This window comes from Streptomyces sp. CC53 (genome assembly GCF_001865245.1).
In the GTDB taxonomy this organism is placed as follows: Bacteria; Actinomycetota; Actinomycetes; order Streptomycetales; family Streptomycetaceae; genus Streptomyces.
In genome coordinates this window covers 55733-99130 of sequence record NZ_MKXB01000202.1, presented here as the reverse complement: position 1 = coordinate 99130, position 43398 = coordinate 55733, and the positions used below count along the sequence as shown (strand labels likewise).

Annotated in this window: 37 protein-coding genes and 2 pseudogenes (1 of these 39 running past the window's edge); 10 read left to right on the top strand and 29 right to left on the bottom strand. The window is 73.3% G+C overall.

Annotated features, from left to right (window positions below; translation table 11 throughout):
- The first annotated feature begins 1009 nt into the window (after positions 1-1009).
- On the top strand, positions 1010-2212 hold the full coding sequence (locus tag BJP40_RS27570) for an amino acid deaminase/aldolase (protein WP_071272117.1): 1203 nt from the start codon (positions 1010-1012) through the stop codon (positions 2210-2212).
- A gap of 215 nt (positions 2213-2427) precedes the next feature.
- Here BJP40_RS27570 and BJP40_RS27565 read toward each other — a convergent pair whose 3' ends face one another.
- Genes BJP40_RS27565 through BJP40_RS27550 form a run of 4 tightly spaced genes read right to left on the bottom strand, consistent with a single transcriptional unit; the run spans position 2428 to position 6999 of the window.
- Entirely contained in the window at positions 2428-3357 is a 930-nt protein-coding gene (locus tag BJP40_RS27565; RefSeq protein WP_079171515.1) for a DUF2510 domain-containing protein, read from the bottom strand.
- 20 nt (positions 3358-3377) lie between these two features.
- Positions 3378-4175, bottom strand: coding sequence for a 3-oxoacyl-ACP reductase (locus BJP40_RS27560; RefSeq protein WP_071274596.1), 798 nt, complete (start codon positions 4173-4175; stop codon positions 3378-3380).
- 8 nt (positions 4176-4183) lie between these two features.
- The gene (locus tag BJP40_RS27555; RefSeq protein ID WP_071283107.1) at positions 4184-5572 is read right to left on the bottom strand and encodes an aldehyde dehydrogenase; all 1389 of its coding nucleotides are present in this window, start codon (positions 5570-5572) and stop codon (positions 4184-4186) included.
- Positions 5573-5592: 20 nt separating this feature from the next.
- Positions 5593-6999 carry a glutamine synthetase family protein gene (locus tag BJP40_RS27550; RefSeq protein WP_071283106.1) on the bottom strand — a complete coding sequence of 469 codons (1407 nt, stop codon included), beginning with the start codon at positions 6997-6999 and terminating at the stop codon, positions 5593-5595.
- A gap of 78 nt (positions 7000-7077) precedes the next feature.
- On the opposite strand from BJP40_RS27550, the gene BJP40_RS27545 reads away from it, so the two are divergent.
- From BJP40_RS27545 to BJP40_RS27535, 3 genes are all read left to right on the top strand, one after another.
- Positions 7078-7818 (top strand): FadR/GntR family transcriptional regulator, encoded by a 741-nt coding sequence (locus BJP40_RS27545; RefSeq protein ID WP_071283105.1) that lies wholly within the window; start codon positions 7078-7080, stop codon positions 7816-7818.
- 443 nt (positions 7819-8261) lie between these two features.
- Positions 8262-9725 (top strand): ethanolamine permease, encoded by a 1464-nt coding sequence (gene eat / locus BJP40_RS27540; protein WP_071283104.1) that lies wholly within the window; start codon positions 8262-8264, stop codon positions 9723-9725.
- A gap of 3 nt (positions 9726-9728) precedes the next feature.
- Positions 9729-10418: a gamma-glutamyl-gamma-aminobutyrate hydrolase family protein gene (locus tag BJP40_RS27535; protein ID WP_071283103.1), complete on the top strand. Its 690-nt coding sequence runs from the start codon at positions 9729-9731 to the stop codon at positions 10416-10418.
- Between the two features lie 370 nt (positions 10419-10788).
- Here the strand turns inward: BJP40_RS27535 and BJP40_RS27530 are convergent, their stop codons facing one another.
- Positions 10789-11697 carry a LysR family transcriptional regulator gene (locus BJP40_RS27530; RefSeq protein WP_175500088.1) on the bottom strand — a complete coding sequence of 303 codons (909 nt, stop codon included), beginning with the start codon at positions 11695-11697 and terminating at the stop codon, positions 10789-10791.
- Positions 11698-11768: 71 nt separating this feature from the next.
- On the opposite strand from BJP40_RS27530, the gene BJP40_RS27525 reads away from it, so the two are divergent.
- A complete protein-coding gene (locus BJP40_RS27525; protein WP_079171513.1) occupies positions 11769-13091 on the top strand; it encodes a C4-dicarboxylate ABC transporter in 1323 nt (440 codons plus the stop codon).
- Here BJP40_RS27525 and BJP40_RS27520 read toward each other — a convergent pair.
- Positions 13018-13740 carry a helical backbone metal receptor gene (locus BJP40_RS27520; protein WP_071283115.1) on the bottom strand — a complete coding sequence of 241 codons (723 nt, stop codon included), beginning with the start codon at positions 13738-13740 and terminating at the stop codon, positions 13018-13020. The two genes, BJP40_RS27525 and BJP40_RS27520, sit on opposite strands and share 74 nt — an antisense overlap.
- 5 nt (positions 13741-13745) lie before the next feature.
- Complete coding sequence (locus BJP40_RS27515) at positions 13746-14306, bottom strand: helix-turn-helix domain-containing protein (RefSeq protein ID WP_071274575.1); 561 nt, start codon at positions 14304-14306, stop codon at positions 13746-13748.
- A 112-nt stretch (positions 14307-14418) separates the two neighbouring features.
- On the opposite strand from BJP40_RS27515, the gene BJP40_RS27510 reads away from it, so the two are divergent.
- Both BJP40_RS27510 and BJP40_RS27505 read left to right on the top strand, forming a co-directional pair.
- Positions 14419-15351 (top strand): 5'-3' exonuclease, encoded by a 933-nt coding sequence (locus tag BJP40_RS27510; RefSeq protein WP_226962944.1) that lies wholly within the window; start codon positions 14419-14421, stop codon positions 15349-15351.
- 52 nt (positions 15352-15403) lie between these two features.
- A complete protein-coding gene (locus BJP40_RS27505) occupies positions 15404-16255 on the top strand; it encodes a siderophore-interacting protein (protein WP_193097192.1) in 852 nt (283 codons plus the stop codon).
- An 81-nt stretch (positions 16256-16336) separates the two neighbouring features.
- Here the strand turns inward: BJP40_RS27505 and BJP40_RS27500 are convergent, their stop codons facing one another.
- Positions 16337-17056, bottom strand: coding sequence for a MerR family transcriptional regulator (locus BJP40_RS27500; RefSeq protein ID WP_319020119.1), 720 nt, complete (start codon positions 17054-17056; stop codon positions 16337-16339).
- A gap of 586 nt (positions 17057-17642) precedes the next feature.
- Here BJP40_RS27500 and BJP40_RS27495 point away from each other — a divergent pair.
- On the top strand, positions 17643-20396 hold the full coding sequence (locus BJP40_RS27495; RefSeq protein WP_226962704.1) for an HAD-IC family P-type ATPase: 2754 nt from the start codon (positions 17643-17645) through the stop codon (positions 20394-20396).
- A 307-nt stretch (positions 20397-20703) separates the two neighbouring features.
- On the opposite strand, the gene BJP40_RS27490 is transcribed toward BJP40_RS27495, so the two are convergent.
- The 12 genes and pseudogenes from BJP40_RS27490 to BJP40_RS27440 form a co-directional block, all read right to left on the bottom strand.
- The gene (locus BJP40_RS27490) at positions 20704-23532 is read right to left on the bottom strand and encodes an RNA helicase (RefSeq protein ID WP_071283101.1); all 2829 of its coding nucleotides are present in this window, start codon (positions 23530-23532) and stop codon (positions 20704-20706) included.
- Positions 23533-23645: 113 nt separating this feature from the next.
- A complete protein-coding gene (tatC, locus tag BJP40_RS27485; protein WP_071283100.1) occupies positions 23646-24590 on the bottom strand; it encodes a twin-arginine translocase subunit TatC in 945 nt (314 codons plus the stop codon).
- A 90-nt stretch (positions 24591-24680) separates the two neighbouring features.
- Entirely contained in the window at positions 24681-24971 is a 291-nt protein-coding gene (tatA, locus tag BJP40_RS27480; RefSeq protein WP_071283099.1) for a Sec-independent protein translocase subunit TatA, read from the bottom strand.
- Positions 24972-25152: 181 nt separating this feature from the next.
- The gene (locus BJP40_RS27475; RefSeq protein WP_071283098.1) at positions 25153-25356 is read right to left on the bottom strand and encodes a hypothetical protein; all 204 of its coding nucleotides are present in this window, start codon (positions 25354-25356) and stop codon (positions 25153-25155) included.
- A 20-nt stretch (positions 25357-25376) separates the two neighbouring features.
- The gene (locus BJP40_RS27470) at positions 25377-25622 is read right to left on the bottom strand and encodes a hypothetical protein (RefSeq protein ID WP_107416879.1); all 246 of its coding nucleotides are present in this window, start codon (positions 25620-25622) and stop codon (positions 25377-25379) included.
- 74 nt (positions 25623-25696) lie between these two features.
- Positions 25697-26656, bottom strand: a complete 960-nt coding sequence (locus BJP40_RS27465) for a YafY family protein (protein ID WP_071267523.1) — start codon at positions 26654-26656, stop codon at positions 25697-25699.
- Between the two features lie 97 nt (positions 26657-26753).
- Positions 26754-27590 (bottom strand): annotated as a pseudogene (locus BJP40_RS27460) (helix-turn-helix transcriptional regulator); the annotation flags it as partial.
- Between the two features lie 81 nt (positions 27591-27671).
- Positions 27672-27785, bottom strand: a pseudogene (locus tag BJP40_RS36425) (WYL domain-containing protein); the annotation flags it as partial.
- A 185-nt stretch (positions 27786-27970) separates the two neighbouring features.
- On the bottom strand, positions 27971-28342 hold the full coding sequence (locus BJP40_RS27455) for an FKBP-type peptidyl-prolyl cis-trans isomerase (RefSeq protein ID WP_071267519.1): 372 nt from the start codon (positions 28340-28342) through the stop codon (positions 27971-27973).
- 44 nt (positions 28343-28386) lie between these two features.
- The gene (locus tag BJP40_RS27450; RefSeq protein WP_071283097.1) at positions 28387-29367 is read right to left on the bottom strand and encodes an FKBP-type peptidyl-prolyl cis-trans isomerase; all 981 of its coding nucleotides are present in this window, start codon (positions 29365-29367) and stop codon (positions 28387-28389) included.
- A gap of 242 nt (positions 29368-29609) precedes the next feature.
- A complete protein-coding gene (pafA, locus tag BJP40_RS27445; RefSeq protein ID WP_071265973.1) occupies positions 29610-30971 on the bottom strand; it encodes a Pup--protein ligase in 1362 nt (453 codons plus the stop codon).
- Positions 30972-31121: 150 nt separating this feature from the next.
- Positions 31122-32441, bottom strand: a complete 1320-nt coding sequence (locus BJP40_RS27440; RefSeq protein ID WP_079171512.1) for an MFS transporter — start codon at positions 32439-32441, stop codon at positions 31122-31124.
- A 138-nt stretch (positions 32442-32579) separates the two neighbouring features.
- On the opposite strand from BJP40_RS27440, the gene BJP40_RS27435 reads away from it, so the two are divergent.
- Positions 32580-33614 (top strand): LacI family DNA-binding transcriptional regulator, encoded by a 1035-nt coding sequence (locus BJP40_RS27435; RefSeq protein ID WP_071283096.1) that lies wholly within the window; start codon positions 32580-32582, stop codon positions 33612-33614.
- Positions 33615-33672: 58 nt separating this feature from the next.
- Here BJP40_RS27435 and prcA read toward each other — a convergent pair whose 3' ends face one another.
- The 6 genes from prcA to arc form a co-directional block, all read right to left on the bottom strand.
- Positions 33673-34455 carry a proteasome subunit alpha gene (gene prcA / locus BJP40_RS27430; RefSeq protein WP_079171511.1) on the bottom strand — a complete coding sequence of 261 codons (783 nt, stop codon included), beginning with the start codon at positions 34453-34455 and terminating at the stop codon, positions 33673-33675.
- Positions 34456-34490: 35 nt separating this feature from the next.
- The gene (gene prcB / locus BJP40_RS27425; protein ID WP_071283094.1) at positions 34491-35336 is read right to left on the bottom strand and encodes a proteasome subunit beta; all 846 of its coding nucleotides are present in this window, start codon (positions 35334-35336) and stop codon (positions 34491-34493) included.
- Entirely contained in the window at positions 35288-35665 is a 378-nt protein-coding gene (locus BJP40_RS36420; protein WP_319020118.1) for an endonuclease VII domain-containing protein, read from the bottom strand. The genes prcB and BJP40_RS36420 overlap by 49 nt, the downstream gene beginning before the upstream one ends.
- A 257-nt stretch (positions 35666-35922) precedes the next feature.
- Positions 35923-36141: a ubiquitin-like protein Pup gene (locus tag BJP40_RS27420; RefSeq protein WP_071265979.1), complete on the bottom strand. Its 219-nt coding sequence runs from the start codon at positions 36139-36141 to the stop codon at positions 35923-35925.
- Positions 36142-36285: 144 nt separating this feature from the next.
- Positions 36286-37797 (bottom strand): depupylase/deamidase Dop, encoded by a 1512-nt coding sequence (dop, locus tag BJP40_RS27415; protein WP_071283093.1) that lies wholly within the window; start codon positions 37795-37797, stop codon positions 36286-36288.
- Between the two features lie 279 nt (positions 37798-38076).
- Complete coding sequence (gene arc, locus BJP40_RS27410) at positions 38077-39843, bottom strand: proteasome ATPase (protein ID WP_071265983.1); 1767 nt, start codon at positions 39841-39843, stop codon at positions 38077-38079.
- A 253-nt stretch (positions 39844-40096) separates the two neighbouring features.
- Here arc and BJP40_RS27405 point away from each other — a divergent pair, with 253 nt between their 5' ends.
- The gene (locus BJP40_RS27405) at positions 40097-40408 is read left to right on the top strand and encodes a ferredoxin (protein ID WP_071283092.1); all 312 of its coding nucleotides are present in this window, start codon (positions 40097-40099) and stop codon (positions 40406-40408) included.
- A gap of 4 nt (positions 40409-40412) precedes the next feature.
- Here the strand turns inward: BJP40_RS27405 and BJP40_RS27400 are convergent, their stop codons facing one another.
- The 3 genes from BJP40_RS27400 to BJP40_RS27390 form a co-directional block, all read right to left on the bottom strand.
- Positions 40413-41000: a hypothetical protein gene (locus BJP40_RS27400; RefSeq protein WP_071283091.1), complete on the bottom strand. Its 588-nt coding sequence runs from the start codon at positions 40998-41000 to the stop codon at positions 40413-40415.
- A gap of 230 nt (positions 41001-41230) precedes the next feature.
- A complete protein-coding gene (locus BJP40_RS27395; protein ID WP_071283090.1) occupies positions 41231-42118 on the bottom strand; it encodes a tRNA (adenine-N1)-methyltransferase in 888 nt (295 codons plus the stop codon).
- 56 nt (positions 42119-42174) lie between these two features.
- Positions 42175-43398: the 3' portion of a site-2 protease family protein gene (locus tag BJP40_RS27390; protein WP_071283089.1), read on the bottom strand. It continues 27 nt past the right edge of the window; only the last 1224 of its 1251 coding nucleotides appear in the window; its start codon lies beyond the right edge, outside the window; it ends in the stop codon at positions 42175-42177.

The window sequence follows — 43398 nt, the reverse complement described above, 5'->3', positions numbered from 1 at the left end:
CGCGGAGTCGGACTCCCGGGGCGCGGGCACCGCCGTGGGGCCGGGCGCGCCGGGCGGGTGCGGGGCCGTGGGACGGGACGTCCCGGGGGCGGGCACCGTCGCCGGGGGGTCGGCTTCTCGCGGCAGGGGGCCCTGTCCGGTGGCCGCCGGGTCTGCCGTGGTGCGGTGCGGGGGCGCCGGGGGGCCGGACCGCCCCGCGGGGGCGGGGTCACCGGCCGCCGCGGAGGCGGAGGTCGGCACCCCGAGGACGGGCTTGCGCCGCGGGGTCGTCGGCGCTGCGGCCACGGCCCGTGGAGGGCGCGGGGGGTGCGGAGTGCGCTCGGGTGCCCGCGGGGTCGCGGGAGGGTTCGGGTGGGTCCCTTCGGGGTGGCTCTCGCCGGCAGCCGCCCGGTCCGGCGCACCGGGGCACTCCTCGGAGGCAGCCGCCCGGCCGGACTGCCCGGGGGGCGGCGGGGGGAGCGGGGTGCCGGGCGCCTGCTGCGCGGAGGCGGGAGCCGCACCGGAACCGGTCGCCGGGACGGCCCGGGACGGTACGGGACCGGCGGCGGGCAGATCGCACGGACGGTCGGCCGCGGACCCGTTCGCGGGCAGTTCCCGCGACGGGGACGGCTCGGTACCGGTGACGGGCAGACCGCGGGGCGGGGCGGTTGCGGGACGGTTCGCCGGCAGACCGCCGGGCGGGACGGCCACGGAGGCGTTCGACGGCGCGTCGCCGCGCGGAGCCGGTTCGGGACTGCTCGCGGGCAGGTCCCGTATGACGCGGAGGCGGGTCGTGGTCTCCGCGGGCGCCTCGGGCTGCTGCGGGCGGGGTGTCCCGGTGCTCATCCGCCCCCCATCGTCGTCGTACCGGAACGCCGCCGGGGGCAGCCCGGTTTGCCGGCGTGTAGGCGTCACTCTAAAGGCTGCGGCCGCCGTCGCGGCAACGCGGCCGCAGGCCAGGACGGTTCTGACCGGAACGTCCCGTCCTCACCCCCTACCCCGCGGTAGCCGCGTCTGGCACGCTCGGCGCATGACTCCCCGCGCAGCCGACCGGGCCCGCTACGACCGGGCCACCGCCCTTCTCGACGCCCCGCTCGCCCTCGTGGATCTGGAGGCGTTCGACGCCAACGCGGACGACCTGCTGCGCCGCGCCGGGGGCAAGCCGATCCGCGTCGCGACCAAGTCGGTGCGCTGCCGGGCCCTGCTCGAACGGGTGCTGGCGCGCCCCGGCTTCGCGGGTGTGATGGCCTTCACGCTGGACGAGTCGCTGTGGCTGGCCCGCTGCGGTGTCGACGACGTGCTCCTCGCGTACCCGTCGGCGGACCGCGCCGGCTACGCCGCGCTGACCGCCGACGCGAAGCTGGCCCGTGCCGTGACCGTGATGGTGGACGACCCGGCGCAGCTCGACCTCATCGACCGGGCGCGCGGGGACGGACGCGAGGAGGTGCGGGTCTGCCTCGAACTGGACACGTCGCTGCGGCTGTTCGGCGGGCGGCTGCGGATCGGCGCGCTCCGCTCCCCGCTCCGCGAGCCGGCGCAGCTCGCCGAGCTCGCCCGGTCGGTGCGGCGCCGACCGGGGTTCCGTCTGGTGGGGCTGATGGCGTACGAAGGCCATGTGGCGGGTGTGGGGGACGCGGTGGCGGGGCGTCCGCTGCGGTCCCGCGGGGTCCGGTTGATGCAGTCGGTGGCACGGCGGGAAGTGGCGGAGCGACGCGCGGCGGTGGTGGCGGCGGTCCGGTCCGTGGAGCCGGACCTGGAGTTCGTGAACGGCGGCGGGACGGGCAGCGTGCAGTACACGGTCGCCGAGGACGCGGTGACGGAGGTCGCCGCCGGGTCCGGGCTGTACGTGCCGCGGCTGTTCGACGACTTCTCGTCGTTCACGGGCCGCCCGGCGGCGCTGTTCGCGCTGCCCGTGGTGCGCAGGCCCGGGGTGGGCGCGGTGACGGTGCTGGGCGGCGGGTACCCGGCGTCGGGCGTGGCCGGTCAGGACCGGCTTCCCGTGCCGTATCTGCCGGAAGGGCTGCGCTACGACCCGTTGGAGGGGCCCGGCGAGGTGCAGACGCCGCTGCTGGGCTCGGCCGCCGACGACCTGCTCATCGGGGACAAGGTGTGGTTCCGCCACGCGAAGGCGGGTGAGCTGTGCGAACGCTTCGAGCGGCTGCACCTGGTGGAGGGCGACCAGGTGACGGCGACCGTGCCCACCTACCGGGGCGAGGGGCGCACGTTCCTCTAGCCCGCCGCCCTCCCCTCCCCCGGGCCCGTCCTCCCCACAGCGGCTGCCGTTCCGCCGGTCCGCCGACCGGGCCGTGGCCGTGCGGTCCCCCGGCCCGCGGACCCTCGGGTCCTGACGTCCACGCCGGGCGGGTCCCGTCCCGCCTTCGGCCCTGGTCGGCCCGCCCTCCCCGGTGCGGGCTGCCGGTCGGCCGCGGCCTTCGGCCCGGCGGGGCCTCAGCCGTCCTGTCCGGGGGCGATGCTGCTGCCGACACCGCCGCCCGTCGCGCTGCCGATCGGGCGGATGCTCCGTGTGATCTCGTCCATGAGCGACAGCTCCGGCATGCCCTCGCCCGCGGCGAAGGCGAACCGCACGGTGACCGGGGCGCCGTCGCCGGCCGGCGACGGGAAGACCAGGGACTGGACGTAGCCGCCCTGGCCCTTGCCGGTGGTGACCTGCCAGCGCACCAGGTAGCCGGTGCGTCCCGCGGCCACCGCCCGGCGCTGGTCGAGCACCTTGTGGGAGGTGACGCCGCCGTACGGGGCGACGCCCAGGCTGTCCTTCCCGAAGGCTTCCTCGGCGGCCTCGGCGATGTCGTCCTTCGCCATCTGCTCCGGAGTGCCCCGGCCGCTGGTCAGCGTGCGGGAGCTGACCTTCCCGTAGTCGCAGTACCGGCCGCCCTCGGGACACCGGAAGTCGGCGACGGTTGTCATGGCGGCGGCCTGGAACACGCCGTACTCGGGCACCTCCCAGCCGTCCGGGAGCGGCATGGAGATGCCGTTGAGCTGGTCGACGAACTCCGCGGGGGCGTCGGCCGGGACGGCGTCGGAGGGCTTCCCCGTGGGGGCGTCGGAGCCGGGGGGCTGCTGCGCCGGGGAGGCGGAGGCGGCCCCGGGGGAGGCCGGGGCGCCGGCGGCCGGTTCGCCGTCCGCGGGGCGCAGCACCAGGAAGGCGGTGACGGCGACCGCCGCCGCGGCGACGGCGGCGGAGGCTGCCAGGGCGGCGCGCCGGCCTCGCCGCGGCGGGACGACGGCCGCGGGCGGCCCGGCCGGGTGAGTGCCGCCCGGCGGGCGGGTGTGCGCGGTCCACGCGGTGCCGTCCCACCAGCGTTCGACGGTGGGGGCGGCGGGGTCCGGGTACCAGCCGGGCGGCGTCGTCATGCTCATGCGGTCAGCGTAACGAGCGCTCAGAGGGGAGTGACGTACGCACCCGCGATCCCGCCGTCGACGAGGAAGTCGGTGGCGTTGACGAACGAGGAGTCGTCGCTCGCCAGGAACGCCACCGCCGCCGCGATCTCCTCGGCCCGCGCGAACCGGCCCAGCGGGATGTGGACGAGGCGGCGGGCCGCCCGTTCCGGGTCCTTCGCGAACAGCTCGCGCAGCAGCGGGGTGTCGACCGGGCCGGGGCACAGGGCGTTGACGCGGATGCCCTCGCGGGCGAACTGCACGCCGAGTTCGCGGGACATGGCGAGGACGCCTCCCTTGGACGCGGTGTACGAGATCTGGCTGGTCGCCGCGCCCATGCGGGCCACGAAGGAGGCCGTGTTGATGATGGAGCCCCTGCCCTGGCGGCGCATGTAGGGGAGGGCGGCCTTGCAGCAGAGGTAGACGGACGTCAGGTTGACCTCCTGGACGCGCTTCCACGCGTCGAGCCCGGTGTCCAGGATGGAGTCGTCGTCGGGCGGGGAGATGCCGGCGTTGTTGAACGCGACGTCGACGCTGCCGTACGTGTCGTACGCGGCTTCGAAGAGGGCCTCCACCTCGTCGGGGTCGGTGACGTCGACGCGTACGAAGAGGCCCCCGGCCTCGTCGGCGGCGGCCTTGCCGGCCTTCTCGTCGATGTCACCGCACACGACGTGGGCGCCTTCGGAGGCGAGGCGGCGGGCGGCGGCCAGGCCGATGCCGCTGCCGGCACCGGTGATGACGGCGGTGCGGCCGACGAGGCGGCGGCAGATGTTCTCGGTGGCGTGCTCGTGGTCGGTCATGCGCTGCGTCAGCCTTCCGTGGGGTGCGTGCTGATGAAGACGTTCTTGGTCTCGGTGAAGGCGGTGAGGGCGTCGGGGCCGAGTTCGCGGCCGATGCCGGACTGCTTGTAGCCGCCGAAGGGGGTCCAGTAGCGGACGCTGGAGTGCGAGTTGACGGAGAGGTTGCCCGCCTGGACCGCCTGGGCGACGCGCAGGGCGCGGCCGACGTCGCGGGTCCAGAGGGAGCCGGAGAGGCCGTAGTCGGTGGCGTTGGCGAGGCGCACGGCGTCGGCCTCGTCGTCGAAGGGCAGGACGACGGCGACCGGACCGAAGATCTCCTCGGTGGCGGCGGGCGCGTCGGGGGCCAGGCCGGTGAGCACGGTCGGCGGGTACCAGAACCCGGGGCCCTCGGGGGCGCTGCCGCGCACGGCGGCGCCTGCGCCGTCCTCGGGGACGTACGAGCGGACGCGGTCGAGCTGGGCGCGGGAGATGAGGGGGCCCATCTCGGTGCGCTCGTCGGCCGGGTCGCCGACGACGACCTTCTCGACGGCGGGGGCGAGGAGTGCGAGGAAGCGGTCGTGGACACTGCGCTGTACGAGGATCCGGGTGCGGGCGCAGCAGTCCTGGCCGCTGTTGTCCAGGAAGGACATGGGCGCGGCGAGGGCGGCGGCCTCGATGTCGGCGTCGGCGAAGACGATGTTGGGGCTCTTGCCGCCGAGTTCGAGCGTGACCCGTTTCATCCGGGCGGCGCAGGCGGCCATGACGCCCTGGCCGACGCGGGTGGAGCCGGTGAAGACGATCTTCGCCACGCCGGGGTGCTCGACGAGTGCGGCGCCCGCGACCGGGCCGCGGCCGGGCAGCACCTGGAAGAGGTGCTCGGGGAGGCCGGCGTCGCGGGCGAGGCCGGCGAGGCGGAGCGCGGTGAGGGGGGTGGTCTCGGCGGGTTTGAGGACGACGGCGTTGCCGGCGGCGAGGGCGGGTGCGGTGCCCCAGGCGGCGATCGGCATGGGGAAGTTCCAGGGGGCGATGACGCCGACCACGCCGAGCGGTTCGAGGAAGGTGACGTCGACACCGCCGGGCACGGGGATCTGGCGGCCGGTCAGCCGCTCCACTCCCCCGGCGGCGTAGTCGAGCAGGTCGCGGACGTTTCCGGCTTCCCAGCGGGCGTTGCCGAGGGTGTGGCCGGCTTCGCGCACCTCCAGCAGGGCGAGTTCCTCCAGGTGGTCGTCGACGGCGGTGGCGAAGCGGCGCAGCAGCCTGGCCCGGTCGGCGGGCGCGAGGGCGGCCCAGGTGCGCTGGGCCGCGGCGGCGCGGCGGACGGCGGCGTCCACGTCGGCGGCGGTCGCGGCGGGGACGGTGGCGACGGGTTCCTCGGTGGCGGGGTTGAGGACCTGGAGCTCGTCGGGGGTGTCGGTCATGGGTCCGTCCTCACGGGTGGTCACAGGCGTTCGAAGGAGCGGCGCAGCTCCCAGTCGGTGACGGCGGCGTCGAAGGCGTCGAGTTCGACGCGGGCCATGTTGCGGTAGTGGGCGACGACCTCGTCGCCGAAGGCGGCCTTGGCGAGGGTGCTGTTCTCCCACAGCTCGGCGGCCTCGCGCAGGGTGGTGGGGACGTGTGCGCGGGCGTCCGCGTACGCGTTGCCCGTGCAGGGTTCGGGCAGTTCGAGCTGCTGCTCGATGCCGTGCAGGCCGGCGGCGACCAGCCCGGCGACGGCGAGGTACGGGTTGACGTCGCCGCCGGGCAGGCGGTTCTCGAAGCGGGTGGAGGGGCCGTGGCCGACGACCCGCAGGGCGCAGGTGCGGTTGTCGTGGCCCCAGGCCACGGCGGTGGGGGCGAAGGAGCCCGGCTGGAAGCGCTTGTACGAGTTGATGTTGGGCGCGTAGAGCAGGGAGAACTCGCGCAGGGCCGCGAGCTGTCCGGCGAGGAAGTACCGCATGAGGGGGGACAGGGCGTCGGGGGTGCCGGCCGGGCCGTCGCCGGCCATCGCGTTGCGGCCGTCGGCGTCCTGGAGGGAGAGGTGGATGTGGCAGGAGTTGCCCTCGCGTTCGTTGTACTTCGCCATGAAGGTGAGGGAGACGCCTTCCTGCGCGGCGATCTCCTTGGCGCCGGTCTTGTAGACGGCGTGCTGGTCGCAGGTGGTGAGGGCGTCGGCGTAGCGGAAGGCGATCTCGTGCTGGCCGGGGTTGCACTCGCCCTTCGCGGACTCGACGGTGAGGCCGGCGCCCGCCATGTCGTTGCGCAGCCTGCGCAGCAGGGGTTCGACGCGGCCGGTGCCGAGGATCGAGTAGTCGACGTTGTACCGGTTGGCGGGGGTGAGCCCGCGGTAGTCGGCGTCCCACGCCTGTTCGTAGCTGTCGGTGAAGACGATGAACTCCAGCTCGGTGCCGACGTGGGCGGTGTAGCCGTGGGCGGCGAGGCGGTCGAGCTGGCGGCGCAGGATGTGGCGGGGGGAGGCGGTGACGGGGGCGCCGTCGTGCCAGGTGAGGTCGGCGAGGAGCAGGGCGGTGCCGGGGTGCCAGGGGATGCGGCGCAGGGTCGCCGGGTCGGGGCGCAGGGCGAAGTCCCCGTATCCGGTGGACCAGGAGGACATGGCGTAGCCGTCGACGGTGTTCATGTCGGGGTCGACGGCGAGGAGGTAGTTGCATCCCTCGGTGCCGTGCTCCAGGACCTCGTCGAGGAAGAAGCGGGCGGCGAAGCGCTTGCCCTGGAGGCGGCCCTGCATGTCGGGGAAGGCCAGGACGACGGTGTCGACGGTGCCGCCGGCCACGAGGGCGTGCAGTTCCTCGACGGACAGGGGCGGGGTACGGTCCGCCCGGAGGTGGACGGCCTTGCTGCGGTCTGCCACGGGATGGATCCTCCTTGGGTCAGCCGGAAGCCATAAGGTATGGGTGAGAACCATTGCTTGGGAAGAGGAGGGGGCCACATGGCCAAAGAGGCGCCCGATCGGGGGCAGGCCGCCGATCCGTTGACGCCCGTGCTGCGGCCGGTGCGGGCGGGCAACGGCTTCGAGGAGGCGCTGGCGCAGATCCTCCAGGTGGTGCGGCTCGGCCTGGTGCCGGCGGGCGGGCGGCTGCCCGCCGAACGGGAGCTCGCCGAGCGCCTCGGCATCAGCCGGGTGACGCTGCGCGAGGTGCTGAAGGTGCTCCAGGAGCAGGGACTCGTGGAGAGCCGGCGCGGCCGCTACGGCGGGACGTTCGTGCTGCGCCGCGACCGGGAGCCGGGTGAGGAGGAGCTGCGGCGCCGGATCGCGGCGGTGGACCTGGAGGACGCGCTGCGGTGGCGCGAGGTGCTGGAGACCGGCGCGGCCGGGCTGTGCGCGGCGCAGGGGCTGACCGGCGAGGGGGCACGGCGGCTGCGGACCGCCCTGCGGGCCACGCACGACGCTCCGCTGGAGGACTACCGGCGGCGGGACACGCTGCTGCACCTGGCGCTCGCCGAGCTGTCGGGGTCGCCGACGCTGACCGCGCAGTACGCCGCGGTGCGGGCGACGGTGAACGACCTGCTGGACGGCATCCCCCTGCTGGTGCGGAACCTGGAGCACGCCCAGCACCAGCACGACGCGCTGGTCGAAGCGGTCCTGGAGGGCGATGCGGAGGGCGCGCGGGAGGTGGCACGGGAGCACTGCGCGGGGACGGCGGCGCTGCTGCGGGGCTTCCTGGCATGAGCCCCGGGGAAGCCGATGACGGCACCGGCGCTGCCGCGGGACTCCCCCGCATGCGTCTCCGAAAAGCGGGCGCGAACGGGGACACCGGCGCTGCCGCGGGAACCCCCGCCCGAGCGCGCGGAAGCGGATGGCAGCGGCGACACCGGCACTGCCGCAGCCAAGCCTGGCCCGTGCTCACGGAAGCGGCGCGAGCAGGGACGGAGGCGCTGCCACAGGAAGCCCTGCCGCGAGCGTACGGCGGCGGAGGCGAGCCGCGACGGCGGGGAAAGTCGCGCACGGGTCTTGCGCGGCGGCGTGCCCCACCGCAAAGGTATGGGCCCATTCCATTGGGTCGGGTCCCTGGGGCGCTCCCGTGGCCGGTCCGTGCGGCCGGTGCGGCGGCGCGGGGCCGGCCCGTTGGGCCGTCGACGGGGGTTCGATCCGAGCGGGAGGCTGACGCTGCCATGACGCTGGAAGACACCGAGGGCACGACCGCGGGCGGGCGTCGTCCGCAGGACGACTATCTGAAGCGCCGCACCTTGCGGCAGGGCAGCGCGGGCTGGCTGCTGTTGACCGGGCTCGGCGTCGGGTACGTCGTGTCCGGGGACTACTCCGGCTGGAACATCGGCCTCGCGGAGGGCGGCTTCGGCGGCCTGGCGATCGCGACGCTGCTGATGGGCACGATGTACGCGTGCCTGGTGTTCTCGCTGGCCGAGCTGTCCGCGATCCTGCCCGCCGCGGGCGGCGGCTACGGCTTCGCGCGCCGGGCGCTGGGCCCGTGGGGAGGGTTCCTCACCGGTACGGCGATCCTCATCGAGTACGTCCTGGCGCCCGCCGCGATCTCCCTCTTCATCGGCGACTACGTCGAGTCGCTCGGCCTGTTCGGGCTCACCGCCGGGTGGCCGGTCGGACTGGCCTGCTTCGCCGTGTTCATCGGCATCCACCTGTGGGGCGTGGGCGAAGCGCTCCGCTTCAGCCTGGTCGTGACGACCGTCGCCGTGGCGGCCCTGCTGATCTTCGCGGTGGGCGCGTTCACGGAGTTCCGGGCGGCGGGTCTCGACGACATCCCGGTGGACCCGGACGCCTTCGGCGCGAACTCCTGGCTGCCGTACGGGCTGCTGGGCATCTGGGCGGCGTTCCCGTTCGGCATGTGGTTCTTCCTCGGGGTGGAGGGTGTGCCGCTGGCCGCCGAGGAGGCCAAGGACCCGGTCAGGTCGATGCCGAAGGCGATGTCCCTGTCGATGGGCGTGCTGGTGCTGCTGGCGGTGGTGACGTTCCTCGCGGCGACGGGCGTCCGCGGCTCGGCCGCGCTCCAGGACGCGGGGAACCCGCTGGTGGTGGCCCTGGAGGGGGACGGCGGACCGACGGCGCTCAGCCGTTTCGTCAACTACGCGGGCCTCGCGGGTCTGGTCGCGTCGTTCTTCTCGCTCATCTACGCGGGCTCGCGCCAGCTCTTCGCGCTGTCCCGGGCCGGCTACCTGCCGCGGTTCCTGTCCCTGACGAGCCGCCGGAAGGCGCCGTACCTCGGCCTGCTGATCCCCGGCGCGATCGGCTTCTCGCTGGCGGCGTGGACGGGCGACGGCGCCCGGATGCTGAACGTGGCGGTGTTCGGCGCCACCATCTCGTACGCGCTGATGGCGCTGTCCCACATCGTGCTGCGGCGCCGCGAACCGCACCTGGAGCGGCCCTACCGCACCCCGGGAGGGGTGCTGACGTCGTCGGTCGCCTTCGTCCTGGCGCTGGCGGCCCTGGTGGCGACGTTCCTGGTGGACGTGGACGCCGCTCTCGTGGCATTCGGCGTCTACGCGATCGCGGTGGCGTACTTCGCGTTCTACAGTCGGCACCGCCTGGTGGCGAGCGCCCCCGAGGAGGAGTTCGCGGCGCTGGCCGCCGCCGAGGCGGAGCTGGACCGTACCGGAGAGGGGTAGGGGATGGTCAGGCCACTGATCGGTGTGACGACGTACCTCGCCCCCGCGGCGTGGGGCGTGTGGGACATGCCCGCGGCGCTGCTGCCCGCGGCCTACCCCCGGCTGGTGCAGGCCGCGGGCGGCCTCGCCGCGATGCTGCCGCCCGACCCGTCGCCGTCGGCGGCGGCCGCGGCCGTGTCCCGGCTGGACGCGCTCGTCGTCGCGGGCGGCGCCGACGTGGAGCCGGTGCGGTACGGGGCCCGCCCCGACCCCCGCACCGGGCCGCCGGACCGGGAGCGGGACGCCTGGGAGCTGGCCCTGATCGAGGCCGCGCTGGCGGCGGGGACACCGCTGCTCGGCGTGTGCCGGGGCATGCAGCTGCTGAACGTGGCCCTCGGCGGGACGCTGGTGCAGCACCTGGACGGCCACGCGGAGCGGGTCGGCCGTTTCGGCCGCCACACGGTCAAGCCGGTGCCCGGCACCCGGTACGGCGCGCTGGTGCCCGAGGCGACGGAGGTCCCGACCTACCACCATCAGGCCGTGGACCGCCTGGGCGAGGGGCTGCGGCCGTCGGCATTCGCGGAGGACGGCACGGTGGAGGCCGTGGAGCCTTCGGGGGGCACCTGGGTGCTGGGCGTCCAGTGGCATCCGGAGATGGGCGAGGACCTCCGCGTGATGCAGGGCCTGGTGAGGGCGGCGGCGTCCGCCCGGTGACCCTCGCGCCGGGGCCCCGTACCGTGCGCGGGTGGCGGCCCGGCCCGCCGCACGGTCCGCGGCTCGCGGAGGCGCGCCACCACCGCCCGGGTCGCCGCCCCGGGCCCCGCGCGCCGACCCGGCGCACACGGCTCGCGCCGCGCGCCTGGACGGGCCCCGACGGTGACACCCGCCGGAGCCGTCGCCGCCCGCCACGCGCGCGTGCCGGTGGCGTGCCGGGTACAGCCGCCGACACCGCCGTCGACGCCCGCTGTGCGCGCGTTCCGGGGAGGACACCGGCACAGCCGCCGGCACGGCAGGAAGGACCCCGCTACACGCGCGTGGCCCGCGACGTCGCGGAGGTCCCGGCACAGCGCCTGCTCAGGATCCCCTACGCCCGCGTGGCCCGCGACAGCGACAGCAAGTCGCGTGCCGGCCCGGTCGGGCGGGTGCCGCGGGGCCACACCGCGCGCAGTGCGCGGCGCAGGTCGGCGCCCTCGACCGGGACCTCCACGAGCCGGCGGGACGTCAACTCCTCGGTGACGGCCAGTTCGCTGAGGACCGCCGGTCCGGCCCCGCTCACCGCCGCCGCCTTCACGGCCGTGGTGGACGCCAGCTCCATGAGCGGCGCGGCGAGGCCGCCGTGCCCGGCGAGGGCCGAGTCGAGGACCTGGCGGGTACCGGACCCGTGCTCGCGCAGCACCAGGGGAGTCGTGGCCAGCTCGGCGGGCGTGACGGGGACGCGGCGCCGCGCCCACCGGTGCCCCGGGGCCGCGACCACGAGGAGCCGGTCGTGGGCCACCACCGCGCCCTGCAGGCCCTGGGGGACGGCCAGCCCCTCCACGTAGCCGAGGTCCGCCTCGCCGTCCAGCAGGAGGGCCGCGACCGCTGCCGAGTTCCCGGCCCGCAGGGACACGGCGGTGTCCGTGCGCTCGGCGCGCAGGGCGATCAGCCAGCCCGGCAGGAGGTACTCGGCGATGGTCATCGACGCGGCCACCCGCAGCCGCGAGTCCCGGCGGTCACGCAGGGCCTGCGCCCCGGCGTCGAACGCCTCGGCCGCCTCCACCACCCGCCGCGCCCAGTCGGTGACGAGTGCGCCGGCGTCGGTGAGCCGGGAGCCGCGCGGTGAGCGGTCGACGAGGGCGACGCCGAGCTGCCGTTCCATGGAGCGGATGCGGCTGCTGGCGGCGGGCTGGGTGATGCCGAGCTCGCGCGCGGCCCTCCCGAGGCTGCCGTGCCGGGCGACGGCGAGCAGGAGTTCCAGGGCACCCAGGTCGGGCACGCGATGCGACAGGCTCATAACCCCAGCTTATGGGGCCATAGGGGAATGGGCCCTGGTCGGGCGTCCCGCGGGCCGCGAGGGTGGGTGGCATGGCGACCACCGTCCTCCCCGTCCCCGCCCCGCAGCCCCGCCCGGGCGGCTCCCCCGGTCCCGACGCCGGGCCCGGCCCCGAGGAGCAGCCCCCGGCGGAAGGCGCCGGCCCGCGCACCGACGGACCGCGCCCTGGCCACGCCCGCGCGCACCCCGGCGGCTCCCCCGCCCCAGCAGCCCGCCCCCGCCTCCGGCCGCGGTCCCGTCCGCTCGCCGGCCGGGCCGCCCGGGGCCGTCGCTTCCGCCGCGTCCGGCACCTGGGGCCGAACTGGTACGCCGTGGTCATGGGCACGGGGATCGTAGGCAGTGCGGGCGCCGGGCTGCCCGTCGCGATGCCGGGCCTGCGGACGGTGTGCGCGGCGATGTGGGCCCTGTCCCTGGCGCTGCTGGCGGTACTGCTGACGGCCAGGGCCCTGCACTGGACGTACCACCGGGACCGGGCGCGGGAGCACCTGCGGGACCCGGGCACCGCGCCGTTCCAAGGCTGCACGGCGATGGCGCTGGTCTCCACGGGCGGCGGCACGCTGCTGGTCGGGCGGGACTGGGTCGGTCCGGACGTGGCCCTGGCGCTGGGTGCGGCGCTGTTCGCGGCGGGCACGGCGGCCGCCCTGGCCGCGGCGGTGGCGGTGCCGCTCCTGATGGTCGTACGGCACCGGGTGGAAGAGGCGTCGCCGGTGTGGCTGCTGCCGCTGGTCGCGCCGATGGTGTCGGCCGCGGTCGGTCCGCTGCTCGCGGTGCGCCTGCCGCCCGGGCAGGCGCGGACGACGCTGCTGGCGGGGTGCCTGGGCCTGTTCGGACTGAGCCTGCTGGCGGCGCTGCTGGTGCTGCCGCTGGTGTTCGGGCGGCTGGTGGTGGGCGGGCCCCCGGTGGCGGCTCTGACTCCGGCGCTGCTGCTGGCCCTGGGGCCGCTGGGGCAGTCGACGACGGCCGTGAACGCGTTCGCGGACGTGGTGCCCGGGCTGCCCTACGGCGGGGTCCTCGCGGCCGTGTACGGGCTGCCGGTCATGGGGTTCGCGCTGCTGTGGCTGGCCTGGAGCGGGGCACTGGTGCTGCGCGCACGCCGCCGCGGCATGGGTTTCGCCATGACGTGGTGGGCGTTCACGTTCCCGGTGGGGACATGTGTGACGGGTCTGGAGGGACTGGCGCGCCACACGGGCCTGGAGGCGCTGCGGTGGGCCGCGGTGGTGCTGTTCGGGCTGCTGGTGGCGGGGTGGCTGGCGGCGGCCTCGGGGACGGTCCGCGGGCTGGTCAGCGGGGCGCTGCCGGCAGCGCCCGGCGCAGCACCGCGGGGGCCTCGGCGAGGGACGGCCCGTACCAGGTGAGGTGACGGCCGTCGACGAGGGCGGCGGGCAGTCCGGGGAACGCCTCGGGCCCGTCGTCGGCGGTGAAGCGGTACGGCTCGTCGGGCAGGACGACCAGATCGGCGCCGGCGTCCCGCAGGTCGTCGAGCGGGACGCGCGGGTAGCGGTCGGGATGGTCGGCGTAGGCGTTGGCCACACCGAGCCGCGCGAGCAGGTCGCCGGCGAAGGTGTCGCGGCCGAGCACCATCCAGGGCCGCCGCCAGACCGGGACGACGGCGCGGCGCGGCGGGCCGTCGGGGCGCACCGCGGCCCAGGCCGCCTCCGCTTCGTCCAGCCAGCGCGGCCGCCCGGGGACGCCGCAGGCGACCAGGACGCGGGCGAGCTCGCGCAGCGCCTGGTCGAGGGTCCGGACCTCGGTGACGAGCACCTCGATCCCGGCGGCCCGCAGTGCGTCCAGATCGGGGGCGCGGTTCTCCTCCTCGTTGGCGAGGACGAGGTCGGGGCGCAGGGCGGTGATCGCGGCGGTGTCCGGGTTCTTGGTGCCGCCGATCCGGGCGGCACCGCCCAGGTCGGCGGGGTGGGTGCACCAGTCGGTGACGCCGACGAGGAGGCCGGGCGCGGTGACGGCGACCGCCTCCGTGAGGGAGGGCACCAGGGAGACGACGCGCAGCGGGGTCACGGCGCCGACGCCTCCATGTGCGGTGCCACGGCGACGACGAGCAGCCGGGTGTCCGGCGCGGAGGTGCGCCAGCGGTGCCGCACGCCACCCGACAGGTGCATGGTGTCGCCGCGCTCCAGCCGGTAGGCGCGGCCTTCGGCCTCGACCTCGACGGTGCCGTCGGCGACGTACAGCAGGGCGTCGTTGCGCAGGACGATCTCGCGTCCCGCGTCGTGCTCGCCGGTGAACTCGTCGGCGTGCATCTGGTGCTCGCCGCGCACCAGGGGGCGCACGCCGGGGGGCGCGGCCGGGTCGTCAGCGCCGGAGACGGCCCGTACGACGTCGACGGTCCGGGCGGTGTCGGCGGCGTCGAGGAGCTCCACGGCGGTGGTCTTCAGCGCCTCGGCGATGCACTCCAGGGACCGGGTGCTCGGGCGGGCCCGCTCGTTCTCGATCTGGCTGAGAAACGGCACGGACAGGCCGCTGCGCTCCGCGACCGCGGCGAGGGTGAGCGACAGTGCGCGGCGCCTCCTGCGGACGGCCGCGCCCACACGGGGCGATTCCTTGTCGTCGTGCATGATTCCCTCCCTTCCCTCGCTCACCGATCCACCTTACGCAGCCGGAGTACCGCCGAGTAGCGCAATCGGTGGAAGCGGCCGGTCGGAGCCGGTGTCAGCGGTGTGCGGCATGATGCGGAGTGTGACGCGACGCCTGATGCTGCTGGACACCGCCTCCCTCTACTTCCGGGCCTACTTCGGGGTTCCCGACACCGTGCGGGCCCCGGACGGCACGCCCGTCAACGCCGTGCGGGGCCTGCTGGACTTCATCGCCCGGCTGGTGCAGGACCACCGGCCGGACGAACTGGTGGCCTGCATGGACGCCGACTGGCGCCCCGGGTGGCGGGTGGCGCTGATCCCCTCGTACAAGGCGCACCGGGTGGCCGTGGAGACCCCCGCCGGGGAGGCCGACGAGGAGGAGGTGCCGGACACCCTGTCCCCGCAGGTGCCGGTGATCGAGGCGGTGCTGGACGCGCTGGGCATCGCGCGGGTGGGCGTCGCCGGGTACGAGGCGGACGACGTGATCGGGACGCTCGCCACGCGGTCGGCGGGCCCGGTGGACATCGTCACCGGCGACCGGGACCTGTACCAGCTGGTGGACGACGCCCGCGGGGTGCGGGTGCTGTACCCCCTGAAGGGCGTGGGGACGCTCCAGGTCGCGGACGGGGAGTGGCTGCGGGAGAAGTACGGGGTGGACGGCTCCGGTTACGCGGACCTGGCGCTGCTGCGGGGCGACCCGAGCGACGGGCTGCCGGGGGTGCCCGGCATCGGGGAGAAGACGGCGGCGAAGCTCCTGGCGGCCTTCGGCGACCTCGCGGGCATCATGGCGGCGCTGGAGGATCCCCGGTCGAAGCTGACGCCGGGCCAGCGCAAGCGCCTGGACGAGGCGCGGGACTACGTGGCGGTGGCGCCGCGGGTGGTGCGGGTCGCGAGCGACGTCCCCCTGCCGGAGTTCGACCCCGCGCTGCCCCGGGAGCCGAAGGACCCGGTGGCGCTGGAGGAGCTGGCGCGCCGCTGGGGGCTCGGGGGCTCCCTGGAGCGGCTGCTGACCGTGCTTCCCCAGTGAAGGGTGTTAACTTAGGTATACCTAACCAGTAGTCGAGGACGGGGAGAGCTCCGTGGCGTCCGAAACACCGGCCGAGCCGGCCCGCAAGGCACCGAAGGTGCACGAGGCCCGGGTGCTGCGCACCGAGCGGATCGCTCCGCACATGGTGCGCGTCGTCGTCGGCGGAGACGGCCTTTCCGCGTTCGCCACGTCCGGCTTCACGGACCACTACGTGAAGCTGCTGTTCCCGCCGCCCGGCGTGACCTACCCGGAGCCCTTCGACATCGAGCGGATCCGGGCGGAGCTGCCCCGCGACCGGTGGCCGGCGCAGCGCACGTACACGGTACGCGCCTGGGACGCGGTGCAGCGGGAGCTGACGCTGGACTTCGTGGTGCACGGTGACGAGGGCCTGGCGGGGCCGTGGGCGGCCCGCGCCAGGGCCGGCGACGTGGTGCGTCTCCTCGGGCCGGGCGGCGGCTACGCCCCCGACCCGCGGGCCGACTGGCACCTCCTGGCCGGTGACGAGAGCGCACTGCCGGCCATCGCCGCGGCCCTGGAGCAGCTCCCCGAGGACGCCGTGGCCCACGCGTTCATCGAGGTGGCGCAGCCGGACGACGAGCTGAAGATCGCGGCCCCGGCCGGCGCGCACGTCCACTGGCTGCCCCGGCACGGCGCACCGGTCGGTGAGCCGCTGATCGCCGCGGTCCGCGCACTGGACTTCCCGGCGGGAAGCGTGCACGCCTTCGTCCACGGCGAGGCCGGCGCCATGAAGGAGCTGCGCCGCCACCTCCGCCACGACCGCGGCGTGCCCCTGGACCGCCTGTCGCTCTCGGGCTACTGGCGCCTGGGCAAGTCCGACGAGGCGTGGCGCGCGGTGAAGCGCGAGTGGAACGCCCGGGTCGAACGCGAACAGGAAGCCGCGTAGCCCCCGCGGGGGCGTCGCCCGCACCCGCGCCCCCGCCGACGACTGCTTCCCCCGCTGCCGGCGCCCGCCGGAGGCCCCGTCTCACGCGGGCGGCGGGGGCACCGGCCCCGCGCCGTACCGGCGGGCCGAGGCGTCGACCTGGGCCAGATGGCGCAGGGACGCCAGGACCACGTCCCCGAGGACGGTGCCGACGACGGCCGCCTCCACCACGTCCTCACGGCTCGGCTCCCCCGTCACGTAGGCGACGTCCACCGCGGCGACGCGCTCGGCGGCCTCCGCGTAGGCGTCCAGGTTGTGTGCGGCGAACCGGGCGTGCCCGAGCCGGCGCATCGCTGCCAGGGCGGCGGCCAGGGACCGCACTGCGGAGGCGGACCCGTCGACCCGCCACCCCCTGCGGCGCATCAGCTCCACCACCTCCTTCCGCACCTCCGCCACCTCCTCGTCCTGCTCCGCCCCGGGCTTCGGCGCCATGTGGTCGTGCGCCGCCCCCAGCACCTCGTGCACGGACCGCGACGGGTCCTCCACCGCCTCCAGGACGCCCCGCACGGCCGACACCGAGCAGCCGCCGACGTCGATGAGCGCCCGGACGAGCCGCAGCCTACGCACGTGCGACTCGTCGTAGCCGGCCTGGTTGGGGCTGCTCAACCGCCCGGCGGGCAGCAGTCCCTCCCGTACGTAGTACTTGATCGTCGGCACCGACACACCGGTCCGCCGGCTCAGCTCACCCACGCGCACGCCGCCGCGCACCCCCTCCTGCCAGGCCCGCCCCTCGACGGGCCACACCACCACGGACAGTCCCACTATCGGGCAACGGTAAGCGGCGCTCCCCGTCCTCCGCTCGGCCTCCCGGACGAGCCCGCCCCGGAGCCGAGAGCCGCTCTCCTCCGGCCGGGGCCACGCACACCGCTCTGCGGCCGCCGCGCCGGGCGCAGGGGCCGTGCTTCCGGCCGAGATCGTCGCCCCGGGGGCGGCCGTCGGCCGGTGAGAAGGCCGCCGCGGTCGTGGAGGGGCCCGTCGTCGGCAGCGGTCGGCGTGTACGGGGGAACGGCCCGGGCGCACGTCCCGGATCGGCCGGGCAGCCGGCCGCGAGCCGAGGCGCCCCGTGCGCTGTCCTCGTCGGCCCGCAGCCGAGCCCGCCCCGCGCCCCCGTACGCGCCGCCGCACAGCCCCGCCTCCTGCGCGCCCGCCGTGCTTCCGCCCACAGGAGACGGCCCGCCGCCGCCGGCACGCGGGCGGTGGGGTCCCGCCGTCCGGCCCTGGGGGCCGGGTCGCGCCTCCCCGACCTCCGGGGACGTGCGGCCCTGGCCCCGGGACCGCGGCCGGAGGGACCGTGGAAGTACGCGCAGGGCGGAGCCGCCGATACCGTCCGCCCGGATGGGAGGACACCGTGCCGCTGGACACAGGCACCGGCAGGCCGGCTCCGGCCGCGCACCACGGCCTCGCCGCCCACGAGGTCGTCCTGCTCCTGGAGACCGACCCGCGGCGCGGCCTCTCCCGCGAGGAGGCGGCGCTCCGGCGGGAGAGGTACGGCCCGAACGTCCTGCCCGCGGCGGCCCGCGGCGGGTGGCTCCGGCTGGTCCTGCGCCAGTTCCAGCACCCGCTGGTCCACATCCTCATCGCCGCCGGGGCGATCACGGCCGCACTCGGCGAGTACGTCGACTCGGCCGTCATCTTCGGCGTGGTCCTCGTCAACGCGCTCGTCGGCTGCCTCCAGGAGGCCAAGGCGGAGGCAGCGCTCGACAGCCTGCGCGCCTTGGTGCACACCACTGCCCGGGTCGTCCGCGGCGGCCGCGAGGCGACCGTCCCGTCGGAGGAGCTGGTCCCGGGGGACCTGGTCCGGGTGGAGGCGGGCGACAAGGTCCCCGCCGACCTGCGGCTGCTGCGCTCCACGGGGCTGCACGTCGACGAGTCCGCGCTCACCGGGGAGTCCGTGCCGGTCGCCAAGGACGACGCCGTGCTCGCCCCGGGCACACCGGTCGCCGACCGCCTGAACATGGTGCACTCCGGCACCCTCGTCACGGCGGGTGACGGCAGCGGCATCGTCGTCGCCACCGGTCCAGAGACCGAGCTCGGCGAGATCCACCGCCTGGTCGGCGCCGCCGCCACCCTCGCCACCCCGCTCACCCTCAAGCTGGCGGCCTTCAGCCGCGTCCTCACCGTCGTCATCATCGGTCTGGCCGCGCTCACCTTCGCCGTCGGCGTCGCCCGCGACCAGGGCGTGGTCGACACCTTCACCGCCGCCGTCGCGCTCGCCGTCGGCGCCATTCCGGAGGGGCTGCCCGCAGCCGTCACGATCACCCTCGCCATCGGCGTGGGCCGCATGGCGAAGCGGCGGGCGCTGATCCGGCGCCTGCCCGCCGTCGAGACCCTCGGCAGCACCACGGACATCTGCTCCGACAAGACCGGCACCCTCACCGAGAACCAGATGACGGTACGGAAGATCTGGACGCCCGACGCCCTCTACGAGGTGACGGGCTCCGGCTACGCCCCGGACGGCGCCGTGCGGGGCGGCCCCGCCGACAGCGTCGCCCTGCACTGGACGCTGCTGGCGGGGGCCTGCTGCAACGACGCCGCGCTCCGCCACGAGGGCGACCGGTGGTCCGTCCTCGGCGACCCCACCGAGGGGGCCCTCCTCGTCGCCGCACGCAAAGCGGGCCTCCCCGACTCCGTGCGGGACGACCACCCGCGCCTCGCCGCCATCCCCTTCAGCTCGGACCGGCGGTACATGGCGACGCTGCACCACGACCCGGTCACCGGCGGACAGCTCGTGCTGGCCAAGGGCGCGGTGGAGGAGCTCTCCGCCCTGTGCGCGGGCCGGCTCGGCGCGGACGGGACGGTACGGCCCCTGGACCGGGACGCGCTGCTGGCCGCCGCGGACGCCCTGGCCGCCGAAGGGCTGCGGGTCCTCGCCACCGCCGTACGCCTCCCCGACCCCGCCGGGGCGGTGGCCCCGGACGCCCCCGCGACCGGACCGGACCCCCGGTCGGCCGTGCCCTTCGACGACGACCGGCTCACCGGTCGGCTCGTCCTGACCGGCCTGCAGGCGATGCTCGACCCGCCGCGGGCCGCGGCGGCCGCCGCCGTACGGGCCTGCCACAGCGCCGGCATCACCGTACGGATGATCACCGGGGACCACGCCGCCACGGCACGCTCCATCGCGGGCGGCCTCGACCTGCTGCCCGCGGGCGCCGCCGAGGACGGCCGGGTGCTGACCGGACGCGACCTGGCGGCCCTGCCCGCGGACGCCTACCCCGACGCCGTGGACCGCGCCCGCGTGTACGCCCGGGTGTCCCCCGAGCAGAAGCTGCGCCTGGTCGAAGCGCTCCAGGACCGCGGCAGGGTCGTCGCCATGACCGGGGACGGCGTCAACGACGCGCCCGCTCTGCGACAGGCGGACATCGGCGTCGCCATGGGCCTGGGCGGCACCGAGGTGGCCAAGGACGCCGCCGACATGGTGCTCACGGACGACGACTTCGCCACCATCGAGTCAGCCGTCGAGGAGGGCCGGGGGGTGTTCGACAACCTCACCAAGTTCGTCGTGTGGACGCTGCCGACGAACATGGGCGAGGGCCTGGTCATCCTGGTGGCGATCCTGCTCGGCGCGACCCTGCCGATCCTGCCGACCCAGATCCTGTGGATCAACATGACGACCGCGGTGGCACTGGGTCTGATGCTGGCCTTCGAGCCGAAGGAGCCCGGCATCATGACCCGCGCCCCGCGCGACCCGGCGAGGCCCCTGCTCACCGGCACGCTGATCGTGCGGGTGCTGCTGGTGTCCGCTCTGCTGGTGGCGGGCAGCTGGTGGGTGTTCTCCTGGGAGCAGGGCATGGGCTCCGGACTGGCGGAGTCCCGCACCGCGGCCGTGAACCTGTTCGTGGCCGTCGAACTGGTCTACCTCTTCAGCTGCCGGTCCCTGACCCGCCCGGTGTGGCGCATCGGCTGGTTCAGCAACCCCTGGGTGGTCGGCGGCGTCCTCACCCAAGTCGCGGGCCAACTCGCGCTGACGTACCTGCCGGTGATGAACCGCCTGTTCCACACCGCCCCGCTGGGTGCGGACTCCTGGCTGCGGATCGCGGGCGTCGCGGTCCTCACCTCGGCAGCCGTCGCGGCACACAAGTACCTCCAGCGTCAGCCGATGTGACGGGCCGCCGGACGGGTCGGCGCGGTGCCGCACGGGCCGGCCGAGGAGAAGGCACGGCCAACCGGCGTGCGGGGCACGCCGGTACGAGCGGCCGCCGAAGGCACCCGGTCGCCTGCCGAGCCGCCGGCCGCCCGACCGCCGCCGATCACCGGACCGCATGCCGGGGAGGTCTGCGGGCGCACCCCGACACGACCGCGGGCCCCCGCGCACTCGGTCGCAGGCGGTCAGCCGACCACCCCCGTAGCCCGACGGCCACGCCGCACGTCCGCGTCGGCCTGCGGGCGTCGACCTCCCGCAGGCCGACGGGTCAGCCCACGGAGCTGTACGCGACGACGCCGCGCAGCAGGCCTTCGACGGCCTTGCGGGCGTTCTTCGCGACCGTGCCGCCGTCCGCCGGAGCGGCCGCCGCGATCTGGCCCAGCACGTCGATGACCTGCTTGCACCAGCGGACGAAGTCACCCGCCGGCATCTCCGCTTCCCGCAGCACCTCGTCGAGGCCCTTGCCGGACGCCCACTGGTGGGCGGCCCAGGCGAAGCCGAGGTCCGGCTCGCGCTGGCCCACGCCCTCCGCCTGGTGGATGCGGAACTCCTCCTCCAGGCCGTCCAGCCGGCCCCAGATCCGCACCATCTCAGCCAGCGCGGTCTTCGCCTTCCCGGAGGGCACCTTGGGGACGACCGCGTCGTCCGACTGCCGGGCTTCGTACACCAGCGCCGACGCGCAGGCCGCCAGCTCGGCCGGGCCGAGGCCGTCCCAGACCCCGGCGCGCAGGCATTCGCTGGCCAGCAGGTCCAGTTCGCCGTAGAGCCGGGCCAGCCGCTTGCCGTGCTCGGTGACCTCGTCGCCCCGGAGGTAGTCCAGCTCCGTCAGCAGGGCGACGATCCGGTCGAAGGTGCGGGCGATGGTGTTCGTCCGCCCCTCGATGCGCCGCTCCAGCTGCCGCGTGTCGCGCTGCAGCCGGTGGTAGCGCTCCGCCCAGCGGGCGTGGTCCTCACGTTCGTCGCAGCCGTGGCAGGGGTGGGCGCGCAACTCCTTGCGCAGCCGGGCGATCTCCCGGTCGTCGACCGCGTCGGACCGCCGCTTGCGCTGCCGCTCCGGCACCAGGTGGCCGGCCTTCGTGCGCAGCGCCGACGCCAGGTCGCGGCGTGACTGCGGGGAGCGCGGGTTGAAGGAGCGCGGGATGCGCATCCGCTCGACCGGCTCCACCGGCACCGGGAAGTCGATCGACGCCAGCCGCTTGACCTGCCGCTCGGCGGTGAGCACCAGGGGCCGCGGCCCGTCGTGGTAGTCGAGGGCGCGGTGGCCGTCGGACCGCCCGCCGGGCAGGCCCGGGTCCAGGACCAGTGCGAGCCCGGCGAACTTGCCGGTCGGCACGTGGATGACGTCGCCGGGCTTGAGCCGTTCCAGGGCGGTGGCCGCCGCGGCCCGCCGCTGCGCGGCGCCCTGCTTGGCGAGCTCGTCCTCCCTGTCCTTGAGGTCGCGGCGCAGCCGCGCGTACTCCTCGAAGTCGCCGAGGTGGCAGGTCATGCCCTCCCGGTAGCCCTCCAGGCCCTCCTCGTTGCGCTGGACCTGCCGGGAGATGCCGACCACCGACCGGTCGGCCTGGAACTGGGCGAACGACGTCTCCAGCAGCTCCCGCGAACGGTGCCGGCCGAACTGGTCGACGAGGTTGACGGCCATGTTGTACGACGGCTTGAAACTGGAGCGCAGCGGGTAGGTGCGCGTCCCGGCCAGCCCCGCCAGGTGCCCGGGATCCATGCCGCGCTGCCACAGCACGACGGCGTGGCCCTCGACGTCGATGCCGCGGCGCCCGGCCCGCCCGGTGAGCTGCGTGTACTCGCCGGGGGTGATGTCGGCGTGCTGCTCGCCGTTCCACTTGACGAGCTTCTCCAGCACCACGGAGCGGGCGGGCATGTTGATGCCGAGCGCCAGGGTCTCGGTGGCGAAGACGGCCTTGACCAGGCCGCGGACGAAGAGTTCCTCCACGACCTCCTTGAACGTGGGCAGCATGCCGGCGTGGTGCGCGGCGATGCCCCGCTCCAGGCCCTCCAGCCACTCGTAGTAGCCGAGGACGTGCAGGTCCTCGGTCGGGATGGAGGCGGTGCGCTCCTCGACGATCTCGCGGACCCGGTGGCGGGCGTCCTCGTCGTTCAGCCGCAGCCCCGCGTACAGGCACTGCTGGACGGCCGACTCGCAGCCGGCGCGACTGAAGATGAAGGTGATGGCGGGCAGCAGGCCCTCGGCGTCGAGCCGCTCGATGACCTCGGCGCGCCCGGGCGTCCAGATGCGGGACCGCTGGCGGCGCTCGCGCTCCCGGTCGGCCTCGCGGACCATCTTGCCGCGGCGCCGGTCGCGCGGGTTGTACGTGCGCGAGTTCTCCATCCGGGCGAGGCGGACCAGGTCGGGGTTGACCTCGCGCCGGGCGGCGCCGCGGCCGCCGTGGTCGGTCTCCTCCTCGAAGAGGTCGTAGATCCGGCGCCCCGCCAGGACGTGCTGCCACAGCGGTACGGGGCGGGTCTCCGAGACGATCACCTCGGTGTCGCCGCGGACGGTGTCGAGCCAGTCGCCGAACTCCTCGGCGTTGGAGACGGTCGCGGAGAGCGACACCAGCGTCACCGACTCGGGAAGGTGGATGATCACCTCTTCCCAGACCGCGCCGCGGAACCGGTCGGAGAGGTAGTGGACCTCGTCCATCACCACGTAGCCGAGGCCGCCGAGCGCCTGGGATCCGGCGTACAGCATGTTGCGCAGGACCTCGGTGGTCATCACGATCACCGGCGCGTCGGAGTTGACGCTGTTGTCGCCGGTGAGGAGGCCGACCTTGCCGGGGCCGTAGCGCTTGACGAGGTCGTTGTACTTCTGGTTCGACAGCGCCTTGATGGGCGTGGTGTAGAAGCACTTGCGCCCCTGGGCGAGGGCGAGGTGCACGGCGAACTCGCCGACGATGGTCTTGCCCGAGCCCGTCGGTGCGGCGACGAGCACGCCTTTGCCGTCCTCCAGGGCGCGGCATGCCTCGATCTGGAACGGGTCCAGTGCGAAGTCGTAGAGATCACGGAAGGCGTGGAGCGCGGTGGCCTGCTCGGCGGCCCTGCGCCGCGCGGCCGCGTACGCTTCCGCTGGTGTGAGGTCGTCTGTCATCGTGCTATCGAGCCTACCCGGCAGCGCTGACAGTCAGCTCGGCGTTTGTTCGACCTCGGTCGGCCGCCTCCGCCGGGCCGTGTTCGCACGGCGGAGGGGCCGGTCGGCGGATGTCAGGTGACGTCGTCGTAGCCGTGGGGCCGGTGGTCCCGCGCGGTGTCGCCGGTGGACTGGTGCGGCAGCTGGGGCGCGACCCCCTCGGCGGGCTCCAGCGCCGACGGGGTGAGGTCGAGCTCGGACGCCTCGTCGTCGGCGAGCTCGGGGTCGCGCCGGGAGGCGCGTCGCCGGTCGTTGAGGATCGAGAAGGCGACCGCGGCGAAGTAGAGGCCCGTCATGGGCACGGCGAGCACGAACATCGACAGCGGGTCGGTGGGCGTGACCATGGCGGAGAACACGGCGATGCCCATGACCATGCCGCGCCACCAGCCGAGCATGCGGCGTCCGGACAGGACGCCGCCGACGTTCAGCAGGGCGAGCAGGACCGGAAGCTGGAACGCCAGGCCGAAGGCCAGGGTCAGCTTGATGTTCATGGTGACCATGTCGTCGAGGGTGATCTGGTTGACCGACCCCTCGATGCTGAAGGAGAGCAGGATGAGCAGGGCCTTCGGCAGCAGCCAGTAGGCGAGCAGGGCCCCCAGGGCGAAGAGGGGGGTGCCGACCGCCACCGTCGTCAGGGCGTACTTCTTCTCCTTCTTGTGCAGGCCGGGAGCGATGAAGGCCCACAGCTGGTAGAGCCAGACCGGGGCCGCGACGATCAGCGACGCCATGATCGCCACCTTGATGTAGGTGGCGAACGCGGAGGTCAGTCCGGGCTGGACGAGGTAGGCGCACTTGCCCGGTTCCCGCTGGGCCTGCTCAAGGCTGACGCACCTGGGCACCGGATCGCTGACGAACGTCGAGATGTCCTTCGCGAAGAACAGCATGACGATCATGATCGGTACGATCGCAAGAAGGGACTTGACGAGCCTGTTGCGCAGTTCGCGCAGGTGCTCGACGAGGGGCATGCGCCCCTCCGGATCCCTGACCTTCTTGTCCTTCTTGCGGGCGGACTTGAGCAACCCACGTCCCTTGTCTCGTCAAAGGCAGCCGCACACCGGGCGAGCTGTCAGTGTTTCCTGTGATGAACCCCCGCGGTGGGCGGGGGCGCGTCAGCCCTGCGCGGTGCGCTTCGGCTCTTCGACGGGACGGGCGGAGGCGACGTCACCGGGGGCGGCCTGGATGGTCTTCGGCGCGGCGGTCTGCTCCGCGGTGCCACCGCTGTGCGGGGTCTCGCCGGCGGGGGCGCCGTCCTTCTTCATCGCCGCGGCCTCGCTCTTGAGGATGCGGGCCGACTTGCCGAGCGAACGAGCGGCCTCGGGCAGCTTCTTGGCGCCGAAGAGCAGCACGATGAGCCCCACGATGATGAGGAGCTGCCAGATGCCTACGTTCTGAAACCCCATGACTGCCTACCTTCTGACCGAGGTCGTCTGAACCGGGAGGTGCGGGTGCAGGCCAGGGGAACCGCCCGCACGAATCCTCATCGTAACCCTCGTGGGTAAACACCCGGCAATGCCCCGGAATACCTCCGGTGGCCCGGTGCGAGGCCCCGCACCTGCCCGTTCGGCGCGGCGAACCGCCCGGTCAGGGCCGGGGCAGGGCCTCACCGGTACGGGCCAGGCCGGTGGCCGCGCGCTCCAGATCGTCGGCGGCGCGCCCGATCTGCTCTGTGGCGTGCGTCACTTGACGGCCGAGGCGTCGGGCCTCGATGAACACCCGGATCCCGAGGACACCGAGGACGGCGATCCCGAGGAACCCGAGGGCGACGGCGAGCATGGGCCAGAGCATGCGAGAGAGCGTATCCCCTGTCAGACGGTGGAGTGGAGCCGCAGCGTCCGCACCCCGCCGCCGGTGAGGAGCTCGATGATCCGCTCCCCCGCCGGCTTGCGGACGGCGGAGCCGCACTCCGGGCACGTGAAGGTGTAGAAGGTCGTGCGGCGGCTGGCGCCGATGGCCAGCCGCAGGGACCCGGCGGACAGCTCGAAGCGGGAGCGGCACTCGGGGCAGGCCGCCTTGAAGAGGACCGGGTCGCGCGGTGCGGGAACGCCGGGCAGCAGCGACGCCTCGGCCCTCTCCCCCGTGTCGCCCGTCACGCTGTTGTCCCCCGTCTCCGTCGCCTGCCGGTACGTCACGCCGCCGGCTCGTCGTACGCGGCGAGCGCATCCCGCGCCGCCTGCCGGGCGCTCTCGGCGAGGCCGGCCGGCGACGCGATCCGCCCGTCGCGGCCCAGCCGCAGGGCCAGCCGCCGCAGCGACGCCGGGTCCGGGGTGCGCAGGGTGATGCGCAGCCCGCCGCCGGGCAGCTCCTCCGCCTTGTCGTGCGGGTAGTACTCGGCGACCCAGCGGCCGCCCGGCCCGACCTCCACCACCACCTCGGGGTCGTCGGCCGACGGCTGGACCAGCCCTTCGGACAGGTCGCGCAGCTCGATCTCCGGCGGCGCCGACGGCTCGTCCAGGATGCGGATCTCGGCGACCCGGTCGAGGCGGAAGGTGCGCCGCGCCTCCGACAGCCGGCACCACGCCTCCATGTACGTGTGGCCCACGGCGAACAGCCTGATCGGGTCGACCTCGCGCTCGGTGAGCTCGTCGCGCGCCGGCGAGTAGTAGCGCAGCCACAGCCTGCGCCGCTCGGAGATGGCCCGGTCGACCTCCGCGAAGACCCCGCCCTCCGACTCGAAGGTCACCGACAGGCGGGAGCTGGCGCCGGCGGCCTCGCCCGCGGCGGCCTCCAGCTTCGCGGTGGCCCGCAGCAGCGCCTCGCGGTCGCCCTCGCGCAGCCCCGGCAGGGTGGCCACGGCGCGGGCGGCGACCAGCAGCGCGGTGGCCTCGTCGGCGGCCAGGCGCAGCGGCTCGGCCACGTCGTCGGGGTTGTGCCACCAGATCTGCTCGCCGTCCGTGTCGATGTCGAGCAGGTCACCGCCACGGAAACTGGTGCCGCACATCGGCAGCACGTCGAGGTCGGCGATCAGCTCGGCCTCGCTGATGCCGAAGGCGCGGGCGACGTCCCCGACGTGCGCACCGGGGCGTTCCCGCAAGTAGGTCACCAGGGAGAGCATCCTCCTGGTCTGGTCGATCGCGTTGGGCGCCATCGCTCGCTCGTCCGTCCGTTTCTCAGCAGTCCCAGCAGAACCGGCCGTGCCGGCAGTCAGTCCCCACGCGTCCGTACGCGGTCCGTGGGCGAGCCGTTCAGCGGCTCTCGGCCACGGCCCGCAGGCGGGCCACCACCTCGGCCCGCAGGTCGGCCGGCTCCTCCACGACGACGTCGGGCCCGAACTCGACGAGCCACGCGTCGAGACCGTGCCCGTACGGGATCTCCAGCTCGTCCCAGCCGTCGCCCCGGTCCCGTACGGACAGGGCGCGCGCCCGCAGCGGGTAGCCGCAGCCGCCCCGCAACCGGATCCGCGCCGTGCGGGTCGCGCTCTCCCCCGCCCAGCGCTCCACGGTCTCCCGTACGGTGGACACGTCCGGCACGGGCGCGGTGAACCTGCCCGCGCGGGAGCGGACCTTCCCGGTGATGCGGGACAGGCGGAAGACCCGCCCCGCCCCACGGTCCCGGTCCCAGCCCGCCAGGTACCAGTGACCCCGCCAGCACTCCAGCGTCCACGGCTCGACCTGCCGGGTCTCCGCCCGCGCGGAGTTCGCCTTGCGGTAGTCGAAGACCACCGGCCGCCGGTCCCGGCAGGCCAGCATCAACGGCTCGAACGCGGCCTCGCGGACCGGGATGCGCGGCTCCAGCGCACCCGCCCGGTCCTCGTACGGCTCGTCAGCCTCCGGCATCCCGGCGGCGCGCAGCTTCTGCAGGGCGCCACTGGCGGCACCGGCCAACCGGGCCTGCTGCCACACCTTGGCGGCCAGGCCGAGGGCGGCGGCCTCCTCCGCGTCGAGCTGCACGGGCGGCAGCCGGTTGGAGTCGCGGCGCGCCAGGTAGCCGATGTCACCGTCGAGGTTCTCCACCGTCTCGATGACCAGGCCCAGTTCCCGCAGGTCGTCCTTGTCGCGCTCGAACATGCGGTTGAAGGCGTCCTCGTTCGGCTGCGCCGCGCCCTCGGAGCCGGCACCCCCTGCCCGCCCGGGCCCGAAGGCCGCCGCCCGACCCGGCCCGAAGGCCTCGACGTACGCCTCGATGGAGTCGCGCAGCTCACGCTTGCTGAGCGGCCGCCGGGTGCCCAGCAGGCACAGCGCGAGATTCATCAGCCGCTCGGCCTTGGCAATGGCCATCGACGCCCAGCACCTCTTCGTATGGAGTCACTATCGCGAGTCACTATCGCCCGATGACCGTACCGCCCCGGGGTGTCCTGGCAAAAGTCGCACCCCTCCCGCTCGAACACGTGACGCGGCAGCCGGCCCGGGACGCACCGAGGGCCCGCACCGGCAGGCGCGGGCCCTCGGGAGGGGCGTACGGATCAGGCCTCGACGAGGTCGCAGACGAAGATCAGCGTCTCGCCCGGACCGATCTTGGCGCCGGCGCCGCGGTCGCCGTAGGCCAGGTGCGGCGGGATGATCAGCTGGCGGCGACCGCCGACCTTCATGCCCTGCACACCGTTGTCCCAGCCCGGGATGACCTGGCCGACACCGAGCTGGAACTGCAGCGGAGTGCCGCGGTTCCAGGAGGCGTCGAACTCCTCACCGGTGGAGAAGGACACGCCCACGTAGTGGACCTTCACCACGGAGCCCGCCTTCGCCTCCGGGCCGTCGCCGACCCAGATGTCCTTGATCTCCAGATCGGCCGGCGGCTCGCCACCCGGGAAGTCGACCTCGGGCTTGTCGATGCTCACGAAAATGCTCCTGTTGATCGCCAAAGTGCGTAACCCGCACAGTCTTACATCCTCGCGAGGATGTCGAGCGTGAAGACCAGCGTGGAGTTCGCCGGGATCTGGTCGGAGCCCTGGTCCCCGTAACCGAGCTCCGGCGGCACGACCAGCATCACACGGCTGCCGACCTTCTTGCCGGTGAGCCCGTCCTGCCAGCCCTTGATGAGCCGCTGCAGGGGGAACTGGGCGAGCTGACCGCGCGAGTAGGTGGAGTCGAACTCCTTGCCGCCGTCCCACAGGACGCCCTTGTACTGGAGCAGCAGGGTGTCCTCCAGCTTCACCTCCTCGCCGTCGCCCTCCAGGACGTACTGCGAGACGAGCCCCTTGGGAGCGGCCCCCTTCGGCACGGTGATCTCGGGTGCCTTGCCATCGGTGTTGGTGCCGACCTCCGGCAGCTTCGCGTCGGTCTGCGGCACCTCCTTGCCCTTGGCCGAGCTCTTGCCGTTGAAGGTGTCCTGCACGTCGATCACGAAGACCATCGTGTCGGTGCCCTTGATGTCGCCGCGGCCCTCCGTCCCGTAGCCGAGGGCCGGGGGCACGGCCATCTCGACACGGCTGCCGACCTTCTTCCCGGCCAGGCCGATCCGCCAGCCGTCGATGACCGAGCCCTGCTGCAGCTGGATGAGCAGCGGCGCCTTGCGGTCGTACGAGTTGTCGAAGACCTTCGCGGTGTCCCAGATCTGCCCCAGGTAGTGGGCCTGGACGTAGTCGCCCTCCGCCACCACGGCGCCCGAACCGGGCAGGACCGTCCTGACCGCCAGATCACTCGACGGCTTACCCGTCCCCTTGGCGACCGTCGGCTTCTCACCGAACTTCGTGCCCGCCGTGATCTCCGGCAGGGGGCCGTCCACGACCTTCGCACTCGCCGTCGGGGACGCGTCGGGCGACGGGCTGCCGCCGGACTCCACCTTGTCGGAACTGTCGTCCCCGCACCCGGCGAGCGCGAGCAGGCCGGCGGGCACGGCGAGAAGAACGGAGCGACGGCGCACGGGTAGCCTCGTATCTGGTCGTAGGATCGATCTTGCGGTTGACGTGCGCGCCACTCTAAGGCGTACGGGACGCGCCACACGAGCAACGTACGCGCCCCCCGTCGCGTTCCGCTCGATCCGCGACCCCGCTCCCCCCCCGCCGCAGAGCCGTCCCCGGCCACCGACGAACCCGCGGACGCCCGTGGGCCCCGCACCGCGCCAACGGTACGGGGCCCACGGGCCGGCGGTCCCCCGCCGACCGGTCACATCCCTGCGATGAGCTTCTCCACACGGTCGTCCACCGCGCGGAACGGGTCCTTGCACAGCACCGTGCGCTGCGCCTGGTCGTTCAGCTTCAGGTGCACCCAGTCGACGGTGAAGTCCCTCCGCTGCTCCTGGGCCCGCCTGATGAAGTCGCCGCGCAGCCGCGCCCGGGTGGTCTGCGGCGGCACGGACTTGCCCTCGAAGATCTTCAGATCGTTGCAGACCCGCGCCGCCTGCCCCTTCTTCTCCAGCAGGTAGTACAGCCCTCGGCGGCGGTGGATGTCGTGGTACGCGAGGTCTATCTGCGCGATCCTCGGGTGCGACATCGTCATGTTGTGCTTGGCGCGGTAGCGCTCCAGCAGCTTGTACTTCATGACCCAGTCGATCTCCGTCGCGATGCGGTCCAGGTCCTCCGCCTCGACGGCGTCCAGGGTCCGCTCCCACAGCTCCAGCACCTGTGCGACGACCCCGGTGCGGATCCCGCGCCGGTCGACGAAGTCGGCCGCCTTCTCGAAGTACTCCCGCTGCACCTCCAGCGCGGACGCCTCGCGGCCACTGGCCAGGCGCACCTTGCGCTGACCCGTGATGTCGTGGCTGACCTCGCGGATCGCCCGGATCGGGTTCTCCAGCGTGAGGTCGCGCATGACGGTGCCCGCCTCGATCATGCGCAGCACGAGGTCGGTGGCGCCCACCTTCAGCAGCATGGTCGTCTCGGACATGTTGGAGTCGCCGACGATGACGTGGAGGCGGCGGTAGCGCTCCGCGTCCGCGTGCGGCTCGTCCCGGGTGTTGATGATCGGCCGGGAGCGGGTGGTCGCCGAGCTGACGCCCTCCCAGATGTGCTCCGCGCGCTGGCTGACGCAGTAGACCGCGCCGCGCGGCGTCTGCAGCACCTTTCCCGCCCCGCACAGCAACTGCCGCGTGACGAGAAACGGGATCAGGATGTCCGCGAGCCGCGAGAACTCACCGTGCCGCGCGACGAGATAGTTCTCATGGCAACCATAGGAGTTGCCCGCCGAGTCGGTGTTGTTCTTGAACAGGTAGACGTCGCCCGCGATTCCCTCCTCGTGCAGGCGGCGTTCGGCGTCCACGAGCAGACCTTCCAGAATGCGCTCGCCGGCCTTGTCATGCGTGACCAGCTCCACCACGTTGTCGCATTCCGGCGTCGCGTATTCCGGATGCGACCCGACATCGAGGTAGAGCCGGGCGCCGTTGCGCAGAAACACGTTGCTGCTGCGGCCCCATGACACGACACGGCGGAAGAGGTAGCGCGCCACTTCGTCCGGCGACAGCCGGCGCTGTCCCCTGAACGTGCACGTGACGCCGTACTCGTTCTCCAGCCCGAAAATGCGGCGGTCCATGACTGAACATTACGCCTCAGGGCCGTACCTGAAACCGGGTTCGGCAGGACCGTTTCACTCGATTCCCGAAACAGGCCCCCCGTCGAGCCGCCCGGCCGGCGGCACCAGGAGGCCCGCCCGCCCCCGGCGCGCCAGGCGCCCGGCTCCGGCTCACCCCTCGCCGCGGGCGGCCGGACCCCCGGAGGGAACGGCGCCCTGCCCCTCGGCCCGCACCGCCCGGCCACCCTCCGGCCCGGCGTCCGGGACCTCCGCGCGGACGACCGGAGCCGCACCCGCGCGGGCCGGCGGCGCCAGCACCCGGCCCGTGGCCACCAGCACGCCCAGCGCGGCCGCACCACCCGCCACCGCCACCGCGAACCCGGCGGGGACGCCCACCAGCTCCACCGCGGGTCCGGCCGCCGCGGTACCCACCGAGGCCCCCACGCCGAACGTCGTCACCAGCCACGAGAACGCCTCCGTCACCGTCCCCCGCGGCGCATGCCGGTCCACCACGAGGAACGCGCAGGCGATGGCCGGAGCCAGGAAGACGCCCGCCACCGCCGACAGCACCGCCATCGCCACCGGCCCGGGCGTCAGCAGCAGCGGCACGTACCCCAGGGCCAGCAACCCCGCCAGCACCCGCAGCCGGGCCTCCGGCGCTCCCGCCCACGGCCGGGCCCCGTACACCAGACCACCCGCCAGGGCCCCCAGACCCAACGCGGCCATCAACGCTCCGTACGTGCCCTCGCCACCGTTCCCGTCCTCCGCGTACGCCATCGCCGCGACCGTGATGGACCCCAGCGCGAGCCCCACGAAGAAGAACGCCGCCAGCAGCGCCAGCAGCCCCGGCGACCGCAGCGCACCGAGCCAGTGCGCCTCCCGCGGCTCCGACCGCCAGGCCCGCGAGGGCGCCGACGCGACCACCGACAGGGCACCCAGCAGCCCCACCGCATTGATCACCAGCAGCGCCGCGGCGGGCGACCACAGCCACACCAGCAACGTCACCAGCAACGGCCCCACCGTGTACATGACCTCCTGGGCCACCGCGTCCAGCGCGTACGCCCGGTGCACCCGGTCCTGGCGGCCCAGCACGCTCGGCCACAACGCCCGCAGGCCCCCTTCGAGCGGCGGGGTGAACAGGCCCGCCACGACCACCGCCGCGAACGCGAGCGGCAGCGAGCCGGTGCCGACCGCCGCCAGGGCGGCCATGCCCAGCGCCGACACCGCGGCCGCCGGCAGCTGCACACGGGGCTGCCCGTACAGGTCGACCGCCCGGCCGAGCACCGGCTGCCCCACGGCCGTCGCCAGCCCGTACACCGCCGCCAGCGCACCCGCCAGGGTGTAGCTGCCGCCCTCCGCCCGGGTGAACAGCACGATCGCGATGTGCCCGGTGCCGTTCGGCAGCCGCCCCACCAGCGTGCCGACGAGCAGCCGCGCGGCATGCGGCGCCCTGAGGATGTCGGCGTACCCGCCGGAGCCTGCCGCGCCCATGTCCCGCCCTGCCCTTCTCCTCGGCCCCGACCGAGGTTTTACGTATAACTTCCTGGTGCGTCATACGTACCATGTCGCCAGACCCGCGGTCCAGCCGCACAACACCCACCCAGCGACCACCACGACGAGGAGACGGACGTGAAGGCCACAGAACCCCCCGGCGCGGCCCGCCCCACCAGCCGCGACGTGGCCCGCGCCGCCGGCGTCTCCCAGGCCACCGTCTCCCTCGTCCTCGGCGACAAGTGGCGCGGCCGCGTCTCCGAGCGCACCGCCGACCTGGTCCGCCGCACCGCCGGCGACCTCGGCTACCGGCCCAACCTCGCAGCCCGCACCCTGCGCCTGGGCCGCACCCGCACCGCCCTGCTCGTCGTCCCCGCCCTCACCAACGAGTTCTTCGCACGCGTCTACAGCGGCGCCGCCACCGTCGCCGCCCGCCACGACTTCGGTGTCGTCCTCTACCCCTCCCCCGAAGGCACCGGACCGGCCAGGGACCCCTTCGCCTCCGCACGCGCCGCCCTGGACGGCGTCATCGCCTCCTCCATGGCCGCCGACGCCCTCACCGGCATCCGCGGCACCGACCTGCCCCTCGTCATGCTCGACAGCGACCCCGCCGACCCCGGCTCGGCCGCCCAGGTGAACCTCGACGTCGCCGACGGCATGCGGCAGATCACCGACCACCTCCTCACCCTCGGCCACCGCCGTTTCCTGCACCTGGCATCGGCCGTCCCGTCCTGGACCTTCCACGTCCGCGCCCGGGCCCTGGCCACCTGCCTCGGCACCAGCCACCCCGACGTGTCCGTGCGCACCGTCACCACCCCGCTGGACGTCCCCGGCGCCTGCGCCGCCGCCGAGCGTGCCCTCACCGCACCCGGCCCCCGGCCGACCGCCCTGATCTGCGACGACGACCTCCTCGCCGCCGGCGCCTGCAAGGCCGCACGGCGCCTCGGCCTGCGGGTCCCCGAAGACCTGTCGGTGACCGGCTTCGACGACCTCGCCCTCGCCACCGCCCTCGAACCCGAACTCACCACCGTCCGCCTGCCCGCCGAACGCATCGGGGAGCGCGGCATGGAAGCGCTCCTCGCCGTCCTGGAAGGCCGACCCGCCACACCCGGGGACCTGCCGGTCACCCTCATGGTCCGCGGCTCAACGGCGCCTCCCCCCATCCGCCCCTGAACACACGCGTGCCCCGGCCCGCCGTGAAGGGCGGACCGGGGCACCGACGGCCCGCGGACTACAGCTTGGCGATGCCGGGACCCGCGGGGCCCTCACCCTCCGCCTCGTCCGAGTCGGCGTCCGTCGGCGTGCTCGCCGGCTCCTCCGCCGCCAGCAGCCGTGCCAGCTGCCGCCCGACGATCCGCTTGAACTTGCGGGACTGCGGCCGCGTACGGTCCAGCACCGCGACCTCCAGCCGCTCAGCCGGGATCTCCCGCTCACTGCCGCTGTTGTCCCGCGACAGCGCCTGCACGGCCAGCTTCAGCGCCTCCGCAAGCGACATGCCGTCACGGTGCCGCTGGTCCAGGAAGCTGCCGATCTGCTCGGCACTGCCGCCGACCGCCACCGAACCGTGCTCGTCGACGATCGACCCGTCGTGCGGCAGGCGGTAGATCTGGTCGCCTTCCGGCGCCTCCCCCACCTCCGCGACGACCAACTCCACCTCATAGGGCTTCTCCCCCGCACTGGAGAAGATCGTGCCCAGCGTCTGCGCGTACACGTTCGCGAGGCCGCGGGCCGTGACGTCGCCCCGGTCGTAGGTGTAGCCGCGCAGGTCGGCGTAGCGGACACCGCCGATGCGCAGGTTCTCGTACTCGTTGTACTTGCCGGCGGCGGCGAAGCCGATCCGGTCGTAGATCTCGCTGAACTTGTGCAGCGCACGGGACGGGTTCTCGCCGACGAAGACGATGCCGTCGGCATACTGCATCACGACGAGGCTGCGGCCCCGGGCGATGCCCTTGCGGGCGTATTCCGCCCGGTCGGCCATGGCCTGCTGGGGTGAGACATAGAACGGCGTCGACACCGGCTATCCGTCCCTTTCTGTCAGTGGCGGGTACATCACAGCAGCGCGGCGCGCGGGCCGTCCGGGTGCTCCAGGCGGCGTTCCAGGACCGACCGGGCCACATCGGCGGACTCCTCCTCGGTGAGCCGCCGGTAGCCCTCGTCGCCGATCACGCTGACGATGGGGAAGATCCTGCGGGCCATGTCCGGGCCGCCCGTGGCGGAGTCGTCGTCCGCCGCGTCGTACAGCGCCTGCACCACCAGGGTGACGGCCTGCTCCTCGGTGAGGTCCTCGCGGTAGAGCTTCTTCATGGAGCCGCGCGCGAAGAGCGAACCGGAGCCCGTGGCGGCGTACCCCTGCTCCTCAGAGCGGCCGCCGGTGACGTCGTACGAGAAGATCCGGCCCCGCTCACGGTCCAGGTCCCAGCCGGCGAACAGCGGGATCACCGCCAGGCCCTGAAGAGCCATGCCCAGATTGCTGCGGATCATGGTGGAGAGACGGTTCGCCTTGCCCTCCAGGGAGAGCTGGGTGCCCTCGACCTTCTCGAAGTGCTCCAGCTCCAGCTGGAACAGCTTCACCATCTCCACGGCGAGCCCGGCCGTGCCCGCGATGCCGACCGCCGAGTACTCGTCCGCGGGGAACACCTTCTCGATGTCCCGCTGCGCGATCATGTTGCCCATGGTGGCCCGCCGGTCACCCGCCAGCACGACGCCCCCGGGGAACGTGACGGCGACGATCGTCGTCCCGTGCGGCACCTCGATCGCCCCCTGTACGGGCGGCAGCACCCGCCGCCCCGGCAGCAGCTCGGGCGAGTGCTCGCCCAGGAAGTCCATGAAGGACGACGACCCGGGCGTCAGGAAGGCAGCCGGCAGACGCCCTGTGGTTCGAGTGTTGGCTTCCACGCGTTCCCCTCCAGGTATGTGGCGGCCCGGCGAACGATGGCAGGATCGTCGCGCAACTTGCCGATGGCCGAATTGCAGTTGAAGCACAGTACGCCACGGACCCTACCCGTCTTGTGACAGTGATCCACATGCTCGGGTGGGCCGCTCTGGCAGATCGCACAGACGCCGGCCTGCGCCTCGATCATCGCGCCGAGCTCAGCGTCCGTGATGCCGTACTGGCGTCGCAGGTGGCCTGCTCGCCCCTTGGCCTTGAGGCATTCCTTACAGGCGGTCGAGAGCCCGTCGGACGCCGACCGGTTCCGGTTCCACTCGCTGTGCGGCTTGATCATGCCGCACGGCCGACAGCACTTGTGTCCCGGCGGCCCCGGCACACGCGGCCGGATGTTCATGCCCCGCGCCAGCTGCCTCTGCTGGTGGTAGTCCGCCCAGCACGGACGGCAGTACGACTGAAGGCCGTCCCGGGACGACCTGTTCTTGGCGAAGTCTGCTCGCGGCTTGGAGTCACCGCACCGCGAGCAGCGCTTCTCGTCTTCCTTCAACTCCGGCACACCCCCCTTATCGCCTTCGTTTCGAAGGCGATAAGGCCTTACTGGCCACCCTTCTGAACGAAACTTCGCACGAAGTCCTCGGCGTTCTCCTCGAGGACATCGTCGATCTCGTCGAGGACGGAGTCCACGTCGTCGCTGAGCTTCTCGTGACGCTCCTTGAGGTCCTCCGAAGCCTGCGCCTCGGGCGCCTGCTCCTCGACCTCCTCGGTGGAGCGTGTGGCCTTCTGCTGGCCGCCGCCGGTGTCCTTGGTCGCCATTTCCCTCACCCCGCTTGGATATGCCCGCTTGGTCAGGTGTCTCAAGATCAGACCCTACTAGCCGGGTCCGACATCGGCCCTGTCTTTCTGAACGTCGGGGGGCCACCTTCATGATTCCCTGCGGTGGCCCCCGGGAAGCGTGTCTCAGCCGCCGGAAAGGACCCGCACCAGCTCCTCGGCGTTGCGGCAGCGGTCCAGCAGGTCCTTCACGTGGGCTTTCGTGCCGCGCAGCGGCTCCAGCGTCGGTACGCGCTGGAGGGAGTCGCGGCCGGGGAGGTCGAAGATCACCGAGTCCCAGGAGGCCGCGGCGACGTCGTCGGCGTACTGCTCCAGGCAGCGGCCGCGGAAGTAGGCCCTGGTGTCCTCAGGAGGCTGCTTCTCGGCCCTCTCCACGTCGTCCTCGGTCAGGAGCCGCTTCATCTTGCCCCGGGCCGCCAGACGGTTGTACAGCCCCTTGTCGGGGCGCACGTCGGCGTACTGGAGGTCCACCAGGTGCAGGCGGGCCGCGTCCCCGTCGAGCCCGTTGCGGCGCCGGGAGCCCTCCATGAGCTCGCGCTTGGCGACCCAGTCGAGCTCGCCGGAGAGGCTCATGGGGTCGTTCTCCAGGCGGTTCAGGGTGTCCTCCCACCGGGTGAGGACGTCCTTGGTCTGCTCGTCGGCGTCGGTACCGAAGCGGTCCTCGACGTACTTGCGGGCCAGCTCGAAGTACTCCATCTGGAGCTGCACCGCGGTGAGTGTCCGGCCGCTGCGGAGGGTGATCAGCCGTTGGAGGCCCGGGTCGTGGGAGACCTGGTGGAGGGTCCGTACGGGCTGGTCCACGGCCAGGTCGACGGTGATGAAGCCGTCTTCGATCATCGAGAGGACCAGGGCGGTCGTGCCCAGCTTGAGGTAGGTCGAGATCTCGGAGAGGTTCGCGTCGCCGATGATCACGTGGAGGCGGCGGTACTTCTCGGCGTCGGCGTGCGGCTCGTCGCGGGTGTTGATGATGGGCCGCTTGAGTGTGGTCTCCAGTCCGACTTCGACCTCGAAGTAGTCGGCGCGCTGGCTGATCTGGAAGCCGTGTTCCTGGCCGTCCTGGCCGATGCCGACGCGGCCGGCGCCGGTGACGACCTGGCGGGAGACGAAGAAGGGCGTCAAGTGCCTGACGATGTCCGAGAAGGGTGTTTCCCGTTTCATCAGGTAGTTCTCGTGGGTGCCGTAGGAGGCGCCCTTGTTGTCGGTGTTGTTCTTGTAGAGGTGGATGGGCTGGGCTCCGGGGAGCTGGGCGGCCCGTTCCGCGGCCTCGGCCATGATGCGCTCGCCGGCCTTGTCCCAGAGGACGGCGTCGCGCGGGTTGGTGACCTCGGGGGCGCTGTACTCCGGGTGGGCGTGGTCCACGTAGAGCCGGGCGCCGTTGGTCAGGATGACGTTGGCGAGGCCGATGTCCTCGTCGGTGAGCTGGCTGGCGTCGGCGGCCTCGCGGGCGAGGTCGAAGCCGCGGGCGTCACGCAGCGGGTTCTCCTCCTCGAAGTCCCAGCGGGCGCGGCGCGCCCGGTGCATCGCCGCCGCGTAGGCGTTGACGATCTGGGACGAGGTGAGCATGGCATTGGCGTTCGGGTGCCCTGGGACGGAGATCCCGTACTCCGTCTCGATGCCCATTACTCGCCGTACGGTCATGCGGCCCTCCTTGCCCGGCGGCGTTCCGTCGGTGGGAACGGCGCTCCGGTACCGGTTCCCCGATGCCTGTGCGGTGCCCGACCCCGCACGCGCGCATCGGCGGTACGGAAGAGCCTAGAGCGCCTTTGCGCTGGGGGGGAGATCAATTGGGTCATTGGTCGGTCCGGTGTGTGCGTGACCGAGCCGCGTGGAAAGCAGGCGGCTGCGGATGCCGTGCCCCGTGGGGCGCCGGGACATCCGCAGCCGTGCTGCGTTTCGCTGGTGGTGTGGCTGGCCCTTTTACAGGTACTGGCCGGTGTTCGCCACCGTGTCGATGGAGCGGCCGGTGTCGGCGCCCTGCTTTCCGGTGACGAGGGTGCGGATGAAGACGATCCGCTCGCCCTTCTTTCCGGAGATGCGGGCCCAGTCGTCCGGGTTGGTGGTGTTGGGCAGGTCCTCGTTCTCCTTGAACTCGTCCACGCATGCCTGGAGGAGGTGGGAGACGCGGATGCCTTTCTGGTTGTGGTCGAGGTAGGCCTTGATGGCCATTTTCTTCGCCCGGTCCACGATGTTCTGGATCATGGCGCCGGAGTTGAAGTCCTTGAAGTACAGGACTTCCTTGTCGCCGTTGGCGTAGGTGACCTCGAGGAAGCGGTTCTCCTCGGACTCCGCGTACATCTGCTCCACGACGGACTGGATCATGGCGTCGGCTGCGGCGTCCTTGTCGCCGCTGTGTTCGGCCAGGTCGTCGGCGTGGAGGGGCAGGGTCGGGGTGAGGTACTTGGCGAAGATGTCCCGGGCGGCCTCGGCGTCCGGGCGTTCGATCTTGATCTTGACGTCGAGCCGGCCGGGTCGCAGGATCGCCGGGTCGATCATGTCCTCGCGGTTGGAGGCGCCGATGACGATGACGTTCTCCAGGCCCTCCACGCCGTCGATCTCGGCGAGGAGCTGCGGGACGATGGTGTTCTCGACGTCGGAGCTGACGCCGGAGCCGCGGGTGCGGAAGAGGGATTCCATCTCGTCGAAGAAGACGATGACGGGGGTGCCCTCGCTTGCCTTCTCGCGGGCCCGCTGGAAGACGAGGCGGATGTGCCGCTCGGTCTCCCCGACGTACTTGTTGAGGAGCTCGGGGCCCTTGATGTTGAGGAAGTAGCTCTTCCCCGCGGGCTGGCCGGTGACCTCGGCGACCTTCTTGGCGAGCGAGTTCGCGACGGCCTTGGCGATGAGGGTCTTGCCGCAGCCGGGCGGTCCGTAGAGCAGGATGCCCTTGGGCGGGCGCAGCTCGTGCTCCTGGAACAGGTCGGGGTAGAGGTACGGGAGCTCGACGGCGTCGCGGATCAGCTCGATCTGGTTGCCCAGGCCGCCGATCTTGTTGTAGTCGACGTCGGGTACCTCTTCGAGGACGAGTTCCTCGACCTCGCTCTTGGGGACGACTTCGTAGACGTATCCGGAGCGGGGTTCGAGCAGCAGGGCGTCGCCGGGCCGGATCGTGGCGTCCAGCAGGGGCTCGGCGAGCCGTACGACTCGTTCCTCGTCGGTGTGGCCGAGGACCAGCGCGCGTTCGCCGTCCTCCAGGATCTCCTTCAGGGTGACGATGTCGCCGGCGCGCTCGAATTCCATGGCGTCGACCACGTTGAGCGCTTCGTTGAGCATGACCTCCTGGCCGCGCTTCAGCTCGTCGAGGTCCACGCTCGGGCTGACGTTCACGCGGAGTTTGCGGCCTCCGGTGAAGATGTCGCAGGTGCCGTCGTCGTTGGCCTGGAGGAAGACGCCGAAGCCGGCGGGCGGCTGTGCGAGCCGGTCGACTTCTTCCTTGAGGGCCACGATCTGGTCGCGGGCTTCACGGAGCGTGCTGGCGAGCCGCTCGTTCTGTGCGGACACGCCGGCCAGGTTGGTCTGCAGCTCGACGATCCGCTCTTCGAGAATCCTCGTGTGCCGCGGAGAGTCGGCGAGCTTGCGTCGCAGGACGGCGATTTCCTGCTCTAGGTAGGCGACCTGTCCGGCAGGGTCATCAGACCCCCGCCCCGGCCGGATGCCGCGGTTGATGTCGTCGTCGTGGGCTGCCACGGTCCTCACCTCCTCCAAGGGGAGCTGGACGCTTCCAGACCCTACCTGCGTGGGTGGTGATTGAAACCCCTAGATCACGAAGACTCCGGGGGTGTGTCCGATCTTCACCCTTGCGCTCTCCCTCGTGTCAAGGGAATACCCACCCTTCAACATCGAAAAGCGGCCGGTTGTATCGTCGTCGGTGGCCAACACCCGTCAGGCGGGGCCCGACTTGTCTGACGATGGTTCACTTGACGCAGGAAACGGCAGGCATATGACCGCGCAGCACGAGGCTCCTTCCACGGCTACCGGAGAGGTTCTGGAGGTCTGGATCGACCAGGACCTGTGCACGGGGGACGGGATCTGCGCGCAGTACGCGCCGGAGGTGTTCGAGCTGGACATCGACGGTCTGGCGTACGTGAAGGGCGCGGAGGACGAGTTGTTGCAGGATCCGGGGGCGACGGCTCCGGTTCCGCTTCCGCTGCTTCAGGACGTGGTGGACTCGGCCCGGGAGTGCCCGGGCGAGTGCATCCACGTACGGCGCGTTTCGGACAGCGTCGAGGTGTACGGGCCGGACGCGGAGTGACGGCTTATTGACCTTCTGTGTCGGTGGTCGTCCGCAGGAACGTCCCGGCCGCCCATCGCCAGTTGGCGGTTTCGTTGCGGTCGGGGCAGCAGCGGGGCACGTCGGGGGCGGAGTAGCCGAGCAGGGTCACGGTGATCGTTCCGTCGCGGACGGCGAGCCGGGTGGTGGTGAGGCCCTGGGCTGGTTCGACGAGGGTGGCGACGAGCCGGGGCGCGGTGGCGCCCTGGCCGTGGGTGAGGACGTACAGGCCGTGTGGCGGGGTGCCGGAGCCGGCCTGGCAGTGTGCGGAGGTGACGGTCTCCGGTCGGCCGTCGCCGTCGAGGTCGCCGGTGGCGGTGGCGGCGACGGCGACGGGGGCGCCCGCGCAGTCGAGGGGGTAGGTGACCGCCTGGGCGTCGGGGGCCGGAGCGGGGGCGGGCACGGAGGTGTCACCGCCCGGGTGGGTGGCGGTCGCGGTCCGGGGTTGCAGTAGTCCGGCGAGGGCGATGACGCCTGCCACGGCGGCGGCGGTGGTGAGCCAGTGCACGGGGCGGGCGCGGGTGTGCGCCAGGCCGGGGGTGTGCGCGAGGTCCGGGAGGGCGGCGGGCTGCACGCGGGGGGTCTCCTGTGACGGTGCGTGGAGGGGTGGGCTGCATCGTGCCATACGTCACAGGGGCAGGGAACAGGGGGGGCTGCCGTCCGGTCGGGTGGGCGGCGGGCCGGTCGCCAATGTGTCGGCGCCGCCGCCCGGTTCCCGTGTGGAGGCGGGAACCGGGCGGCGGCGCGGTGGTGTTGCCGTGCTGACGGGGGCTCGGGGCTGGGCGTGCGGCTCCGGCTCGGGCGTCAGCCCTTGTTGGGGCCCTCGTAGTCCTCGCCGTACGCGCCCTTGGCGGGTCGGCGGCGGCGCATGGGCGGCTCGACGCCGTCGGCCAGGCGGCGGGCGGTGACGAGGAAGCCGGTGTGCCCGATCATGCGGTGGTCGGGGCGGACGGCGAGTCCCTCGACGTGCCAGTTGCGGATCATGGTCTCCCAGGGCTGCGGCTCGGCGTAGCAGCCGGTCTCGCGGATGGACTCCACGGTGCGCGCGAGCTGGGTGGTGGTCGCGACGTAGCAGCAGAGGATGCCGCCGGGCACGAGGGCCTTGGAGGCGGCCTCCAGGCACTCCCAGGGGGCGAGCATGTCCAGGATGACCCGGTCGACGTCGGTGTCGCTGAGGTTGTCCTGGAGGTCGCCCACGGTGAGCTGCCAGGCCGGGTGGGGTCCGCCGAAGTAGCGTTCGACGTTGGCCTTGGCGATCTCTGCGAAGTCCTCGCGGCGCTCGTACGAGTGCAGCATGCCGCTGTCGCCGATGGCGCGCAGCAGGAAGGCGCTCAGCGAGCCGGAGCCGACGCCGGCCTCGACGACCCGGGCGCCGGGGAAGATGTCGGCGAAGGCGAGGATCTGCCCCGCGTCCTTCGGGTAGACGACGGCGGCCCCGCGGGGCATGGACAGGACGTAGTCGGGGAGCAGGGGGCGCAGCGCGAGGTACGCGACGTTTCCCGTGGTACGGACGACACTGCCCTCGGGGGCGCCGATCAGCTCGTCGTGGGGGAAGGAACCCTTGTGGGTGTGGAAGTTCTTCCCGGCTTCGAGCGTGAACGTGTAGTGGCGTCCCTTGGGGTCGGTGAGCTGGACCTGGTCCCCGACCTTGAAGGGCCCGCGACGGCGGGCGGCACCGGTCGGTTCGGACATGTGACCAGGGTACCGGGCCGCGGGGGCTCTTCCGGCCGGGGGCGGGGTGGGGGCCGTCAGGGGGTGGCGGGGCGGGCCATGGCGCGGACGAAGGCGCGTTCGACGTCGACGGTGGACAGGACGCCGTAGATCTCGCCGGTGTCCTCGACGACGAGGTACTCGGTGGCGGGGGTCTCGCGGAGCTTCTCCAGCAGGGCTTCGCCGGCGAGTTCGGCGGGGACCTTCATGTCTTCGGTGAGGTCCTGGGCGAGTCCGCTGACGGCGACCCAGGGGCGGCGGTGCTGGGGGATGCCGACGATGGCGGCCTCGCGGACGAGGGCGGTGGGCCTGCCGTGGCCGTCGACGACGACGAGGGCGCGGGCGCCGGCGTCGTTGGCGCGGCGGAGGGCTTCGGAGAGCGGGGTCTCGGAGGGTACGGGGACGGCCCGGCGGGTGAGGGCGCGGGCGCGCAGTTCGGGGAGGTGTTCGCGCAGGCGGGCCATGCGGAGGCTGTTGCCTGCTCCGGTCCAGATGATGGCGGCGAGGATGGCGGCGAGGAGCGCGTCCATGAGCGTGTCCATGCCGCTGACCTGGTCGCTGGGGTAGCCGAGGGCGCCGGTGTGGGTGAGGAGGGGCAGGCCGATGAGGACGGTGACGGCGAGGGCGCGGCCGACCCAGGCGGCGGCGACCGTGCCGGTCATGGGTTTGCCGCTGATTTTCCAGACGACGGCGCGGAGCATGCGGCCGCCGTCGAGGGGGAGGCCGGGGAGCAGGTTGAAGGCGGCGACGATGAGGTTGGAGATCATCAGGCCGGCGAGCAGGACGCCCGGTACGGTGCCTGGTTCGACGGCGGTCATCCCGGCGTAGAAGACGGCGGCGAGGACGAGGGAGAGCAGGGGGCCGACGAAGGCGAGGACGAACTCGCGGCCGGGGGTGTCCGAGTCCTTCTCGATCTCGGAGACGCCGCCGAAGAACTGGAGCCGGATGCGGCGGACGGGCAGTTTGAAGCGGAGGGCGGCGACGGTGTGGGCGAGCTCGTGGACGAGGACGGAGCCGTAGAAGGCCACGGCGAAGAAGAGGGAGACGAGGTAGCGTGCGGCGCCGAGCTCGGGCAGGACGCGGTCCAGCTGGTTGCCGAAGACCCAGGTGATGAGGGCGGCGACGAGGAACCAGCTGGGGGCGACGTAAATGGGCACGCCGAAGGCGCGGCCCATGAGGATGCCGCCGCCGGGCTCGCCGGCGCGGCGCGGCCCTGCGGTGTCGCGCGTGGTGCCTGCCGTGTCGGACCGCGGGGGCTTGCG

What these genes read in the sequence shown, in the direction of transcription:
- BJP40_RS27570 (WP_071272117.1), top strand. Translation starts at nt 1,010, where the DNA reads ATGACTCCCCGCGCAGCCGACCGGGCCCGCTACGACCGGGCCACCGCC.
- BJP40_RS27565 (WP_079171515.1), bottom strand. Translation starts at nt 3,357, where the DNA reads ATGAGCATGACGACGCCGCCCGGCTGGTACCCGGACCCCGCCGCCCCC.
- BJP40_RS27560 (WP_071274596.1), bottom strand. Translation starts at nt 4,175, where the DNA reads ATGACCGACCACGAGCACGCCACCGAGAACATCTGCCGCCGCCTCGTC.
- BJP40_RS27555 (WP_071283107.1), bottom strand. Translation starts at nt 5,572, where the DNA reads ATGACCGACACCCCCGACGAGCTCCAGGTCCTCAACCCCGCCACCGAG.
- BJP40_RS27545 (WP_071283105.1), top strand. Translation starts at nt 7,078, where the DNA reads ATGGCCAAAGAGGCGCCCGATCGGGGGCAGGCCGCCGATCCGTTGACG.
- eat (WP_071283104.1), top strand. Translation starts at nt 8,262, where the DNA reads ATGACGCTGGAAGACACCGAGGGCACGACCGCGGGCGGGCGTCGTCCG.
- BJP40_RS27535 (WP_071283103.1), top strand. Translation starts at nt 9,729, where the DNA reads ATGGTCAGGCCACTGATCGGTGTGACGACGTACCTCGCCCCCGCGGCG.
- BJP40_RS27530 (WP_175500088.1), bottom strand. Translation starts at nt 11,697, where the DNA reads ATGAGCCTGTCGCATCGCGTGCCCGACCTGGGTGCCCTGGAACTCCTG.
- BJP40_RS27525 (WP_079171513.1), top strand. Translation starts at nt 11,769, where the DNA reads ATGGCGACCACCGTCCTCCCCGTCCCCGCCCCGCAGCCCCGCCCGGGC.
- BJP40_RS27515 (WP_071274575.1), bottom strand. Translation starts at nt 14,306, where the DNA reads ATGCACGACGACAAGGAATCGCCCCGTGTGGGCGCGGCCGTCCGCAGG.
- BJP40_RS27510 (WP_226962944.1), top strand. Translation starts at nt 14,419, where the DNA reads ATGCGGAGTGTGACGCGACGCCTGATGCTGCTGGACACCGCCTCCCTC.
- BJP40_RS27490 (WP_071283101.1), bottom strand. Translation starts at nt 23,532, where the DNA reads ATGACAGACGACCTCACACCAGCGGAAGCGTACGCGGCCGCGCGGCGC.
- tatA (WP_071283099.1), bottom strand. Translation starts at nt 24,971, where the DNA reads ATGGGGTTTCAGAACGTAGGCATCTGGCAGCTCCTCATCATCGTGGGG.
- BJP40_RS27475 (WP_071283098.1), bottom strand. Translation starts at nt 25,356, where the DNA reads ATGCTCTGGCCCATGCTCGCCGTCGCCCTCGGGTTCCTCGGGATCGCC.
- BJP40_RS27465 (WP_071267523.1), bottom strand. Translation starts at nt 26,656, where the DNA reads ATGGCGCCCAACGCGATCGACCAGACCAGGAGGATGCTCTCCCTGGTG.
- pafA (WP_071265973.1), bottom strand. Translation starts at nt 30,971, where the DNA reads ATGGACCGCCGCATTTTCGGGCTGGAGAACGAGTACGGCGTCACGTGC.
- BJP40_RS27440 (WP_079171512.1), bottom strand. Translation starts at nt 32,441, where the DNA reads ATGGGCGCGGCAGGCTCCGGCGGGTACGCCGACATCCTCAGGGCGCCG.
- BJP40_RS36420 (WP_319020118.1), bottom strand. Translation starts at nt 35,665, where the DNA reads ATGATCAAGCCGCACAGCGAGTGGAACCGGAACCGGTCGGCGTCCGAC.
- BJP40_RS27420 (WP_071265979.1), bottom strand. Translation starts at nt 36,141, where the DNA reads ATGGCGACCAAGGACACCGGCGGCGGCCAGCAGAAGGCCACACGCTCC.
- dop (WP_071283093.1), bottom strand. Translation starts at nt 37,797, where the DNA reads ATGACCGTACGGCGAGTAATGGGCATCGAGACGGAGTACGGGATCTCC.
- BJP40_RS27405 (WP_071283092.1), top strand. Translation starts at nt 40,097, where the DNA reads ATGACCGCGCAGCACGAGGCTCCTTCCACGGCTACCGGAGAGGTTCTG.
- BJP40_RS27395 (WP_071283090.1), bottom strand. Translation starts at nt 42,118, where the DNA reads ATGTCCGAACCGACCGGTGCCGCCCGCCGTCGCGGGCCCTTCAAGGTC.